At 71.3% G+C, this 57,671-nt stretch carries 48 protein-coding genes and 5 tRNA genes (2 of these 53 running past the window's edge); 21 read left to right on the top strand and 32 right to left on the bottom strand.

Going from position 1 to position 57,671, the window contains the following annotated elements:
* From rnc to recG, 7 genes are all read right to left on the bottom strand, one after another.
* Positions 1–315: the 5' portion of a ribonuclease III gene (rnc, locus tag ACFYZE_RS26635; protein WP_388998959.1), read on the bottom strand. It extends 513 nt beyond the left edge of the window; 315 of the gene's 828 nt are visible here — the first part of the coding sequence; the start codon lies at positions 313–315; its stop codon lies off the left edge, out of view.
* A 19-nt stretch (positions 316–334) separates the two neighbouring features.
* The gene (gene rpmF / locus ACFYZE_RS26630; RefSeq protein WP_003951102.1) at positions 335–508 is read right to left on the bottom strand and encodes a 50S ribosomal protein L32; all 174 of its coding nucleotides are present in this window, start codon (positions 506–508) and stop codon (positions 335–337) included.
* Positions 509–510: 2 nt separating this feature from the next.
* The gene (locus ACFYZE_RS26625) at positions 511–1,155 is read right to left on the bottom strand and encodes a YceD family protein (RefSeq protein ID WP_388998956.1); all 645 of its coding nucleotides are present in this window, start codon (positions 1,153–1,155) and stop codon (positions 511–513) included.
* A 184-nt stretch (positions 1,156–1,339) separates the two neighbouring features.
* Complete coding sequence (locus tag ACFYZE_RS26620) at positions 1,340–2,392, bottom strand: ATP synthase F0 subunit B (RefSeq protein ID WP_388998953.1); 1,053 nt, start codon at positions 2,390–2,392, stop codon at positions 1,340–1,342.
* A gap of 122 nt (positions 2,393–2,514) precedes the next feature.
* A complete protein-coding gene (coaD, locus tag ACFYZE_RS26615) occupies positions 2,515–2,994 on the bottom strand; it encodes a pantetheine-phosphate adenylyltransferase (RefSeq protein ID WP_388998994.1) in 480 nt (159 codons plus the stop codon).
* A 26-nt stretch (positions 2,995–3,020) separates the two neighbouring features.
* Positions 3,021–3,608: a 16S rRNA (guanine(966)-N(2))-methyltransferase RsmD gene (gene rsmD, locus ACFYZE_RS26610; RefSeq protein WP_388998950.1), complete on the bottom strand. Its 588-nt coding sequence runs from the start codon at positions 3,606–3,608 to the stop codon at positions 3,021–3,023.
* A 98-nt stretch (positions 3,609–3,706) separates the two neighbouring features.
* Entirely contained in the window at positions 3,707–5,923 is a 2,217-nt protein-coding gene (gene recG, locus ACFYZE_RS26605; protein ID WP_388998947.1) for an ATP-dependent DNA helicase RecG, read from the bottom strand.
* Positions 5,924–6,090: 167 nt separating this feature from the next.
* Between recG and ACFYZE_RS26600 the strand changes: the two genes are divergently transcribed.
* Both ACFYZE_RS26600 and ACFYZE_RS26595 read left to right on the top strand, forming a co-directional pair.
* A complete protein-coding gene (locus ACFYZE_RS26600; RefSeq protein ID WP_388998991.1) occupies positions 6,091–7,947 on the top strand; it encodes an HSP90 family protein in 1,857 nt (618 codons plus the stop codon).
* Complete coding sequence (locus ACFYZE_RS26595) at positions 7,944–10,847, top strand: tetratricopeptide repeat protein (protein ID WP_388998944.1); 2,904 nt, start codon at positions 7,944–7,946, stop codon at positions 10,845–10,847. Before ACFYZE_RS26600 ends, ACFYZE_RS26595 begins: the two co-directional genes overlap by 4 nt.
* A gap of 53 nt (positions 10,848–10,900) precedes the next feature.
* Here ACFYZE_RS26595 and ACFYZE_RS26590 read toward each other — a convergent pair whose 3' ends face one another.
* Positions 10,901–12,601: a DAK2 domain-containing protein gene (locus ACFYZE_RS26590; protein ID WP_388998988.1), complete on the bottom strand. Its 1,701-nt coding sequence runs from the start codon at positions 12,599–12,601 to the stop codon at positions 10,901–10,903.
* A gap of 283 nt (positions 12,602–12,884) precedes the next feature.
* Here ACFYZE_RS26590 and rpmB point away from each other — a divergent pair, with 283 nt between their 5' ends.
* The 3 genes from rpmB (at position 12,885) to ACFYZE_RS26575 (ending at position 17,440) form a co-directional block, all read left to right on the top strand.
* Positions 12,885–13,070: a 50S ribosomal protein L28 gene (rpmB, locus tag ACFYZE_RS26585; protein ID WP_003993230.1), complete on the top strand. Its 186-nt coding sequence runs from the start codon at positions 12,885–12,887 to the stop codon at positions 13,068–13,070.
* A gap of 111 nt (positions 13,071–13,181) precedes the next feature.
* A complete protein-coding gene (locus ACFYZE_RS26580; protein ID WP_388998941.1) occupies positions 13,182–16,202 on the top strand; it encodes a BTAD domain-containing putative transcriptional regulator in 3,021 nt (1,006 codons plus the stop codon).
* A gap of 35 nt (positions 16,203–16,237) precedes the next feature.
* Entirely contained in the window at positions 16,238–17,440 is a 1,203-nt protein-coding gene (locus ACFYZE_RS26575) for an FAD-dependent monooxygenase (RefSeq protein ID WP_388998938.1), read from the top strand.
* 11 nt (positions 17,441–17,451) lie between these two features.
* Here ACFYZE_RS26575 and ACFYZE_RS26570 read toward each other — a convergent pair whose 3' ends face one another.
* Positions 17,452–18,414 (bottom strand): thiamine-phosphate kinase, encoded by a 963-nt coding sequence (locus tag ACFYZE_RS26570; protein WP_103838079.1) that lies wholly within the window; start codon positions 18,412–18,414, stop codon positions 17,452–17,454.
* A 206-nt stretch (positions 18,415–18,620) separates the two neighbouring features.
* On the opposite strand from ACFYZE_RS26570, the gene ACFYZE_RS26565 reads away from it, so the two are divergent.
* The gene (locus ACFYZE_RS26565) at positions 18,621–18,854 is read left to right on the top strand and encodes an Lrp/AsnC family transcriptional regulator (protein ID WP_028802415.1); all 234 of its coding nucleotides are present in this window, start codon (positions 18,621–18,623) and stop codon (positions 18,852–18,854) included.
* A 20-nt stretch (positions 18,855–18,874) separates the two neighbouring features.
* Positions 18,875–19,357 (top strand): DUF3515 domain-containing protein, encoded by a 483-nt coding sequence (locus tag ACFYZE_RS26560; protein WP_388998935.1) that lies wholly within the window; start codon positions 18,875–18,877, stop codon positions 19,355–19,357.
* Positions 19,358–19,393: 36 nt separating this feature from the next.
* Here ACFYZE_RS26560 and ACFYZE_RS26555 read toward each other — a convergent pair whose 3' ends face one another.
* From ACFYZE_RS26555 to ACFYZE_RS26545, 3 genes are all read right to left on the bottom strand, one after another.
* Positions 19,394–20,551 carry a D-alanine--D-alanine ligase family protein gene (locus tag ACFYZE_RS26555; protein ID WP_388998932.1) on the bottom strand — a complete coding sequence of 386 codons (1,158 nt, stop codon included), beginning with the start codon at positions 20,549–20,551 and terminating at the stop codon, positions 19,394–19,396.
* Positions 20,552–20,633: 82 nt separating this feature from the next.
* Positions 20,634–21,644 (bottom strand): NAD(P)H-dependent glycerol-3-phosphate dehydrogenase, encoded by a 1,011-nt coding sequence (locus ACFYZE_RS26550; RefSeq protein ID WP_388998929.1) that lies wholly within the window; start codon positions 21,642–21,644, stop codon positions 20,634–20,636.
* Positions 21,641–22,411 (bottom strand): lysophospholipid acyltransferase family protein, encoded by a 771-nt coding sequence (locus tag ACFYZE_RS26545; RefSeq protein WP_388998926.1) that lies wholly within the window; start codon positions 22,409–22,411, stop codon positions 21,641–21,643. The genes ACFYZE_RS26550 and ACFYZE_RS26545 overlap by 4 nt, the downstream gene beginning before the upstream one ends.
* Before the next feature lie 200 nt (positions 22,412–22,611).
* Here ACFYZE_RS26545 and cofC point away from each other — a divergent pair, with 200 nt between their 5' ends.
* Positions 22,612–23,259, top strand: coding sequence for a 2-phospho-L-lactate guanylyltransferase (gene cofC, locus ACFYZE_RS26540; RefSeq protein ID WP_388998924.1), 648 nt, complete (start codon positions 22,612–22,614; stop codon positions 23,257–23,259).
* A 307-nt stretch (positions 23,260–23,566) separates the two neighbouring features.
* Positions 23,567–23,770 carry a hypothetical protein gene (locus ACFYZE_RS26535; protein ID WP_388998921.1) on the top strand — a complete coding sequence of 68 codons (204 nt, stop codon included), beginning with the start codon at positions 23,567–23,569 and terminating at the stop codon, positions 23,768–23,770.
* Positions 23,771–23,834: 64 nt separating this feature from the next.
* On the opposite strand, the gene ACFYZE_RS26530 is transcribed toward ACFYZE_RS26535, so the two are convergent.
* From ACFYZE_RS26530 to leuC, 4 genes are all read right to left on the bottom strand, one after another.
* On the bottom strand, positions 23,835–24,464 hold the full coding sequence (locus ACFYZE_RS26530) for an HU family DNA-binding protein (protein ID WP_388998918.1): 630 nt from the start codon (positions 24,462–24,464) through the stop codon (positions 23,835–23,837).
* Between the two features lie 127 nt (positions 24,465–24,591).
* Complete coding sequence (locus tag ACFYZE_RS26525) at positions 24,592–24,822, bottom strand: hypothetical protein (RefSeq protein ID WP_388998915.1); 231 nt, start codon at positions 24,820–24,822, stop codon at positions 24,592–24,594.
* A 278-nt stretch (positions 24,823–25,100) separates the two neighbouring features.
* Positions 25,101–25,694 (bottom strand): 3-isopropylmalate dehydratase small subunit, encoded by a 594-nt coding sequence (gene leuD / locus ACFYZE_RS26520; RefSeq protein WP_388998912.1) that lies wholly within the window; start codon positions 25,692–25,694, stop codon positions 25,101–25,103.
* A 5-nt stretch (positions 25,695–25,699) separates the two neighbouring features.
* A complete protein-coding gene (gene leuC / locus ACFYZE_RS26515) occupies positions 25,700–27,130 on the bottom strand; it encodes a 3-isopropylmalate dehydratase large subunit (RefSeq protein WP_388998909.1) in 1,431 nt (476 codons plus the stop codon).
* A gap of 193 nt (positions 27,131–27,323) precedes the next feature.
* On the opposite strand from leuC, the gene ndgR reads away from it, so the two are divergent.
* Entirely contained in the window at positions 27,324–28,040 is a 717-nt protein-coding gene (ndgR, locus tag ACFYZE_RS26510; RefSeq protein ID WP_009320373.1) for an IclR family transcriptional regulator NdgR, read from the top strand.
* 254 nt (positions 28,041–28,294) lie between these two features.
* Here ndgR and ACFYZE_RS26505 read toward each other — a convergent pair.
* From ACFYZE_RS26505 to ACFYZE_RS26480, 6 genes are all read right to left on the bottom strand, one after another.
* Positions 28,295–28,367, bottom strand: a tRNA-Glu gene (locus tag ACFYZE_RS26505).
* 26 nt (positions 28,368–28,393) lie between these two features.
* Positions 28,394–28,465 (bottom strand) — tRNA-Gln (locus ACFYZE_RS26500).
* Positions 28,466–28,486: 21 nt separating this feature from the next.
* Positions 28,487–28,559 (bottom strand) — tRNA-Glu (locus ACFYZE_RS26495).
* Positions 28,560–28,582: 23 nt separating this feature from the next.
* Positions 28,583–28,655 (bottom strand) — tRNA-Glu (locus ACFYZE_RS26490).
* Between the two features lie 39 nt (positions 28,656–28,694).
* Positions 28,695–28,766, bottom strand: a tRNA-Gln gene (locus ACFYZE_RS26485).
* Positions 28,767–28,858: 92 nt separating this feature from the next.
* Positions 28,859–29,590, bottom strand: a complete 732-nt coding sequence (locus ACFYZE_RS26480; protein WP_388998906.1) for an HAD family hydrolase — start codon at positions 29,588–29,590, stop codon at positions 28,859–28,861.
* 109 nt (positions 29,591–29,699) lie between these two features.
* Here ACFYZE_RS26480 and ACFYZE_RS26475 point away from each other — a divergent pair, with 109 nt between their 5' ends.
* Complete coding sequence (locus ACFYZE_RS26475; RefSeq protein WP_388998903.1) at positions 29,700–29,984, top strand: type II toxin-antitoxin system RelE/ParE family toxin; 285 nt, start codon at positions 29,700–29,702, stop codon at positions 29,982–29,984.
* A gap of 51 nt (positions 29,985–30,035) precedes the next feature.
* Here ACFYZE_RS26475 and gltX read toward each other — a convergent pair whose 3' ends face one another.
* From gltX to ACFYZE_RS26460, 3 genes are all read right to left on the bottom strand, one after another.
* A complete protein-coding gene (gene gltX, locus ACFYZE_RS26470) occupies positions 30,036–31,511 on the bottom strand; it encodes a glutamate--tRNA ligase (protein ID WP_388998900.1) in 1,476 nt (491 codons plus the stop codon).
* The gene (locus ACFYZE_RS26465; protein ID WP_388998897.1) at positions 31,504–32,280 is read right to left on the bottom strand and encodes a fumarylacetoacetate hydrolase family protein; all 777 of its coding nucleotides are present in this window, start codon (positions 32,278–32,280) and stop codon (positions 31,504–31,506) included. The genes gltX and ACFYZE_RS26465 overlap by 8 nt, the downstream gene beginning before the upstream one ends.
* A gap of 391 nt (positions 32,281–32,671) precedes the next feature.
* A complete protein-coding gene (locus ACFYZE_RS26460; RefSeq protein WP_388998894.1) occupies positions 32,672–32,860 on the bottom strand; it encodes a hypothetical protein in 189 nt (62 codons plus the stop codon).
* Between the two features lie 601 nt (positions 32,861–33,461).
* Here ACFYZE_RS26460 and ACFYZE_RS26455 point away from each other — a divergent pair.
* The 8 genes from ACFYZE_RS26455 (at position 33,462) to ACFYZE_RS26420 (ending at position 43,990) form a co-directional block, all read left to right on the top strand.
* Positions 33,462–37,211 (top strand): nitrate- and nitrite sensing domain-containing protein, encoded by a 3,750-nt coding sequence (locus ACFYZE_RS26455; protein ID WP_388998891.1) that lies wholly within the window; start codon positions 33,462–33,464, stop codon positions 37,209–37,211.
* 9 nt (positions 37,212–37,220) lie between these two features.
* Complete coding sequence (locus ACFYZE_RS26450) at positions 37,221–37,634, top strand: roadblock/LC7 domain-containing protein (protein WP_103838061.1); 414 nt, start codon at positions 37,221–37,223, stop codon at positions 37,632–37,634.
* A gap of 111 nt (positions 37,635–37,745) precedes the next feature.
* Positions 37,746–38,144: a DUF742 domain-containing protein gene (locus ACFYZE_RS26445; protein ID WP_103838060.1), complete on the top strand. Its 399-nt coding sequence runs from the start codon at positions 37,746–37,748 to the stop codon at positions 38,142–38,144.
* Positions 38,125–38,700, top strand: coding sequence for an ATP/GTP-binding protein (locus ACFYZE_RS26440; protein WP_054219273.1), 576 nt, complete (start codon positions 38,125–38,127; stop codon positions 38,698–38,700). The genes ACFYZE_RS26445 and ACFYZE_RS26440 overlap by 20 nt, the downstream gene beginning before the upstream one ends.
* Before the next feature lie 367 nt (positions 38,701–39,067).
* Entirely contained in the window at positions 39,068–42,322 is a 3,255-nt protein-coding gene (locus ACFYZE_RS26435) for a nitrate- and nitrite sensing domain-containing protein (protein WP_388998888.1), read from the top strand.
* A 10-nt stretch (positions 42,323–42,332) separates the two neighbouring features.
* Positions 42,333–42,746 carry a roadblock/LC7 domain-containing protein gene (locus ACFYZE_RS26430; protein WP_004983065.1) on the top strand — a complete coding sequence of 138 codons (414 nt, stop codon included), beginning with the start codon at positions 42,333–42,335 and terminating at the stop codon, positions 42,744–42,746.
* A 97-nt stretch (positions 42,747–42,843) separates the two neighbouring features.
* Positions 42,844–43,428 (top strand): DUF742 domain-containing protein, encoded by a 585-nt coding sequence (locus ACFYZE_RS26425; RefSeq protein ID WP_263232246.1) that lies wholly within the window; start codon positions 42,844–42,846, stop codon positions 43,426–43,428.
* Entirely contained in the window at positions 43,409–43,990 is a 582-nt protein-coding gene (locus ACFYZE_RS26420; RefSeq protein WP_200422570.1) for an ATP/GTP-binding protein, read from the top strand. The genes ACFYZE_RS26425 and ACFYZE_RS26420 overlap by 20 nt, the downstream gene beginning before the upstream one ends.
* Before the next feature lie 201 nt (positions 43,991–44,191).
* Here ACFYZE_RS26420 and ACFYZE_RS26415 read toward each other — a convergent pair whose 3' ends face one another.
* Positions 44,192–44,389 (bottom strand): acyl-CoA carboxylase subunit epsilon, encoded by a 198-nt coding sequence (locus ACFYZE_RS26415; protein ID WP_388998885.1) that lies wholly within the window; start codon positions 44,387–44,389, stop codon positions 44,192–44,194.
* 57 nt (positions 44,390–44,446) lie between these two features.
* Positions 44,447–46,039, bottom strand: a complete 1,593-nt coding sequence (locus ACFYZE_RS26410) for an acyl-CoA carboxylase subunit beta (RefSeq protein ID WP_388998882.1) — start codon at positions 46,037–46,039, stop codon at positions 44,447–44,449.
* Between the two features lie 422 nt (positions 46,040–46,461).
* Here ACFYZE_RS26410 and ACFYZE_RS26405 point away from each other — a divergent pair, with 422 nt between their 5' ends.
* Positions 46,462–47,064, top strand: a complete 603-nt coding sequence (locus ACFYZE_RS26405) for a YceI family protein (protein ID WP_388998879.1) — start codon at positions 46,462–46,464, stop codon at positions 47,062–47,064.
* Positions 47,065–47,169: 105 nt separating this feature from the next.
* On the opposite strand, the gene ACFYZE_RS26400 is transcribed toward ACFYZE_RS26405, so the two are convergent.
* Both ACFYZE_RS26400 and ACFYZE_RS26395 read right to left on the bottom strand, forming a co-directional pair.
* Positions 47,170–48,537, bottom strand: coding sequence for a hypothetical protein (locus ACFYZE_RS26400; RefSeq protein WP_388998876.1), 1,368 nt, complete (start codon positions 48,535–48,537; stop codon positions 47,170–47,172).
* A gap of 83 nt (positions 48,538–48,620) precedes the next feature.
* Positions 48,621–51,647 (bottom strand): glycoside hydrolase family 3 N-terminal domain-containing protein, encoded by a 3,027-nt coding sequence (locus ACFYZE_RS26395; RefSeq protein ID WP_388998873.1) that lies wholly within the window; start codon positions 51,645–51,647, stop codon positions 48,621–48,623.
* Positions 51,648–51,896: 249 nt separating this feature from the next.
* Here ACFYZE_RS26395 and ACFYZE_RS26390 point away from each other — a divergent pair, with 249 nt between their 5' ends.
* Positions 51,897–53,759, top strand: coding sequence for a ricin-type beta-trefoil lectin domain protein (locus ACFYZE_RS26390; protein WP_388998870.1), 1,863 nt, complete (start codon positions 51,897–51,899; stop codon positions 53,757–53,759).
* 222 nt (positions 53,760–53,981) lie between these two features.
* On the opposite strand, the gene cimA is transcribed toward ACFYZE_RS26390, so the two are convergent.
* The 3 genes from cimA to ACFYZE_RS26375 all read right to left on the bottom strand — a co-directional run.
* Positions 53,982–55,592, bottom strand: a complete 1,611-nt coding sequence (gene cimA, locus ACFYZE_RS26385; RefSeq protein WP_263232240.1) for a citramalate synthase — start codon at positions 55,590–55,592, stop codon at positions 53,982–53,984.
* Positions 55,593–55,875: 283 nt separating this feature from the next.
* Positions 55,876–57,177 carry an MFS transporter gene (locus ACFYZE_RS26380; protein ID WP_388998867.1) on the bottom strand — a complete coding sequence of 434 codons (1,302 nt, stop codon included), beginning with the start codon at positions 57,175–57,177 and terminating at the stop codon, positions 55,876–55,878.
* A 166-nt stretch (positions 57,178–57,343) separates the two neighbouring features.
* Positions 57,344–57,671, bottom strand: partial view of a branched-chain amino acid aminotransferase gene (locus ACFYZE_RS26375; protein WP_200422561.1) — the 3' end only. It continues 761 nt past the right edge of the window; the window shows 328 of its 1,089 coding nt (coding positions 762–1,089); its start codon lies off the right edge, out of view; the stop codon is at positions 57,344–57,346.

Here is a 57,671-nt window from a genome sequence, read left to right as displayed (position 1 = left end):
GCGGCCGACCTCCGCCAGCGCACGCGAGTTGACCACCGCGGCCCGCAGCTTGGCCAGCTGGCCCTCGGGCAGGTCGGGGTGGGTGCGGTACAGCGTGTCGGTGACGACGAGGCCGAGCACGGAGTCCCCGAGGAACTCCAGGCGCTCGTTCGTCGGCAGACCGCCGTTCTCGTACGCGTAGGAGCGGTGGGTCAGCGCACGCACCAGAAGGGCGGACTCGACCTTGTAGCCGAGCCGCCCTTCCAGAAGCGTGTGGGACGAGGCTGTGTTGTCCGCCTTCTTCCTGGCGTTTGGGTCCGCCTTGGCGTCAGACATCAGACCTCTCACCAGCCGCTCAGACCTCGAGGACCTGGCGCTTGTTGTAGGTGCCGCACGAGGGGCACGCGATGTGCTGCTGCTTGGGCTCGTGGCAGCGCTCGCACGCGACCAGGGTGGGGACCGCAGCCTTCCACTGCGACCGGCGGTGGCGCGTGTTGCTGCGCGACATCTTCCGCTTCGGAACAGCCACGGCTACTTCTCCTGCTTCTCGTCGACGCCCGCTTCGGCGCCGCTCGTCTCGTCCTTGTCGCCACTCCGGAGTGAGTCGGCGACTCCCTGCAGTGCCGCCCAACGGATGTCGACGGCGTCGTGGTGGTGGTCCGGGTCGTCCGCGAGCCGCGCCCCGCATTCGGGGCACAGGCCCGGACAGTCTTCCTGGCACACCGGCTGCATCGGCAGTGCGAGCACCACCGCATCGCGCAGCAGAGGTTCGAGGTCGAAGAGTCCGTCCTCGAGGAAGAACCTGTCCTCGTCGTCCTCGGCGTCGTCGCCCGGTTCCGCGATCACACGGCCCCGGTCGTCGGCGTCAGGGTACGAGAACAGCTCCTGGAAGTCCGCTTCGAGCTCCAGCTCGACCGGCTCCAGACACCTTACGCACTCCCCCTCGGCCCTGGCACGGGCGGTGCCCGTGACGAGCACCCCTTCCATGACCGACTCCATGCGGAGTTCGAGCTCCACCGGGGCGCCTTCCGGCACTCCGATGACCCCGCGGATACCGAAATCCTTGGGGGCGTCGACCGTGCGGGTCAGGCGCTGCAGCGCACCAGGCCGCCGACCCAGCTCGTGCGTGTCGAACACGAGGGGGTTGCGGTGGTCGAGGCGGGCGTTCAGGGCCATTCCTGCTTTCGGTCTTCGAAGCTCGAGGGGACGCTGCCCTCCGGTGTTCCCGGGCAGCGGTGATCGCGGACGTCTACGAAACAGCGTGTGCGTACGCGCGACCGAAGAGCCAGGATACTGGACCTTCCGCTCTCGGCCCAATCCGGTGCGCCCGAAGGGCCCCGGGACGCGTGCGCCGGGGCGCTCAGTGACCGCCGCGTCCCTGTTCGTAGGCCCGCAACTGCTCGGCGCTGATCATGCTGGTGTCGAAGAGGCTGGTCTCGTCGAGGGCGCCGGTCCCCTCGTATCCCTGCTGGCTCTGCCCCTGGTCGTACGCGGCCTGCTGGTGCTGGTCGTAGCCCCCGGCCTGGGGGTATGCGGCGTACGGGTCGGCCTGCTGGTAGCCGTAGGCGTCCTGCTGGGCGTACGTCTGCTGGTAACCGTACTGGTCGGGCTGCTGGTAGCCGTACGGGTCCTGTGCTTGCGCATAGGCCGGCTCCGTCTGCTGGGCCGGGATCACGGGCGCCGGGTCCGGGGTGTCGGCGAGGGCCGCGAGGTCGGCGAGGTAGTCGGCGTCGCTGGTGTGCTGGACGGTGGTGGTGTCGCCGGCGAGGGCGCCGAGGTCGTCGGTGGCGATCCGGCCGTGCAGCTTCTGGCGGCCCTTGCCGACGGCCTCCAGGGTCTTGGCGAGGACGGCCTCGAAGGCGCCGAGCTTGGCGTCCACGTACGCGTCGGCGTCGCGGCGCAGGGTCTCCGGGTCGTGGCTGCGCTCGGGGGCGTCCTCGTCCTCGTAGCCGTTCTCGTCGAGGCCGGGACCGGTGCCGAGGAGCTTCTCGCGGCCGCGGCCGACCGAGCCGAGCGTCTTGGTGAGGACGACCTCGAAGTTGGCGAGCTTGGAGTCGACGTAGTCGTCGGCCTCGGCGCGGATCTCCTCGGCCTCCTGGCGGGCCTCGGCGAGGATCCGGTCGGCCTCGGCCTGGGAGCGGCGGGCGACCTCGGTGTCGGAGATCAGGGAGCCTCGCTGGGCGTGCGCGCTCTCGATGATCCGCTCGGCCTCCTGGCGAGCCCGCTCCACCATCTGTTCCCGGTCGCCGATCAGCTCCTGGGCCTCGGCCAGCGAGTCGGGCAGCGCCTGGCGCAGCTCCTCGAGCATCGAGAGCAGCTGGGCGCGGTTGACCACGCACGACGCCGACATGGGCATGGACCGGGCGCTGGAGACCACCGCGACGATCTCGTCGAGCTTCTTCTGCACGTCCACCGTGTGCTCGCCACTCTCTACGGATGTGTTGGAGACGGACGGATCGACTGTACGGCCACTGCCGCACCACCCGACACCGAGTGACGGGCTGTCAGGTTCTCGGGGGGTCCCGCCGGGATCGCTCAGTCCTTCTTCAGGCGCTGGTCGAGGGCTTCGAGGACGATCGGGGGCACCAGGTGGGAGACGTCCCCGCCCCAGGCCGCGACTTCCTTGACGAGCGAGGAGGACAGGAAGCTGTAGGTCGGGTTGGTCGGGACGAAAAGGGTCTCGACGCCGGAGAGGCCGTTGTTCATCTGGGCCATCTGCAGCTCGTAGTCGAAGTCGCTGACGGCGCGCAGGCCCTTGACGATGGCGGGGATGTCGCGCTGCTTGCAGAAGTCGACGAGGAGGCCGTGGAAGGACTCCACCGTGACGTTCCCGAACTCGGCGGTGACCTGGCGGATCAGGTCGATCCGCTCGTCGATCTCGAACAGGCCCTTCTTGGCCTGGTTGATCATCACCGCCACGTACACCTCGTCGTACAGCTTGGAAGCGCGGGCGATGATGTCGAGGTGTCCGTTGGTGATCGGGTCGAACGACCCGGGACAGACGGCGCGGCGCACTTGTGATCCCTCGCTCTCCGGTCCGGTCATCGTGCGTCTTCGCACGTAGAGGCGGCGCGACCGTACCAAAACGTGCCCTCGCCGTAGCGACGGGCCCGGATGGCGTCGAAGCCGTCCGGCCACCGGAATTCCCCGCCTCTGGTGCTGCGCTCCACGGTGACGAGGGCGTCGGCCGCGAGCCAGCCCCCTGAGCGGAGTGTGAGCAGAATCTCGCGAAGATCGTCGTCGGACACGGCGTACGGGGGGTCGAGGAAGACGATGTCGTACGGCTCCACCGGCGCCGATGTCCGGATGATCTGTTCCGCTTTGCCCGCCCTGACCTCCGCGCCGGGCAGGCCGAGCGCCCTGACGTTCTCACGGACGGTGCGGGCGGCGCGGGCGTCGGCCTCCACGAGGAGGGTGTGGCCGGCCCCGCGGGACAGGGCCTCCAGGCCGACGGCACCGGAGCCGGCGTAAAGGTCGAGCACCCGTTCGCCGTCCAGCGGGCCGCCGAGGAGGGCCTGCCAGGTCGAGAAGAGGCCCTCGCGCGCCCGGTCGGAGGTGGGGCGGGTCCCGTGCCCGGGCGGAACGGCGAGCCGGCGCCCACCGGCGCGACCGGCGATCACGCGGGTCATCTCTTCGGTCCTTGTCGGTCTTGTCGGTCTGCGTGGTGACGTCTTCAGTCTCTCAGCCACGTCCGGCCCCGAGCACGCCCGCCCTGGGAGCGACGGAGTCACCCCTTCTCCAGGTACTGCTCCCTCTCGTCGTCCAGCAGGGCCTCCAGAGCCGTGCGCAGCCCGGGCAGCTGTTCAAGGTCCGGGTCGGCCGCCACCACCGCCGCGGCCTCCTCGCGGGCCTGGGTGATGATCTCCTCGTCGTCGATGACGGCGAGCATGCGCAGGGAGGTACGGGCGCCGGACTGGGCCTGGCCGAGGACGTCGCCCTCGCGCCGCTGCTCGAGGTCGAGCCGGGAGAGTTCGAAGCCGTCGAGCGTGGACGCGACCGCGGTCAGCCGCTGGCGGGCCGCGCTCGCCTCCGGCATCTCGGAGACCAGGAGGCAGAGCCCGGGCGCCGAGCCCCGCCCGACCCGGCCGCGCAGCTGGTGGAGCTGCGAGACCCCGAAGCGGTCGGCGTCCATGATCACCATCACGGTGGCGTTGGGGACGTTGACGCCGACCTCGATGACCGTCGTCGCGACCAGGACATCGGTCTCGCCGGCGGCGAACCGGCGCATCACCGCGTCCTTGTCGTCGGGCTGCATCCTGCCGTGCAGCACCTCCACCCGCAGGCCGTTCAGCGGGCCCTCGGCGAGCTGGCCGGCCACGTCCAGCACCGCGAGCGGCGGGCGCTTCTCCGTCTCGTCCTCGGGCGACTTCCGCGCCTTTTTCGGGTCTTCTTCCTCGTCGCCGATCCGCGGACAGACCACGTACGCCTGATGGCCGCCCGCGACCTCCTCCCGCACCCGCTCCCAGGCGCGCGCGAGGAAGTGCGGCTTGTCCGCGGCGGGCACCACATGGCTGGCGATCGGCGACCGCCCGGCCGGAAGCTGGTCGAGGACGGAGGTCTCCAGGTCGCCGAAGACGGTCATGGCGACGGTGCGGGGAATCGGCGTGGCGGTCATCACCAGCAGGTGCGGTGGCTGCTTGCCCTTGCCGCGCAGTGCGTCGCGCTGCTCCACGCCGAACCGGTGCTGCTCGTCCACCACCACCAGCCCGAGGTCGTGGAACTGCACCTTGTCCTCGATCAGGGCATGGGTGCCGATCACGATCCCGGCTTCCCCGGTGGCGAGATCGAGCAGCGCCTGCCGTCTCGCGGCCGCCCCCATGGACCCGGTGAGCAGCACCACCTTGGTGGCCTGCTCGGCCCCGCCGAGCATCCCCGACTCGGCCAGCTCGCCCATCATCTCGACGATCGAGCGGTGGTGCTGCTGGGCGAGCACCTCCGTGGGCGCGAGCATGGCGGCCTGCCCACCCGCGTCGACGACGGCGAGCATGGCGCGCAGGGCGACCAGGGTCTTGCCGCTGCCGACCTCGCCCTGCAGCAGCCGGTGCATCGGGTGTTCCGTCGCCAGGTCGGCGAAGATCTCCTTCGAGACCTTCTGCTGGCCTTCCGTGAGTGTGAAGGGCAGGCGCTCGTCGAAGGCCGCCAGGAGGCCGTCCGGCTTCGGTCTGCGGGCCACCGCCGGAAGTTGGGTGTCGGCGTGGCGGCGGCGGGCCAGGGCCACCTGGAGGACGAACGCCTCGTCCCACTTCAGGCGGGAGCGGGCGTCGGCGATGTCCGCCTTCGTGTGCGGGCGGTGGATCTTCAGCAGGGCCTCGGGGAGGGGGAGCAGGCCGCGGCCCGCGCGGAGCGAGTCCGGCAGCGGGTCGATGGCCTCCTGGGCGCTGGGCAGCACCGTCTGCACCGCCTTGGCGATCTTCCAGGACTCCAGCTTGGCCGTGGCCGGGTAGAGCGGGATCAGGGCGCCCGCCCAGCTGTCCACCGCTTCGGCCACGTCGTCGCCGCGCAGCAGTTCGTAGGCCGGGTGGGCGAGTTGGAGCCTGCGGTTGAAGACCGAGACCTTGCCCGCGAACAGCGCGCGGGTGCCCGGCAGGAGTTCCTTGTGGGGCTTGTGCACGCCGTTGCCGAAGAAGACGAGTTGGAGGCGGCCGCTGCCGTCGGTGATGGTCACCTCCAGGCGCTGGCCCTTGCCGCGGGGGGCCTTGGCCGAGGCGAACGTGTGCAGGCGGGCGTCGGCGACCTGGGCGACCACCGTGACGTGCTCGTCCATGGGGAGGTCGGCGAGGTGGGTGAGCTGTCCGCGCTCCTCGTATCTGCGCGGGTAGTGGTGGAGCAGGTCGCCGACGGTGTGCAGGCCGAGGTGCTCGGCCATCACCTTCGCGGTGGCGGGGCCGAGCACTGACTTCAGTGGTTGTTTCAGTGGTTCTTGCAGTGCGGGCACGAGATCCATTGCACACCACGGCACTGACAATGCCGTATACGTCTTGCAAAACCGCTGGTCAGCGGGGTGGTTTCCAGCCTACGATGGCCCACCCCCGGCTCGCTCCGCGGTCACCGCCCCACCGGGACCGCCCGACCCCGCGCCGTCGAACGTCCCCCACCCGCGGCGCCGTGACGATGGATTCCCAGACCTCACAGCCCTCACCGGCCCCACAGTCACCCACGTCGGCCCATACCTTCCAGGTCGACCTGCGTGGCCTCGTGGACCTGCTCTCCCATCACCTCTACTCCAGCCCCAAGGTCTATCTGCGCGAGCTGCTGCAGAACGCGGTGGACGCGATCACCGCCCGCCGCGCCGAGCAGCCCGATGCGCCCGCCACGGTCCGGCTGTACGCGGATGGCGGCGCGTTGCGCGTGGAGGACTCGGGCATCGGGCTCACCGAGTCCGATGTGCACAACCTCCTCGCCACCATCGGGCGCAGCTCCAAGCGGGCCGACTCGGCCGCCGGGCTCCAGGAGGCACGCTCCGACTTCCTCGGGCAGTTCGGCATCGGACTGCTGGCGTGTTTCGTCGTGGCCGAGCGCATACGGGTCGTCAGCCGCAGCGCCCGTACGCCGGATGCGCCGCCCGTGGAGTGGACGGCCGCCGACGACGGCTCGTACGTCGTGCGCACCCTGCCGCCGGACGCGCGGCCCGAACCCGGCACGACCGTGCACCTGGTGGCGCGTCCGGGTGCCGGCGACTGGCTCTCTGCGGACCGGGTGCGGTCCCTGGCACGGGACTTCGGGTCGCTGCTGCCGTACGACGTCCGGGTCGGCGACGAGCCGGTCACGGACCTGCCCGCGCCCTGGGACCGCGCCCACCCCTCCCCCGCCACCCGCAGGGTGGCCCTGGCGCGCCACTGTCACGACCTGTTCGGGTTCACCCCGCTGGACTCCATCGACCTGGATGTGCCGCTCGCCGGCATCCGGGGTGTGGCGTACGTGCTGCCGAGCGCGGTGAGCCCGGCGCAGCGGGCGGGTCACCGGGTGCATCTGAAGGGCATGCTGCTGACGGAGCGGGCCGAACAGCTGCTGCCGGACTGGGCGTTCTTCGTGCGCTGTGTGCTCGACACGGACAGCCTGCGGCCCACGGCGTCGCGCGAGTCGCTGTACGAGGACGAGACCCTCGCGGCCGTGCGCGACGCGCTGGGCGAGCGCATCCGGTCCTGGCTGACCTCTCTCGCCGCCGGTGACCCCGAGCGGCTCGCCGCCTTCCTGTCGGTGCACTACCTGGGCGTGAAGTCGCTGGCGCGGCACGACAAGGAGATGCTGCGCACGATGCTGCCGTGGTTGCCCTTCGAGACGACCGACGGGCGGCTGTCCCTGGAGGAGTTCGCGCAGCGGCACCCGGTCGTGCACTTCACCCGGACGGTGGAGGAGTACCGCCAGGTGGCGCCGATCGCGTCCGCGCAGGGTGTGGGGGTGGTCAACGGCGGCTACACGTACGACAGCGAGCTGATCGAGGCGCTGCCGTCGGTGCGCCCGGGTACGGCGGTCGCCGAACTGGACGCGGACACGGTGACCGCGCACCTGGACGCGGTCGACCCGGCCGAGGAGCTGGCGCTGTCCGCCTTCCTGGCGGCGGCGCGCGCCAGGCTCGATGCGCTGGGCTGCGACGTCGTGCTGCGCGCGTTCCATCCGCTGTCCGTGCCGGCGCTGCATCTGGACGACCGTCAGGCGCGCCACGAGCAGGCACGCGCGGAGGCCGAGGGGCAGGCCGACGAGCTGTGGGCGGGCATCCTGGGCTCGCTGCGGGGCAGTGCTGCACGCGCGCGTCTGGTGCTCAACCACCTCAACCCGCTGGTCCGCAGGATCAGTTCCCTGAAGGACCCGGAGCTGATCGGCACGGCCACCGAGTCGCTGTACGGGCAGGCTCTGCTGATGGCCCAGCGGCCGCTCAGGCCCGCGGACTCCGCACTGCTGAACCGTGCCTTCATCGGCCTTCTGGAATGGGCCACCCACACCGACTCGCCCAAGGACGGCTTCCGATGAGCCAGGTCATGGACTTCGACTCGCTGCGCCAGGCGATGGCGGACAACTACCAGCAGCCGGAGGGCCCGGCGCGCAACGCGCGCGCGGAGCAGCTGCTGGCGGAGGCGGAGAAGCTGGGCATCCCGCTGGCCGTGATCGAGGCGCTCGGACACCAGCTGCAGGTCTACAACTACAGCTCCGAGAAGGACAAGATGTTCGTCCCGTTCGCGCGGCTGCTGCGCATGTGGGACGAGCGCCCGGAGGACTTCGACGAGTACGAGGCCCATTCGCTGCACTGGGTCTTCAAGTGGATGTCGGCGGGCATGCTGGGCCAGCCGCACGTCCCGCTCGCCTCCATCGAGAAGTGGCTCGGCGAGATGGAGCACCGCTACCGGCTGGCCGGGTACTCCGAACGGGCCGTGCGCAGCGCCGAGTTCAACATCGCCGCGCATGTCGGGGACCTGGAGCGGGCAGAGCGGGCGTACGCGGCGTGGCTGGCCGCCGACCGGGACGCGATGGCCGACTGCCATGCGTGCGAGCTGCACGACCAGGGCTGGTGGCAGTCCCGCAAGGGCGAGGACGAGCGGGCGCTTCAGTTGTGGCGGCCGGTCCTGGAGGGCGAGCACGTCTGCGCTCACGAACCGCACGCCGCACTGGCCTCCTCCCTGCTGCCGCTGCTGCGTCTGGGCCGCCTGGACGAGGCACGGGCGCACCACCTGCGCGGGCTGCGGCTGGTGCGGGACATGGAGAGCATGCGGTCCTCCTACGCGGACCATGTGGAGTTCTGCGCGCTGACCGGCAACGAGGCGCGCGGCCTCGAACTGCTGGCCGAGCGGCCGGCGTACTTCACGGACTCCGGGGAGCCGCGCAGCAAGCTGAACTTCCTCGCCGTGGTGGCGCTGCTGATGGACCGGCTGGTCGAGCGCGGGCTCGGCGACCAGGTGGTGCCGGGCCCGGCGGGCCGGGAGTGGACCGCCCGGGAACTCGCCGTCCACGCGCGCGGGGAGGCGCTGGCGCTGGCCGCCCGCTTCGACGCGCGCAACGGCACGCCGTACGTCGGTGAGCGCACCCGGGAGCGCATGGACCGCCGGCCGCTGGTGGACCGGCTGCCGCTCGGCGTGCGCGCCACCCGCCCGGCACCGGTGGCGCCGCCCCCACCGCCCGCCCCGCGGGCCGAGGAGCGGGACCTCGCGGACCTGCTCGCCGAGGCGCGGCGGCTCGCGGACGCCCTGGACCCGGCCGCCATGGACGCCTGGACGGCGGTGGCGCGCGCCGCGCAGGGCGGGGAGCTGGACCCCCGCGACCAGGCGGACCTCGTCGACCACGAGGCGATGAGCCGGGGCCCGGAAGGTGTCGAACTGTTCGAGCGGGCGGCCGAGTTGTACCTGGCCGCGGGCGACCCCGGTGAGGCGCTGGCGGCACGCGCGCGTGCGGCCTTCGTCCGCTCCCTGACGGGCCGGCCGGAGGAGGCGCTGGAGACGGTCACCGCGCTGCGCGCGGAGGCGCTCGCGCTGTACGAGGCGGGCGGGACGGGGCTGGGGCAGACGGCGTCCGTGCTGGTCGGGCGGGCCCGCGTCCTGATGAACCGGCTGCACGAGGAAGGGGGCGACGCCGGGGCCGCCGAGGAGGCCGCCCGGGAGCTGCTGGCGTTCGCCGGGCCGCACACCGCCGATGTGCGCCTTGCGTCGAGGGCGGCCGAGGCCAGGGCCATGCTCGGGGAACTGGCGCTGCATGCCGGGGACCCTCGGACCGGGGCGGAGCTGCTGGCGCGGGCGGCCGAGGAGTACGTGGCGGCGGGCCTGCCGTGGTTCGCGGTGGAGTACGAGGCGCGGCTGGCCGGGGTCGCCCGGCAGCTCGGCGACGCGGAGTCGGCCGAACGGGCGGCCCGTGCGGCGCTGGAGCACGGCCAGGGGCACCTGGAGCCGATCGGGCAGGCGCAGCTGCACCTTCAGGTGGCGGAGGTGCTGGCGGCGTCGGGGCGGTTCCCGGAGGCCGCCGGGCACGCCCTGGAGGCGGCGCACTGGGCCGACGAGGCGGGCGAGGGCCCCACGCTGGGCGCCTGGGCGCGGCACCAGCTGGGCGGGTTCCTGCTGCGGCAGGGACGGTTCGCGGAGGCGGCGGAGGTGCTGGAGTCGGCGCTGCCCGACCTGACCGCCGAGACGCACGGCGACGGGGCGATCGTGCAGACCCAGTGGTGGCTCGGCGACTGCCACACGCAGCTGGGCGAGCACCGGGATGCGGCCGAGCGCTGGCTGCGGGCCGCGGAGATCGCCCGGCACTGGCCGGACCAGCGCGACCACGCCATGCTGGCGCACCTGGCCGCCGAGGCGCTGGGTCGCGCGGACCTGCCGGCGGAGGCGGACCGTGCGTACGCGCGCGCCGGTGACCTGTGGCGCGAGCTGGGCAACACCCCGGGGCTGGTACGCGCGCTGCGCGCCCGTGCGTGGCTCGCGGCGGGCGGGGAGGCAGGCCTGGCCGCGGGGCGGGAGCTGATGGCCGAGGCGGCGCGGGAGTGCTCAGCGGCGGCGGACGACGCGGCGGACGACGACGCACGCGCCCGGCTGATCACTGAACTCGGCCACACCCACCGCCAGTTCGGCGACCTGGTCGCGCGGTCGGTCGGCGACGACGCGGACGAGGAGGCGATGCACGCGGCGTTCGAGGAGGCGCTGACGCACCTCGCGGAGGCGATCGCCGCCTTCGCGTACCTCGGAGCGGGCGCCCTCGGCTCTCGGACCGCAGCCGAACTGGCCGCGGGATGGCTGGAGGCCGACCTCGGGCGCCCGGACGAGGCGGCGGCACGCGCGCGTGCGGTGCTCGCGGCCTACGAGGACGCCGGCGACGACGCGGAGACGGCCGAGGCCCGGAAGGCCGAGGCGGAACGTCTGCTGGGCGTGGCGGCGGCCCGGCAGGACGGGTGACGGCCGCCGCCGGGCGCGCCTCCCCGGGGAGGCGCGCCCGGCGGCACTCCGGATCACTCCACGCCGATCAGCAGCAGCGGCCCCTGGCGGCCGCCCCGGTACACCACCGTGTCCACCGCCAGGTACGACTCGCGCACCCGCGCCTCCAAGTGCTCCGCGACGGCTTCCGGGGCCTCGTCGGCGAGGACCAGGGTGACCATCTCGCCGCCCGCCGCGAGCATGCGGTCGAGGACCGTCTCGGCCGTCACGGTGACGTCGGAGCCGATGACCGCGACATCGCCGTCGATCAGGCCGAGGACGTCCCCGGCCTGGCAGATGCCGGCCATCGTCCAGGACCGCTCCGCCGCCACGGTCACCTCGGCGTACCGGGTCGCCCCGGCCGCCGACGTCATCGCCACGACGTCCTCGTCGAAGCGCCGCTCCGGCTCGTGCACGGCAAGCGCCGCGATGCCCTGCACCGCGGACCGGGTCGGGATCAGCGCCACGCGGACGCCCTCGGTGCGGGCCTGCTCGGCCGCGGCGGCCGCGGTGTGGCGCAGGTCGGCGTCGTTGGGCAGCAGCACGACCTCGCGCGCGTGCGCCCGCCGTACCGCCTCCACCAGCTCCCCGCTCGCCGGCGGCTCCCCCGGGCGGGCGAGCACGGTGGTGGCCCCGGCCTCCTGGTAGAGCCCGGCCAGGCCCTCGCCCGGCACCACGGCCACCACCGCCCGCTGCACCCGTTCGCGCGGCGGTCGCCCGGCGCCCGCGGTGTGCGCGTCGTCGGCGCCGAAGTGGGTGATCCGGATCCGGTGCGGCCGCCCGGCCTCGATGCCCGCCTCCACGGCGGCGCCCGCGTCGTCGGCGTGCACATGGACGTTCCACAGCCCGTCCCCGCCGACCACGACGAGTGAGTCCCCGAGGGCGTCGAGCCGCTCCCGCAGCCGCGCCACGGCCGTGTCCTCGGCCTCCAGGAGGTAGATCACCTCGTACGCGGGGCCACCCCCGTCGGCGGAGCAGTCCCCGGACCCCTGACGGGGCACGGTGATCCTGGGGTCCGGCAGGCGCGCGCGGCCCCCGGAAGCGGCGGCCGGCTCCTCCACGGCCACGCGGGGGGTCTCGCCGGTGAGCGTCTCCACCAGCGCCGCGAGCACCGCCACCAGTCCCCGGCCGCCCGCGTCGACGACTCCGGCCCGCTCCAGGACCGCCAGCTGCCCGGGCGTCGCCGCCAGGGCCGCCCGCGCTCCCTCGTACGCCGCCCGTGCGACGCTGCCGCAGTCGCCCTCGGTGCCGGTGACCGCGTCCGCGGCAGCCGAGGCGACGCTCAGCACGGTGCCCTCCACGGGATGCGCCACGGCCTGGCGAGCGGAGTCGGCGGCCTGCCTCAGGGCGAGCCGCAGCCCCTGCGCATCGGCGTGGGCCGTCTCACCGTCGGCGGCGAGCACCTGCGCCATGCCGCGCAGCAGCTGCGCGAGGATCGTCCCGGAGTTGCCGCGGGCCCCGATGAGCGCGCCGTGCGCCATGGCCCGTACGGCGTCGGCGAGCGCCGGCCGCCCCTCGCTGCCTGCGGCACCCGTCTCGTAGCCGGCGAAGACGGCCTCGACCGCCGCCGCCGCCGACTCCACGGTCAGATACAGGTTCGTGCCGGTGTCCCCGTCGGCGACGGGGTAGACGTTGATCGCGTCGATCTCCTCACGCGCGCGCCCCAACGCCTGAAGGGCGAGAGAGCACCAGGTGCGCACCGCGAGAGCATCCAAGGGCTGCGGCACCTGCGCCACCTGCGCCTCCTTCAGCTGCTGGACGTGGGAGGCAGCGTAGACCCACAAGGGGTCCGGGCCGGAAGAGGGCCGGGGGCGCCGGTGGTCGGGCCGCCACGGGGCCGCGACGAGGTACGGCGCGACCGTGGTAGTTTCGTTCTACGGGCGCAGCCGATGTATGCTGCTCCGGTTGCCCGATCCAGGTCGGGTGTTTTCCCTGGCAGCGCCACTCAGATCCTGCGATCTCGATCCCGGCATGCCGGGACCATAACCGTAAGTGCATCTGAAGTCTTTGGAGTGACCCGTGGCTGCCAACTGCGACGTCTGCGGCAAGGGGCCGGGCTTCGGCAACAACATCTCGCACTCGCACCGCCGTACGTCCCGTCGCTGGAACCCGAACATCCAGCGTGTGCGTACCGTGGTGGGCGGGACGCCGAAGCGCGTGAACGCTTGCACCTCGTGCATCAAGGCCGGCAAGGTCTCGCGCTGACGTCCAGTTAAGCGCGCGGCCACCGCTGGTTCGCTGCACTGAGCCGGTCCACCTCGGTGGGCCGGCTTTTTGCTGTGCCCTCGCGGGCGCAGGCCTGCCAGAATCCGCCGCATGCGCTTCGGCATCCTCGGCCCCCTCGACGTCCGCACCGATGAGGGCACCCCGCTCGACGCCGGCGGCCCCCGCCCCCGCGCGCTCCTCACCCTGCTGCTCCTCGACGCCGGGCGAACGGTGTCCACCGAGCGCCTCACCGACGGCCTGTACGGCGACCAGCCGCCCGCGGGAGCCGCCAACGCCCTCCAGTCGCAGATCTCCCGGCTGCGCAGGCGGCTGGGCCCCCACGCGGAGATCGAGGCCGCCCCCACCGGCTACCGCCTCGCCGTCTCACCCGACACGGTCGACGCGCACCGTTTCGAACGGCTCGCCCGCGAAGGTTCCACCGCCCTGGCCGGCGGGGACCACCGCACGGCGGCGGCCGTGCTCCGGGAGGCGCTCGCCCTGTGGCGCGGCCCCGCGCTCGCCGACCTTCCCGGCGCACCGGCCGAGCGCACCCGGCTCGAGGAGCTGCGGCTGGGCGCCGTGCAGGACCGCGCCGAGGCGGACCTCGCCCTCGGAGCGGGCTCCGACCTCGTACCCGAACTGCGCGCACTGCTCGCCGCGCACCCACTGAGCGAACGTCTGTACGAGCTGCTGATGCGGGCGCTGCACGCGGCCGGACGGCCCGCCGAGGCGCTCACGGTCTACGAGCAGGCGCGCCGCACCCTCGCCGACGAACTCGGCGCCGACCCCTCGCCCGGCCTGTCCGCCCTCCACCAGGAGCTGCTGCGCGGCACGGGTCCCTCCCGGGCGGCGCGCGTGCCGACCCAGCTGACCGGCTTCGTCGGCCGGGCCCCGGAACTGGCCCGCATCCACGATCTCCTCACCGCGCCCGGCACCCGCCTGGTCACGCTGACCGGCCCGGGCGGCGCCGGCAAGACACGGCTGGCCATGGAGGCGGCCCGCAGGCACCCCGACGTCCACTTCATCGAGCTGGCCCCGCTCACCGACGGCTCCGCCGTCCCGTACGCCGTCCTGACCGCGCTCGGTGTGCGCGACGGCTTCCGCGGGCCGGCCGTGGACGCCACCGAACGGCTGCTGGCCGCACTGGAGGACCGTGAGCTGCTGCTGGTGCTCGACAACTGCGAGCACCTCGTCGAGGACGCCGCACACCTCGCCGCACTCGTCCTCGCCGCCTGCCCCGGTGTGCGCGTCCTGGCGACCGGGCGCGAGGCGCTGGGCATCACCGGCGAGGTCCTGTGCCCGGTGCCGCCGCTGCCGCCGGAGCACGCCGAGCGGCTGTTCCTCGACCGGGCCCGGGCGGTGCGGCCCGGTTTCGAGGGGCACGCACGCGTGACGGACGTCTGTGCCGCGCTCGACGGGCTGCCGCTGGCCATCGAGCTGGCCGCGGCCCGGCTGCGCACCCTGACCCCGGACGAGCTGGCCGACCGCCTGGACGACCGGTTCCGGCTGCTGTCCCGGGGCGACCGCACCAAGGCGCCCCGGCACCGGACCCTGCGCGCGGTCGTGGAGTGGAGCTGGGACCTGCTGGACGACGAGGAGCAGGAGCTGGCCCGGCGGCTGTCCGTGTTCTCCGGCGGCGCGACCCTGGAGGCGGTGGAGGCGGTGTGCGGCGTGCCGTTTCCGGAGGACCTCATGGCGTCGCTCGCCGAGAAGTCGTTCCTGGAGGTGGCCGAGGGGCGCTACCGGATGCTGGAGACCATCCGGGCGTTCACCGCCGAGCACCTCGACCGGGCGGGAGAGCGGGAGCGGCTCAGGGACGCGCACGCCGCGTACTACCTGCGGCTGGCCGAGCGGGCGGAGCCGTACCTGCGCAGCGGGCAACAACTGCCGTGGCTGGCCCTGCTCACCGCCGAGCACGGCGATCTGGAGGCGGCGCTGCGCCACCTCGTGTCCACCGCTCCCGGGGACGCCCTGCGTCTGATGGCCGACCTCGCCTGGTTCCGCCGGCTGCGGGGACCGCACGGCGAGCAGGTTCCCCTGGCCCGGGCGCTGCTGGCGGCCGTCGGCGACGAACCGCCCGGGCAACTGGCCGAGGAGTACGCCCTGTGCGTGATGAACACGATCACCGGACGCGGCGACGACCCGGCCGAACCCGAGCGCATCGCGCGGGTGTCCACGGTCATGCGCACTCTCGACGCGCCGCTGCGTCGGCCTTCCGCGATGGTCCTGTGGGCCCTGGCCGGAGGCCCGCTGCTGTCCGCCGACACGGAAGCCCGGGCCGTCCAGGTCGGTGACGACCCCTGGGGCCGCGCGGTGCTGGACCTGGGCCTCGCCTACCAGGTGCTGTTCTCGGGCGGTGCCGCCGCCTCGGAGGCCGCCTTCACCCGCGCTCTGGCCGGTTTCCGCGCCACCGGCGACCGCTGGGGCATGGCCAACTGCCTCGATCCCCTGGGAGCCTTCGCCGACTGGCGCGGCGAGTACCAGCCGGCCCTCGAGCTGCTCGACGAGGGCATGGCGCACGCCCGGGAGCTCCAGGCCCCGGAGGAGACCGCGGACCTGCTGCGTTCCCGGGCGACCGTGCTTCTGCACCTCGGCGACTTCGAGGAGGCGGCCGCCCAGTTCGAGCAGTCGGCCGCCCTCGCGCACTCCGCCGGCGCCCCCGACAAGGTGGCCGGCGCCCAGCGCGGCCTGGGTGACCTGGCCCGGCGGTCCGGTGACACGGCACGCGCGCGCGTGCGGTACGAGAGGGCCCTGGAGGCCTGCGCGGCCAGTTGGTTCAGTGCCGGTGAAACCGTCCGCATCCTCATCGGGCTCGGCCGCACGGCCGCCGCCGAGGGACATCCGGAGCAGGCCCGCGACTGGCTGGCACAGGCGGCAGACCTCGCCGCCGAGCAGCCGGGTGTGCTGGAACTCGCGGAGACCGCCGAGGCGTTGGCGTCGATCGCCGAGTCGCCCGAGCGGGCGGCCGTGCTCCTCGGCGCGGCCACGGCCCTGCGGGGCGCACCGCTGCTGGGCGACCCCGAGGTCGTGGGCATCCGCCGGGGCACCCGGGCGAAGCTGTCCCCCGAGGCGTACGAGAAGGCCTTCGAGGAGGGCCGGCGTCTACGGTCAGCGGCGGTCAGCGAACGGTAGGGGCACGGTCAGCGGCCCCGGCGACGCTCCTTGCCATGACGAACACACACCGCCTCGGCCACCTGAACGTCCTCGTCTCCGGCGCCAGCGTCGCCGGACCCGCGATCGCGCTGAACCTCGCCCGGTACGGCGCCCGTGTCACCGTCGTCGAGAAGGCGCCCGCCCTGCGCGGCGGCGGCTTCGCGGTCGACTTCCGCGGCCATGTGCACCGCAGGGTGCTGACCGCGATGGGCATCTGGGACGACGTCCACGCCCATCAGACCCACATGGGCCGGCAGACGGTCGTCGGCCCCGACGCCAGCCCGCGCGTCGATCTGCCGTCCGAGATGATGAGCGGCGACGTGGAGATCTTCCGCGGCGATCTCTCCCGGATCATGTACGAACGCACCAAGGACCGTGTGGAGTACGTGTTCGGCGACTCCATCGCCACGCTCACCGACACCCCCGACGGCGTCGACGTCACCTTCGAGCGCGGCGCGCCCCGCCGTTTCGACCTCGTCGTCGCCGCCGACGGCCTGCACTCGCACACCCGCCGCCTCGTCTTCGGCGACGAGTCCCGCTACCTGCGCTTCTTCGACCACTACGTGGCCGGCTTCGAGATCCCCAACCACCTGGGGCTGGACCGCACCGGCCGCCTGTACAGCGAGCCGGGCCGCGCGGTCGTCATCGGCAACTACGACGGCGACCCGGACCGTGCGGGCGCCCTGCTGGTCTTCCGCTCCGAGCGGCTCACCTACGACCGCCGCGACACCGCCGCGCAGAAGCGGATCCTCACCGAGCGGTTCGCGGGCATGGGCTGGGAGGCGCCGGCGGTGCTCAAGGCGCTTGAGGACGCCGACGACCTGTACTTCGACGCGATCGCCCAGATCCATGTGGACCGCCTCACCGAGGGACGCGTGGTGCTGCTGGGGGACGCCGGGTACGGGGCGACGATGGGCGGCATGGGTACGGGCGTGGCGGTCGTCGGCGCGTACGTCCTGGCCGGTGAACTCGCCCTCGCGGGCGGCGACCACCGCAGCGCCCTGGCGGCGTACGAGGCGAGGATCCGGAACTTCGCCAAGGGCTGCCAGAAGACCTCCGGCAACGCGGGCCCGTTCTTCGCACCGGCCACCGAGCGGCGGATCCGCAGCCGGGACCGGATGTACCGGCTGCTGAGCTCCCGGCCTCTGGCGGGCTTCTTCAAACGGCTGACGGAGAAGGCGGCGACGGCCATCGAGCTGCCGGAGTACCCGGTGTGAGACCCCGGCTGCTACTCGATGTCCGAGAAGTGGTCCCAGCCGCCCTTGCTGGTCCACGGCGCCCCGTCGACCGTCACCTGGGGCAGTGCCGACGGGTTGAGGACCTCGCCGATCACCTTCCAGCGGGCCGGCAGCTTCACGTCCGGCGGGAAGGTGGCGACGATCGCGTGGTCCTCGCCGCCGGTGAGCACCCACTGCAGGGGGTCCACGCCCACGGCCTGCCCGATGTCGTTCATCTGGGAGGGGATGTCGATGGCGCCGGAGCGGATGTCGATCCGCACCTTGCTCGCCTCCGCGATGTGCCCGAGGTCGGCGATGAGCCCGTCGCTGACGTCGCACATCGCGGTGGCTCCGAGCCCTGCGGCCGCCGGACCGGCGTGGTACGGCGGCTCCGGGCGCCGGTGCGCCTCCACGAACGCGCGCGGCGAGCGGAAACCGCGGGAGAGCACCGCGTACCCGGCCGCGGACCAGCCGAGCCAGCCGGTGACGGCGACCACGTCGCCGGGCTGGGCGCCGGCCCGGGTGACCGGTTCCTGGTTGCGCAGGTCGCCGAGCGCGGTGATCGAGATCATGATGGTGTCACCGCGTACGACGTCGCCGCCGACCACCGCCGCGCCCGCGACCTGGCACTCGTCGCGCAGGCCGTCCATCAGCTCGGTGGGCCAGGTGGCGGGCAGTTCGGCGGGGACGACCAGACCGAGCAGGAGCGCGGTCGGCACGGCGCCCATGGCGGCGATGTCCGCGAGGTTCTGCGCGGCCGCCTTGCGGCCGACGTCGTACGCCGTCGACCAGTCGCGGCGGAAGTGCCGGCCCTCCAGCAGGATGTCGGTGCTCGCCACCACCCTGCGGTCGGGCGCGGCGACCACCGCGGCGTCGTCGCCGGGGCCGACCCGGACCGCCGGGGTGGTGGTGAGCCGGGAGGTGAGCTCCCTGATGAGCCCGAACTCGCCCAGCTCGCCCACGGTGCCCTTCATCGTCGTACGTCCCCTTCTCTTGCCTTCCGCGCCCGGTCGCGAGCCCTCGTCGTCCTCGGTACGGTCGTCTCGACCGTCACCTTGTGTCGCCGGCGTTGCCCGGCGCTCACGCCACAGCCCCCGCGGGTCTCCCCTCGGCGAGCGGCGACGCGGTACCGTGGCGTCCCTTCTCTCCACATGATCCTCGTGGCCGCCCTGGAGGTTCCGTGGTACAGGCGTACATCCTGATCCAGACCGAGGTCGGCAAGGCGTCGACCGTCGCCGAGACGATCAGCAAGATCCCTGGGGTGATCCAGGCCGAGGACGTGACGGGCCCGTACGACGTCATCGTGCGCGCCCAGGCCGACACCGTCGACGAACTCGGCCGCATGGTGGTCGCGAAGGTCCAGCAAGTGGACGGCATCACCCGCACCCTGACCTGCCCGGTGGTGCACCTGTAGCCCCCGTCTACGCTTGCCCGGTGAACATCCTGCGTCACCGGCTGCTCGGTCTGCCCGCCCTCGCCCTGCTGATCGCCGCCGTGGGCTGCTCCTCGAGCGACGCGCATCCCTCGGCCGCGGTTCCCAGCCCGGACGCGAAAGTCGCGAAGCTGTGCCGGAACCTGGACGAGGTGCTGCCGCGGAAGGTGGGCGGCCAGGGCCGGAACGACCCCGAGCCCCGGTCCGCGCTGACGGCGGGCTGGGGAAGCCCGGCGATCATACTGCGCTGCGGGGTGGAGCGGCCCGCGGAGATGTCGGACCCGGACGCCGACGGTGTGGAGGTCAACGGGGTGGGCTGGCTGCTGCAGAAGGAGAACGACGGGTCGTTCCGGTTCACGACGACGCTGCGGCAGGCGTATGTCGAGGTGACCATTCCCAAGGCGCGGACGGCCGGGGGCGCGGGGCCGCTCGTCGATGTGGCCCCTGCCGTCAAGAAGGCGATCCCCGAGGGGATCGCCTCCTGAGAACGGACGTGGCATCCGCTCCGAGCCGTGCGGTCCTCAGCGCAGCCCGGTGGAGCGGTTCAGCGCCGCCTGGATCAGGCGGTCGACCAGCTCGCCGTAGGAGATCCCGCTCGCCTGCCACATCTGCGGGTACATCGAGATGGGCGTGAACCCGGGCATCGTGTTGATCTCGTTGATGACGAACTCGCCCTCCTCCGTCAGGAAGAAGTCCGCGCGGACCAGCCCTTCGCAGGACGCGGCCTCGAACGCCGCCACCGCGAGCCGCTGCACCTCGGCGGTCTGCTCGTCGGTCAGCGGAGCGGGCACGATGCCGGGCGTGGAGTCGATGTACTTCGCCTCGAAGTCGTAGTAGGCGTGCGTGTCCGGCGGCGGGATCTCGGCCGGCACGGAGGCGCGCGGGCCGGCCTCGAACTCCAGGACGCCGCACTCGATCTCCCGACCCCGCACCGCCGCCTCGATGAGGATCTTCGGGTCGTGGCGCTGGGCCTCCGCGATCGCCTCGTCGAGGCCGGAGAGGTCCTCGACCTTGGTGATGCCGATCGACGAACCCGCCCGTGCGGGCTTCACGAACAGCGGCCAGCCGTGCTCGCCGGCGAAGTCGACGATCTTCTTGCGGGCAGCGGACTCGTCGCGCTGCCACTCACGCGGCCGGATCACCTCGTACGGGCCGACCTTGAGCCCGAACGAGGCGAACACCCGCTTCATGTACTCCTTGTCCTGGCCGACAGCCGAGGCGAGCACGCCCGAACCCACATACGGGACGCCGGACAGCTCCAGGAGACCCTGCAGGGTGCCGTCCTCGCCGTAGGGGCCGTGCAGCACGGGGAAGACCACGTCGACCTCGCCCAGTGCCTTCGGCACCGAGCCGGGCTCGCTGTAGACGACTTCGCGGCTCGCCGGGTCGACGGGCAGGACGACGCCGCCCTCCTGCGCTTCCGCGAGGTCCTCGACGCTGGGCGTGCGGCGTTCGGTGATCGCCATGCGCTCCGGCGCATCGGCGGTGAGCGCCCAACGGCCTTCCTGAGTGATGCCGATCGGCAGGACGTCGTACTTCGTCCGGTCGATGGCGCGCAGCACCGCGCCGGCGGTGACCACGGAGATCCCGTGTTCGGAGCTGCGGCCGCCGAAGACGACGGCGACACGCGGCTTGCGGGGCGGCTGCCCAGGGCTCTGGGGGAGGTTCTCGGTGCTCATATCGCGATGAGAGTACCCGTAGGTAGTGCCCTGGGTCAGCGTGCGCCCCGCAGGTGAACGATCAAAAACGGGGCGGGATCGCTCAGCGTCGTTCGGGCTTCGCGCTGCGCGACATCAGTTCCTTCAGAGCGACCACCGGGGGCTTGCCCTCGTGGACGATGCCGACGACCGTCTCCGTGATCGGCATGTCGACTCCGTGCCGGCGGGCCAGATCCAGCACGGACTCACAGGACTTGACTCCCTCGGCGGTCTGGCGGGTGACCGCGATGGTCTCCTGAAGCGTCATGCCCTTGCCGAGGTTGGTGCCGAAGGTGTGGTTGCGCGACAGCGGCGAGGAGCAGGTCGCGACCAGGTCGCCCAGCCCGGCCAGTCCCGAGAACGTCAGCGGGTCGGCGCCCATGGCGAGCCCGAGCCGGGTCGTCTCCGCGAGACCGCGGGTGATGAGCGAGCCCTTGGCGTTGTCGCCGAGGCCCATGCCGTCCGCGATGCCGACCGCCAGGCCGATGACGTTCTTGACCGCGCCGCCGAGTTCGCAGCCGACGACGTCCGTGTTGGTGTACGGGCGGAAGTACGGCGTGTGGCAGACGGTCTGCAGCCGCTGTGCGACGGCCTCGTCGGTGCAGGCAACCACGGCGGCGGCGGGCATGCGCGCGGCGATCTCACGGGCCAGGTTGGGCCCGGTGACGACGGCGACGCGTTCCGGGACGACCTTGGCGACGTCCTCGATGACCTCGCTCATCCGCATGGCGGAGCCGAGTTCGACGCCCTTCATCAGGGAGACGAGGATCGTGTGGGGCGCGAGCAGCGGCGCCCACTCGGCGAGGTTCCCGCGCAGGGTCTGGGAGGGGATCGCGAGTATCGCGAAGTCGGCGTCGCGCGCGGCCTCGGCGGGGTCCGTGGTGGCGCGCAGGTTTCCGGGGAGTTCCACGCCCGGCAGGTAGTCCGGGTTCGTACGGGTGGAGTTGACCGCCTCGACGAGTTCGGCGCGGCGCGCCCAGAGGGTGACCTCGCACCCGGCGTCGGCGAGCACCATGCCGAATGCCGTCCCCCACGATCCCGTTCCGAACACGGCCGCCTTGACCGGCTTGCTCACTGGCCCTGCCCCTCCTTCTCCCGTGCCTGCTGCTGTGCGGCGGACCGGCGGCGCTGCTCGATGCGCACCTCGCGCGGGTCGTACGGCTTCTCGGGCGCCTTCTCGCCGCGGATCTCCTCCAGCTGGCGGGTGATGGCGGCCATGATGACCTCCGTCGCCTCCTTCAGGACGTCGGGGGACATCTCCTTGCCGTAGAAGCGCGTGAGGTCCACGGGTGGGCCGGCGAGCACATGGTGGGTCTTGCGCGGAAAGAGGTCGGGCTTCTTGGCGTAGGGCGGCAGCAGCTCGTTGGCGCCCCACTGGGCGACGGGGATGACCGGGCACCTGGTCTGCAGGGCGACGCGGGCGGCTCCGGTCTTGCCGGTCATGGGCCAGCCGTTCGGGTCGCGGGTGAGGGTGCCCTCGGGGTAGAAGGCGACGCACTCACCGCGCTCCACGGCGTCGATGGCGGCCCGGAAGGCGCTGAGCGCGTCCGTGGACTCGCGGTAGACGGGGATCTGGCCGGTGCCGCGCATCGCGGCGCCGACGAATCCCTTCTTGAAAAGGCCGCTCTTCGCGAGGAATCGGGGAACGCGCCCTGTGTTGTACTGAAAGTGGGCGTAGGCGAAGGGATCCACATGGGAATTGTGGTTCACCACGGTGATAAATCCACCCTCGGCCGGAATGTTCTCCATTCCGCGCCAGTCCCGCTTGAGCAGAACCACCAGCGGCGGTTTGCAGAGGACCGCTGCGAAGCGGTACCAGAAGCCGATTCTGCGGCGGGGCACGCGGACACCTTCCTCTAGGGACCCGGCACGATGGGCCTGGCGCTTGGCTGTGGGCCGCACAAGTGTCGCCCCAGGCCGCCCGTCTGTCGAGAACACCGTACGCCCGCCTGTCTCCGACGACCGCGCTGCGTGCGGCTTCGCACATGTTCTCCATGGGGGCGGGTGACAATGGGCGCGACGAGGAAAGGGACGGAGCGCTCGTGCAGTGGACTGTGGTCGTACCCCTGAAGGCCCTGGCGCGGGCCAAGAGCAGACTCTCCGGCACCGCTGCGGACGCGGTGCGTCCGGGGCTGGCGCTCGCCTTCGCGCAGGACACGGTGGCCGCGGCGCTGGCGTGTGCCGCGGTGCGTGATGTGGCGGTCGTCACGGACGACCCGGTGGCCGGGCGGGAGCTGGCGGCCCTGGGCGCCCGGATCGTCCCGGACGAGCCGGCGGGCGGGCTGAACGCCGCGCTCGCACACGGTGCGGCCGCCGTACGGGCGCTGCGCCCGCGTGATGCGGTGGCGGCGCTCAACGCGGATCTTCCGGCGCTGCGGCCCGTGGAATTGGCCCGAGTCCTGGACGCGGCCGCGGAATTCCCGCGCGCTTTTCTGCCGGACGCCGCCGGAATCGGTACGACGCTGCTGGCCGCGACATCGGGCGATGAATTGCGGCCGTCGTTCGGCCCCGATTCCCGGGCGCGTCATCGCGCGTCGGGAGCGGTGGAACTCGACCTCGACGAGGTGCCTTCGGTACGCCAGGACGTGGACACGGGCGAGGACCTGCGCGCGGCCCTGTCCCTGGGCGTGGGCCCGCACACCACGGCGGCTGCGGCCCGGCTGCTGATTCCCGGGCAGCCGGGGGGCTGACGGACGCCTCCGGCGCGTGCGCGGTCCGGCGGGCTCGTGACCGGGAGCGGACGGCGGACGCACGGTACGCACGGCACGCGCGGCCGGTGCTCGTGCGACACAGGGGCGCGCATGGTGAGCGGGAGAGGGGCCGACGACTCCCTCCTCGGGCGGTGCCGTCTGCCGGCGGTGCGCGCGGGCCGCCGCCACGCGGTTCCGGGACACCGTGGCGCCACCTCGACGGGCGCCAGGTCCCGGCAGCGCACGGTCCCGCCTCCGGGCCCCTGCCGCCGGGCCCGCCGCCCACCGGCGCCGATAGGCTGCGGTCATGCAGGCGACCGCGTACACCTACGACCCCGACAGCCGCACCGGGCAGGTACTGCTCGACGACGGCACCCCTGTCCCCTTCGACGCGGCGGCGTTCGACGCGGGCGGGCTGCGCCTGCTTCGGCCGGGGCAGCGGGTGCGGGTCGACATGGAGGGCGAGGGCGAGGGCCGGCGGATCACGCTGGTGACCCTGCACACGTTCTGAACACACCGCGGGCCGGGCTCCTGACGGGAGCCCGGCCCGGCGCGTGAGTGCCCGTGCGCCCCGGTTACCTGCGGGCGGTGGTCTTCTTGGCGGTGGTCTTCCGTGCCGTCGACTTCTTGGCCGGAGCCTTCTTGGCCGGGGCCTTCTTCGCCGCCGCCTTCTTCGTGGTGGTCTTCTTGGCCGTGGTCTTCTTGGCGGCCGCCGTGGTCTTGGCGGGGGCCTTCTTCGCCGTGGTCTTCTTGGCCGCCGCCGTGGTCTTCTTGGCGGGCGCCTTCTTCGCCGCGGCCTTCTTGGCCGCCGCCGTGGTCTTCTTCGCCGCGGCCTTCTTGCCGACGGCCTTGGCGATGGTGGGCGGCGCGCCGGACAGGCTGCCCTTGGGCGCCTTCTTGACGGCGACCTCACCACCGCGCGGGAGCTTCTTCGTGCCGCTCACCAGGTCCTTGAAGCCCTGGCCCGCGCGGAAGCGCGGCACGGAGGTCTTCCTGACCCGAACCCTCTCGCCGGTCTGGGGGTTGCGGGCGTAACGGGCCGGACGCTCGACCTTCTCGAACGAACCGAAGCCGGTGACCGAGACCCGCTCGCCCGCGACGACAGCGCGGACGATGGCGTCCAGGACATGATCGACAGCATCGGCGGCCTGCTGGCGGCCACCCAACTTGTCGGCAATCGCTTCTACGAGCTGCGCCTTGTTCACGTCTTCCCCTTCGGAGACATCGCCGGAACGAAAGTGTTCAAGCTTTTTCGCACGTTAGGCAGATATATACCGCAAATCAAACACGAAACGGGCTTATCACCCTTGTGCCGCAACAGACTCGGCCGCTTCAGACTTCCTCTTCGGGGATGCGCTCCTCGTCGAGGTCGCCCATGAACCGCTCCAGACGCCGGGCCGCTTCGGTGGGATCGTGCTTGGCTGCGGCCGTGATGACCAGCAGCTTCCGGGTCAGCGCCATCCGTACGCCCTCCGGGACTTGCAGTGTGCGCACCCTTGCGTGCGCTTCCTTGAGTTGGCCCGCGACCGCCGTATAGAGCTGGAGTTGGCCGTCGTTGTCCATGCACAGATTGTGCCATCTGGGGCGAGTTGTCGCCCCCGCTGGGGGCAACTGCCGCGCCCCGGAACTACTCCGGGCGTCTCGGCACATCGCGGTGTCAAGATCCGGGTACCCAGGCAATGACCTCTGTAACTGCGGCAGTTGATGACTATCGCGGCGACCCGCGGCCCCAGTCGGGGGCAGATACGGCTGTACCCCCAACCGTCCACGATTGGGGGTACAGAGCGATGCTGCGATGGCCGAAACCAGCTCTTGCGCGAGGGCCGGCCGTCAGACCTGGGTCAGACCTCGAGCGTCCGCGGCTTGTAGGAGGGGCGACGGGCCTCGTACGCGGCGATGTCGGCCTCGTTCTGGAGCGTGATGGAGATGTCGTCGAGGCCGTTCAGCAGCCGCCAGCGGGAGTTCTCGTCCAGCTCGAAGGTGGCGGTGATGCCCTCGGCGCGAACCTCACGAGCCTCAAGGTCCACAGTGACCTCAGCAGTGGGGTCCTTCTCCGTGAGCTCCCAGAGCGCGTCCACGATCTTCTGCTCGAGGACCACCGTGAGCAGCCCGTTCTTGAGCGAGTTGCCGCGGAAGATGTCGGCGAAGCGGGAGGAGATGACCGCCTTGAAGCCGTAGTTCTGCAGCGCCCAGACGGCGTGCTCACGCGAGGAGCCGGTGCCGAAGTCGGGGCCGGCAACCAGCACCGTGGCGCCCTGCCGCTCGGGGCGGTTGAGCACGAACTCGGGGTCCTTGCGCCAGGCCTCGAACAGCCCGTCCTCGAACCCGTCGCGCGTGACCTTCTTGAGCCAGTGGGCCGGGATGATCTGGTCGGTGTCGACGTTGCTGCGGCGCAGCGGGACGGCCCGGCCGGTGTGCGTGGTGAATGCTTCCATGACTCTCAGACTCCAGCGGGCGTACGAGTGTCGGCGTCGGACAGGTCGGCGGGGGACGCCAGGTGACCGAGGACGGCCGTGGCGGCGGCGACCTGCGGCGAGACCAGGTGCGTCCGGCCGCCCTTGCCCTGCCGGCCCTCGAAGTTGCGGTTGGAGGTGGACGCGGAGCGCTCGCCCGGGGCCAGCTGGTCGGGGTTCATGCCGAGGCACATCGAGCAGCCCGCGTGCCGCCATTCGGCGCCGGCCTCCTTGAAGACCACGTCCAGGCCCTCGGAGACGGCCTGCAGACCCACGCGCGCGGAGCCCGGCACGACGAGCATCCGTACGCCGTCGGCGACTTTGCGGTCCTTGAGGATCGAGGCGGCGGCGCGCAGGTCCTCGATACGGCCGTTGGTGCAGGAGCCTACGAAGACGGTGTCCACCTTGATGGAGCGCAGCGGCTGCCCGGCCTCCAACCCCATGTACTCCAGGGCCTTTTCGGCGGCCAGGCGCTCCGAAGCGTCCTCGTACGAAGCCGGGTCGGGGACGGACGCCGAAAGCGGCGCACCCTGGCCCGGGTTGGTGCCCCAGGTGACGAACGGCGAGAGCGCGGAGGCGTCGATGTGGACCTCGGCGTCGAATTCGGCGTCGTCGTCGGTCCGCAGCGTCTTCCAGTACTCGACGGCGGCGTCCCAGTCGGCGCCCTCGGGGGCGTGCGGGCGGCCCTTGAGGTACGCGAAGGTGGTCTCGTCCGGAGCGATCATGCCCGCGCGGGCGCCGGCCTCGATCGACATGTTGCAGATGGTCATCCGGGCCTCCATCGAGAGCTTCTCGATGGCCGAGCCGCGGTACTCCAGGATGTAGCCCTGGCCGCCGCCGGTGCCGATCTTCGCGATGATCGCCAGGATCAGGTCCTTGGCGGTGACGCCCTCGGGCAGCTCGCCGTCGACCGTGATGGCCATGGTCTTCGGGCGGGCCAGCGGCAGCGTCTGGGTGGCCAGCACGTGCTCGACCTGCGAGGTGCCGATGCCGAAGGCCAGCGCGCCGAAGGCGCCGTGCGTGGAGGTGTGCGAGTCGCCGCAGACGACCGTCGTGCCGGGCTGGGTCAGGCCCAGCTGCGGGCCGACGACGTGCACGACGCCCTGCTCCACGTCGCCCAGCGGGTGCAGCCGGACGCCGAACTCCGCGCAGTTCTTGCGCAGCGTCTCCAGCTGGGCGCGGGAGACGGGGTCCGCGATGGGCTTGTCGATGTCGAGGGTCGGGGTGTTGTGGTCCTCGGTCGCGATGGTGAGGTCGAGCCTGCGCACCTGGCGGCCGCTCTTGCGCAGCCCGTCGAAGGCCTGCGGGCTGGTCACCTCGTGCAGCAGGTGCAGATCGATGTAGAGGAGGTCGGGCTCGCCCTCGGCGCGCCGGACGACATGGTCGTCCCAGACCTTCTCCGCGAGTGTCCTACCCATCGCTTTCCCTCCGGTCGGCAAAGAGTGCGCCGACCCAACTAGAGATCCTGGGGGTGGCGGCGCCCGTACCCCTGGTTTCCGGGTGTGTGCCGCCCGGGCCCGAATGGTCCGCGGGCCGCCGTGACATCAAGGGTGGCGCGTTCCACGAAAAATTGAACTTGCGTTTCACAGAGTGAGACGTGAGTATCGTTGCATGGACAACAGTAGCGGCGTCGGCGTTCTGGACAAGGCGGCCCTCGTCCTGAGCGCTCTGGAGTCCGGTCCGGCCACCCTCGCGGGCCTGGTCGGCGCCACCGGACTGGCACGACCCACGGCGCACCGCCTCGCCGTGGCGCTTGAGCACCACCGCATGGTGGCGCGCGACATGCAGGGCCGTTTCATTCTCGGCCCCAGGCTGGCCGAGCTGGCCGCGGCGGCGGGCGAGGACCGCCTGCTGGCGACGGCGGGCCCGGTGCTGACCCACCTCCGCGACGTCACGGGCGAGAGCGCGCAGCTCTACCGGCGCCAGGGTGACATGCGCATCTGTGTGGCCGCGGCGGAACGTCTGTCCGGCCTCAGGGACACGGTCCCGGTCGGCTCGACGCTCACGATGAAGGCGGGCTCCTCGGCCCAGATCCTGATGGCCTGGGAGGAGCCCGAGCGGCTGCACCGCGGACTGCAGGGCGCCCGCTTCACGGCGACGGCCCTGTCGGGCGTACGGCGCCGCGGCTGGGCCCAGTCCATCGGCGAGCGCGAGCCGGGTGTGGCGTCCGTCTCGGCGCCCGTACGCGGCCCCTCGAACCGCGTTGTGGCCGCGGTGTCCGTCTCCGGTCCCATCGAGCGCCTGACCCGCCACCCGGGCCGTATGCACGCCCAGGCGGTCATCGACGCGGCCGCCCGGCTCTCCGAGGCGCTGCGCCGCTCGGGCTGACCAGCGAGTACGTCCCCGGGGAGGGCCCGCCTCAACGCCGCGGCAGGCCCTCCCCGACAGGGCGGCTCAGGAGACCCGGAGCCGGTCCGCCGCGCGTGCCGCACCGCGGCCACCGGATCACCCTGTGCCCGCGCGTGCCCGCGCGATGCGGCCGATCGCCGTCACCGACCTGGACGTTGTGGAGCGCTACGGGACTCCGGACGAACAGGTGGATGCAAAAAGGGCCCTCCCGAGGGAGGGCCCTTCCGACTGCGTACCCCCGACCGGATTCGAACCGGCGCTACCGCCTTGAGAGGGCGGCGTGCTAGGCCGCTACACAACGGGGGCGTAGATCATGCGTTTCCGCAGATCAGCTGGTCTACCTGGACTCGAACCAAGACTAACTGAACCAGAATCAGTCGTGCTGCCAATTACACCATAGACCAAAGGTGGTTTAGACCTTTCAGTACCCCCGACCGGATTCGAACCGGCGCTACCGCCTTGAGAGGGCGGCGTGCTAGGCCGCTACACAACGGGGGCCCATGTGATCCTGGAAGGATCCGTACCCCCGACCGGATTCGAACCGGCGCTACTGCCTTGAGAGGGCAGCGTGCTAGGCCGCTACACAACGGGGGCTTGCGGATGAGATCCGCGGGTGCAGATGAGCTCTGCGAGCTGGCCTACCTGGACTCGAACCAAGACTAACTGAACCAGAATCAGTCGTGCTGCCAATTACACCATAGGCCACTGGAACGCAAGCCCCTGAGGGGATCTTGTTCTAGTTCTGCGCTGCTGGGGTTCCGGCCTTCCGGCCCGCTCCCCTCGGCGCAGGAAGAACATTACCTGAAGGTGGACGGCGCTCCAAAACGGGTATCGGCGCGGAGGATCGCGGGGAGTTCGGCGAGGGACGAGATCCGGTGGGGACCCTCGGTGGCGTCGCCACTGATGAGCGCGGTGTCACGGCAGATCCAGACCGACAGCAGACCCGCCTCGGCGGCGCCCCGCCCGTCGATCTCCGGATGGTCGCCGACGTACGCCACCTGGTGGGGGGCGAGCTCGAGGGCGTCGCACGCGGCACGGAAGGCCCGGGCGTCCGGCTTGGAGACGCCCAGCTCGGCGGCGCACAGCACGGCCTCGAAGCGGTCGCGGACGCCGAGGGTGCGGAGCTTGTGCTCCTGGACGTGGACGCTGGAGTTGGACAGCACGGCGTGTCGGTGGCTGGCGGCGAGGGCGTCGAGGACGGGCAGGACGTCCGGGAAGAGCGCCCAGGCGGCCTCGTAGTGCTCCCGGTACCGCCGGAACCAGGCGTCGGCCTCGTCGTCGGTCAGTTCCTTCCCCAGAAAGACACGCACCCGGTCGCGCCGCTGCCCCTCGAAGGAGACCTCCCCCGCCGCGTACCGCGCCCACTGGAGGTCGGTGATCTCGCGCCACCGCGCGAGGGCCGTCTCCACGGCACCGAAGCCGTCGAGCAGCCCCTCGGCCGCCAGATGGGCACGCATCCCGGCACGGTCGGCGGTGGTGTAGTCGAAAAGGGTGTCGTCGACGTCCCAGACCACGGCCCGAATACTCATGGCCCGACAGTAACTCGGACCGGTGACGCCTCTGCCGTTTCCCAAGGTTAGGTCGCCCGCGGATGTCGTAGCGTGGTGGAACCGACGAGCGAAAGACCGAGCCACAGCCATGACCGAGTACCGCGTCCAGTTCACCGTCGAGGCCCGTGCGACGTACGACGCCCTGCCCGCGGAGCGCCGGGCTCAGTTGGACAAGGCGCTGCGCATACTGGCCCGTGACCCGTTCCACAAGACGGCCACCGCCCAGCTCGGCCCGGACGAGCATCTGCGCAAGGCTTACGTCGCTCCCGGCGTCGTACTCGAGTACATGGTGGCAGGCGCGATCATGGTCGTCGTGGTCCTGGAGGTCTTCGACGAGAGCCACTACCTGATCGACGAGAACGACGCCGCCTGACGTACGCCGAAGGGGCGGCACCCGAGTCCGGGTGCCGCCCCTTCGGTGTGCTCACGCTGCCAGCTTCACCAGCGCCGCGTCGATGCGCGCGATCGTCTTCTCCTTGCCCAGGACCTGCAGGGACTCGAAGAGGGGCAGACCGACCGTACGGCCGGTGACGGCCACGCGGACCGGGGCCTGGGCCTTGCCGAGCTTGAGACCGTGCTCCTCGCCGGCCGCGAGCACTGCGTCCTTCAGTGACTCCGGGCTGCTCCAGTCGGCCTGGAAGAGCTTGGCGCGGGCCGTGGTCAGCAGGGCGTCGGAGCCCTCCTTCATCGCCTTCGTCCAGCTCGCCTCGTCGAACACCGGCTCCGGGAGGAACAGGAAGTCGACGTTGTCGGTGATCTCGGACAGGACCTTGACGCGGGTCTGCGCGTGCGGCGCGATCGCCTGCCACTTCGCCTCGTCGAAGTCCTCGGGCGCCCACGGGGCGGACGGGGCCTTCAGCCACGGCCGGCAGCGCTCGGTGAAGTCCTTCACGTCGAGCAGCCGGATGTGGTCGGCGTTGATCGACTCGGCCTTCTTCAGGTCGAAGCGGGCCGGGTTGGGGTTCACGTCCGCGATGTCGAAGGCGGCGACCATCTCGTCGATCGAGAAGATGTCGCGGTCGGGTGCGAGCGACCAGCCCAGCAGGGAGAGGTAGTTGAGCAGGCCCTCGGGGAGGAAGCCCCGCTCGCGGTACAGATTCAGCGACGACTGCGGGTCGCGCTTCGACAGCTTCTTGTTGCCCTCGCCCATCACGTACGGCAGGTGGCCGAACTCGGGCACGGCCTTTGCGACGCCCAGCTCGATCAGCGCCTTGTACAGGGCGATCTGCCGCGGCGTGGAGGAGAGCAGGTCCTCGCCGCGCAGGACGTGGGTGATCTCCATCAGGGCGTCGTCGACCGGGTTGACGAGCGTGTAGAGGGGGGCGCCGTTGGCGCGGACGATGCCGTAGTCCGGCACGTTCTCCGGCGTGAAGGTCAGCTCGCCGCGGACCAGGTCGGTGAAGGTGATCGGCTCGTCGGGCATCCGGAAGCGGACGATGGGCGTGCGGCCCTCGGCCTCGTACGCCGCCACCTGCTCGGCGGTCAGGTCCCGGCAGTGCCCGTCGTACCCGGACGGCTTCCCCGCGGCGCGCGCGGCCTCACGGCGGGCGTCCAGCTCCTCCGTGGTGCAGTAGCAGTGGTAGGCGTACCCGCCGTCCAGGAGCTTCTTCGCGACGTCCTTGTAGAGGTCCATCCGCTGGGACTGGCGGTACGGCGCGTGGGGGCCGCCGACCTCGGGGCCCTCGTCCCAGTCGAAGCCCAGCCAGCGCAGCGAGTCCAGAAGCTGGACGTACGACTCCTCGGAGTCGCGGGCCGCGTCCGTGTCCTCGATGCGGAAGACGAACGTGCCGCCGGTGTGGCGGGCGAACGCCCAGTTGAACAGGGCGGTGCGGACCAGGCCCACGTGGGGGTTGCCGGTCGGGGACGGACAGAAACGTACGCGGACGTTCGCGTTAGCCACGCTTGATCACCTTGTTGGTGAGAGTGCCGATGCCTTCGATGGTGACGGCGACCTCGTCGCCGACGTTGAGGGGGCCGACCCCCGCGGGGGTGCCCGTGAGGATCACGTCGCCGGGGAGCAGCGTCATGGCCTCGGAGATGTTGACGATCAGATCCTCGATCGGGTGGATCATCTCGCTGGTACGGCCGAGCTGGCGTTGCTCGCCGTTGACCGTGAGCTGGATGGTGAGGTCGCCCGGGTCGACGTCGGTCTCCACCCAGGGGCCGAGCGGGCAGGAGGTGTCGAAGCCCTTGGCCCGGGCCCACTGCTTCTCGCGGCGCTGGACGTCGCGCGCGGTGACGTCGTTGGCGCAGGTGTAACCGAGGATCACGTCCTTGACGCGCTCGCGCGGGACCTCGCGGCACATGCGGCCGATCACCACGGCGAGCTCGGCCTCGTGGTGCAGCTCCTGGGAGAAGGAGGGGTAGGCGATCTCGTCGCCGGGGCCGATCACCGAGGTGGACGGCTTGAAGAAGGCGAACGGGGCCTCGGGGACCTCGTTGCCCAGCTCGCGGGCGTGCTCCGCGTAGTTGCGGCCGAAGGCGACGACTTTGTTGGGGAGCACCGGCGGCAGCAGCCTGACCTGGCTCAGCGGGACCTTGGTGCCGGAGAGCTCGAAGTCCGCGAACGGGATGCCCTTGATGATGTCGAGGACGAGCTCGTCCGGCTTGTCACCCTCGACCGCGCCGAAGGCGACGTTCCCGTCGATGGAGAATCTGGCGATGCGCACGGGATCCTTGCGCCCCTTAACTGAGCTGGCTGGAGTCTGACGCTCCAGGCTAACGCGGCAGGGGGCACGCACCTCGCGGTTTACGGGCGCCGCGGGTCCCATATGGGTCGGCGGGGCACCCACGGCGCATGCCGGCCCGGTGGACGCCGGCATGCCGTACAGGTCGGCGGGACGCCACCGGCCCGGTGCCGTCGGCGGGACGCCATCGGACCCTTGCCCCATCGGCGGGCACCGAAGGACCCGTGCGGGATCTGCGGTGCGCGTCGGGAGGAGATCATCCGCCGGGCCCGCGGTGAGCGGCCGCTCACCGAGCGCCGCTGGATCCGGCACCGCGTACGCGGCGCCCCACGGTGCCCTCGCCCCGTTGAGCGTGCGGCGCCCGTCGTGCGTACTACTGCGCGACGGAGGCCTGGACCGGGACCTCCATGAGGACGGTGCGCTTGGGATTGGCGGTCTGGGTGGGAAGGTCGACGTCGTGTTCCGGTGTCGCCGGCGCCTGCAGCTCTCCGGCGTCGGTGAGGTGCACCAGCGTCGTCCGCCGCGGGTTCGCTATGGTGCGGAACATCATCGTGGTCTTCACGGTTGTCGTTGACCTCGTCGTTGCGGGCGCCGGGCGGGCCTCAAGGGCCGTCGCCGGGGCGCAGGTTGTCGGATTCGCCATCCCTGTAAAGCGTCAGGCTAAACATCCAATTCCCGCGCAAAGCCCTGAAGAGGGTTTGATCACCGTGTGAGTTTGCTCACTGACCGATGGATAAAACGGGCAATCGGCACCACCAACCGCCTTCAGCGAAACGGACATTGTTCCATTGAAGCCCGCATTCCGCTCCTGATCATGGCGACTGGGACACCTGACACCCATCGGCACCTCGTCCCCATCCGCCCGTTATGTACGGGATCAGCATCTACGTCGGGTGACGCGCCCCTCACAAGGTGTCACGGTAGTCACACGCTCGCCCGTTGGCCTTGTTGGAGATCCGGCACTGTGCTGGAATTCCACGGACCGCCGCGGGATCGCACCGGCGCACAGGGGGCGCAACGCAGCGCCGAAGAGCGGCGGGAAGGGGGAGCCAGCGCCGGTCACTCACGACCACCCGGGGAGCGTATTCAGGGCGCCCCCCACGACGCCGACACCGCCCCACCGCTCGCGCGGAGGGGCGCCTGGTCCAGAGGTTGCGACGCTAGTGCAGGGACGTTTCAAGAGGGATGGCAGCGCTTCGGCGGAGCCGGAGCCGCACGGCGGGACCGACCGCGGTTCCTCGCCCCAGCACGCCCAGAACCCGGGACCGGCGCCGGCCGCCGGCGGCTCCGATCGGCCCGGGCGCACCGGCGTGCCCAGGCTCGGCACGCCGCCCCAGGCGCCCGCAGCCACCGCGGCACCCAAGGGCAGCACTCCCCCGCTCGACGCCGGTTCACGCTTGGCGCTGCGCAACTGGCGCATCTCCACGCGCCTGGTGTCACTGCTGGCGCTGCCCGTGGTCGCGGCGACCTCGCTCGGTGCCCTGCGCATCAGCGACAACGTCGACCAGATCCAGCAGCTCGACAACATGAAGCTGCTGACGGACATGACCCGGCAGGCGACGCAGCTCGCGGAGGCGCTCCAGGACGAGCGCGACCAGTCCGCCGGCCCGCTCGCCCACGGCGCGTCCGCGAGCGACTACACGGTCAAGGGCGTCCGCGACAAGACCAACCGCGCCCGCTCCGCCTTCCTGGAGGGCACCCAGGAGATCGGCGACGCCTCCGGCAGCGGCCAGCTCTCGGGTGTGCGCGACAGCATCGTCGGCATCGCGAGCGAGCTGAACAACCTCAGCGCGATACGCGCCAACGCCTACAAGGACCAGCAGAACTCCACCCAGACGGTGGAGGCGTACCACCGTCTGGTCACCGGTCTGCTCAGCCTGTCCCAGGACATGGCACAGGCCACCAGCAACCCGGAGATGATCCAGCGCACCCGCGCCCTGGCGGCCTTCTCCACCGCCAAGGAGTACGCGTCGATGCAGCGCGCGGTGATCGCGGCGGCCCTGCCGTCGAGCAACACCACGTTCGGCCATCTCTCCGAGAACGACCGCCAGTACGCCCTCTCCGCCCTGGAGAGCCAGGACTCCGAGCTGGACAGCTTCCGCAGCATCTACGGCGACGGCGCCGAGGACCTGACGAAGCCGATCGACCAGGGCAGCCCGACGATCGAGGCCGCCGACCAGTACGCCGGCCGCGTGCTGAAGAGCGCCAACGGCCTGCAGTCGCAGGACAAGCGCTCGTACAAGGACTGGATCGACGACGACTCGACCAAGATCCAGCAGATGAAGAGCATCGAGGGCACGCTCCTGGAGCAGATGGAGCAGAAGGCCCGCGAGCTGAAGAACGTCTCGCAGCGCGAGGCGATCATCTCCGGTGCGCTGATCCTCCTCGTCCTCGGCGTCTCCCTCGTCGGCGCCTTCGTCGTGGCCCGCTCCATGATCCGCTCGCTGCGCCGGCTGCAGGAGACCGCGACCAAGGTCGCCCAGGAACGCCTGCCCGAGCTGGTCAAGCAGCTGTCCGAGTCCGACCCGCAGGACGTCGACACGTCCGTGGAGTCGGTCGGTGTGCACTCCCGGGACGAGATCGGCCAGGTGGCCGCGGCCTTCGACGACGTGCACCGCGAGGCGGTCCGCCTCGCCGCCGAGCAGGCCCTGCTGCGGGGCAACGTCAACGCGATGTTCACCAACCTCTCGCGTCGCTCCCAGGGTCTGATCCAGCGCCAGCTGTCGCTGATCTCCGAACTCGAGTCCCGCGAGGCCGACCCGGACCAGCTGTCCTCGCTGTTCAAGCTCGACCACCTCGCGACGCGTATGCGCCGTAACGGTGAGAACCTCCTCGTCCTCGCCGGTGAGGAGCCGGGCCGCCGCTGGACCCGCCCGGTCCCGCTGGTCGACGTGCTCCGCGCCGCCGCGTCCGAGGTGGAGCAGTACGAGCGCATCGAGCTGGCCGCCGTACCGACCACCGAAGTGGCCGGCCGCGTGGTCAACGACCTCGTGCACCTGCTCGCCGAGCTGCTGGAGAACGCGACCTCCTTCTCCTCGCCGCAGACCAAGGTCAAGGTCACCGGTCACGCGCTGCCCGACGGCCGCGTCCTGATCGAGATCCACGACACCGGCATCGGCCTGTCGCCCGAGGACCTCGCGGCCATCAACGAGCGGCTCGCCTCGCCGCCCACCGTGGACGTCTCCGTCTCCCGCCGCATGGGCCTCTTCGTGGTCGGTCGTCTGTCGCAGCGCCACGGCATCCGCATCCAGCTGCGCCCGTCCGACTCCGGTGGTACGACCGCGCTGGTCATGCTCCCGGTCGACGTGGCCCAGGGCGGCAAGAAGCCCGCCCCGGGCAAGCCGGGCCAGGGCGCCCCGCACAGCGGTGGCCCGGCCGCCGCGCAGGCCGCCGCCGGCGCGGCCGCGGCCCGACGCCAGGCGCAGCAGGGCAACCGGTCCGCCGGTGGCCCCGGACTCGACGCCGCCCCGGAGCGCGGACAGGTGGGTGCCGGTCAGGGCCCGCGCACCGCGCTGCCCGGCGCCTTCCCCGGTGGCCGCCCCGGCGGACCCGGCGGTCCGCAGGCCCCCGTCTCCCCGCAGGGCCGTCCGGCCCCGGCGGGCGCGGGCGCCGGTGCCTTCGGGCAGAGCGGCCCGCAGGGACTGCAGGCGGCCCAGCCCTTCCAGGAGCCCGGTTCCCGGCATGGCGGCTTCGGTGACGGCGGCCCGGGGCTGCGCCCGGCCGGGTTCGGCGACAGCGCCCCCGTACCGCCGCAGCAGCCCAAGCAGCAGCAGTCGCAGCAGCCCAAGGAGCGCGGTGGCCGTCGCCGTCCGCAGCTGCCCGGGCGTGGAGGTCCGCGGCCGGAGCTGCCCGGTGCCGGCGCGCAGCAGCGCACGCCGAGCTGGAGCGACGAGAACGCGCAGCCGCCGGTGCCGCGCGCCTCGCTGGACGCCCCGCGCGGCCACGAGGAGCCGGACGCACTGACCTCGACCTCGCCCATGCCGCGGATCGACGACCGACAGGGCCCGGGTTCGACGGCGGAGGTCCCGCGCGTCGACGACCGCCAGCAGTTCCCGCGGATCGACGACCGGCAGGGCCCCGGCTCCACCTCCGAGTTCCCCCGGCCGGACTTCAACGCCCCGCGCCCCGCTGCCAATGCCGCGGACAACGGGCAGTTCGTCCGCTCCGACGTCTTCGGCACCCCGGGCGCGGGCGGCCCCACGGGCCAGTTCCCGGCCGGACAGGGCCAGGACACGGGTCGCTTCCCGGCGCCCGGCCGCGCCCAGGGCCCGGCCCCGCAGGGCCAGTACGCCCCGCAGGGCTACGACGGCTCCAGCACGGGCCAGTTCGCGTCCCCGGGCTTCGGCAACCGTCAGGACCCGTCGTCCACCGGGCAGTTCGAGCGTCCGCAGGCTGGCGGTGACGCCTACGGCGCGCCCCGGCCGCCGGCCCCGCAGCAGCCTCAGCGTCGCCAGGAGCCCGAGGCCCTGCCGCCGGCGGCGGGCCCCGGTGACGGGCGCACACCGCTGTACGACACGCTCGAGACCAACTGGTTCCGCGAGCGGCAGGGCGGCGCCTCCGCGCCTCCGCAGGCCGCCCCCCAGGCCCAGCCCTCCCCGGGTCCCCAGCGTCCGGCCGGTCCGGCCTGGCGGACCTCCCCGAACGACGAGCTCGTCCGCCAGGCCGAGCGCGTGCGGCAGCCCGCCTCCGGCGGGGTCACCACCTCCGGCCTGCCGCGCCGGGTCCCGCGCGCGAACCTCGTGCCGGGCACGGCCCAGCAGCAACAGCACCACAGCGGTCCGCAGGTCTCGCGCGCCCCCGACGACGTGCGCGGTCGGCTGACCAATCTCCGACGGGGCATCGCCCAGGGTCGCCAGGCCGGTACCGGCCAGACCGGCAGCTTCCCCAGCCCCACTCACCAGCAGGAGCGTTAGTTGAGCCCGATGAGCCAGGCGGCACAGAACCTCAACTGGTTGATCACCAACTTCGTGGACAACACCCCCGGGGTGTCCCACACCGTCGTCGTGTCCGCCGACGGTCTCCTGCTGGCGCTGTCGGAGGGTTTCCCGCGTGACCGCGCCGACCAGCTCGCGGCCGTGGCCTCCGGGCTCACGTCGCTGACGGCAGGGGCCTCCCGGATCTTCGAGGGCGGCACCGTGGCACAGACCGTCGTCGAGATGGAACGCGGCTTTTTGTTTCTGATGTCCATCTCGGACGGCTCGTCCCTCGCCGTGCTCGCTCACCCCGAGTGCGACATCGGCCTGGTCGGCTACGAGATGGCGCTCCTGGTCGACCGCGCGGGCGCGGTACTCACCCCCGACCTGCGCGCCGAGCTCCAGGGCAGTCTGCTCCACTGACCGGCCCCGGTACCACCCACCTCACGAAATCACCGTCAGGCCGCCACAGTCCCCCCACCGGCCCCGTCAGACGGCCAGCCCGACCGACTTGCTGTCCCGCCCGGAGGATTCATGACCCCGCCCACCGCCTCTCACGATCCGTACGCCGAGCCGTACGGGGACGAGGGCGACCAGCCGCTGGTCCGTCCGTATGCGATGACGGGCGGCCGGACCCGGCCGCGCTATCAGCTCGCCATCGAGGCACTGATCAGCACCACGGCCGACCCGGCCCAGCTGATGGGACTGCTGCCGGAGCACCAGCGGATCTGCCACCTGTGCCGTGAGGTGAAGTCGGTGGCCGAGGTGTCGGCCCTGCTGGCCATGCCGCTCGGTGTGGCCCGGATTCTCGTCGCGGACCTCGCCGAGGCCGGACTCGTCGCGATCCACCAGCCGGGTGGCGACGAGAACAACGGCGGCGCGCCGGACGTGACACTGCTCGAAAGGGTGCTCAGTGGACTTCGCAAGCTCTGACGGAGGGCGGGCGACCACCTCCGCGAAGATCGTGGTGGCGGGCGGCTTCGGCGTCGGCAAGACCACTTTCGTGGGCGCCGTCTCGGAGATCAACCCGCTGCGCACGGAGGCCGTCATGACCTCCGCGTCCGCGGGCATCGACGACCTCACCCACACCGGGGACAAGACCACCACCACGGTGGCGATGGACTTCGGCCGTATCACCCTCGACCAGGACCTGATCCTCTACCTCTTCGGTACGCCGGGCCAGGACCGCTTCTGGTTCATGTGGGACGACCTGGTCCGCGGCGCGATCGGCGCGGTGGTGCTCGTGGACACCCGGCGCCTGGCCGACTGCTTCCCCGCCGTCGACTACTTCGAGAACTCGGGTCTCCCGTTCGTGATCGCACTCAACGGCTTCGACGGGCACCAGCCGTACACGCCCGACGAAGTGCGGGAAGCACTGCAGATCGGCCCGGACACCCCGATCATCACCACGGACGCCCGGCACCGGGCGGACGCGAAGAGTGCGCTGATCACGCTGGTGGAACATGCGCTCATGGCCCGCCTGCGGTAGATCAAGTCGGCGGGACCATACGGCAGTTGTCGTAGATCAACGGGCGCCGGCTGTGGCGTTTGACACGGTCGGCCCCGGTGTTCATAACGTTTCGACAGAGAAATTCACCGGTACCGACACACCGCGCGGTCGGTCGGTACCGCTGCGCTCACAAAAGCCCCGCCTTTTGGCGGGGCTCGCTCTTTATGACCGTTTTATCTGCGGCATCCCGCCCCCGGAATCCTCGATTCCGAGTGTTTGGAATCGCGCAGGCTGACGTGCTGGAATGCCTGAACTGCCCATGGGTCAAAGACGTACCAGTCTCGGACAGGGCTCTGGAGACACCGCGGCACGACGTAGGTGCCGTCGCCGAGAGGTTGTTGGTCGAGTGAGGCGAAGCAAGAACGGTCCCGAGCCGTCGGCACGGGGCAACTTCACCCCGCCGCCGCGCGGAGCGGCACCCGCACAAGTGCCCGGCCAGGAGCCGACGGCTCTCCCGCCCAGCGGCAGCCGCTTCTCCCCGCGCAACTGGCGCGTGCCGACCAGGCTGAACGCGATCCTGCTCATACCCGTGCTGGTCGGCCTGGTGATGGGCGGCTTCCAGGTGAAGAGCTCGATCGACACCTGGCGGCAGGCGCGGGACGCGGAGAACACGGCCCGCCTCGTCCAGGCCTCCCTGACCTACGCCAACGCGCTCATCACCGAGCGCGACGTCAGCGCCGCACCCCTCCTGCAGGGCAAGGGCCAGAACGACTCGACGGTCGTCCAGGCACGCGGTGCCACCGACCAGGCGGCAAGGGCCTTCGACCAGGCAGCCCAGAACATGCCCCACAAGTCGGGTCTGGAGCGCCGCCTCTCCATCTTCCGCAAGGCCGAGACCAAGCTGCCGGCTCTGCGCCAGGGCGCCTACACCTCCGCCCTGAGCGGGGTGCAGACCGAAGAGGGTTACGTCCAGGTCCAGCACCCGCTGATGGAGTTCGCCAACGAGCTCGGCCTGGGCACCGGCAACATCACCAGCTACGGCCGGACCGTCTATGCCATCTCGCTGACGAAGGCCGCTCTGTCCCTGGAGCGCTCGATCGGTATGCACATGCTGATCAAGCCCGGTACCTCGGACACCAGCCTCGCCAAGCAGCGCGTCGCGCTGTCCTCGTACGCCTATCTCGAGGGCATCGCCGTCGAGGAGTACATCGGCGGCGGTACCCAGGCGGACGCCGACAAGCTCACGGTCCTCCAGAAGAAGATCCAGTCCGACGGCGCGGCGATGGCCCAGCAGGCCAAGGCCAAGGACCCGAGCTACGTGCCCCCGCCGTCCGACCCGACCAAGATGGTCGCGGCCCTCGCCTCTCTGCAGTCCACCGACACCACCGCCCGTGCCGCGCTCGCCCAGCAGGGCATCACGCCGCAGAACTGGTGGGCGGTCAACACCCTCAAGTTCAACGCGTACCGCCAGATCGAGTCGGACATGGCCGACAAGGCCGTGGCGGACGCCTCGGCCATCGCCGACGACGCCAAGCAGTCCGCGTTCGTCACCGGCGCCATCGTGGTCGTCGCCCTGCTCGCCGCGTTCATCATCGCCGGCCTCATGGCCCGCCAGATGAGCCGCTCGATGCGCCAGCTGCGCAACGCGGCCTTCGGGGTCGCCGAGCAGCGCCTGCCGATGCTGGTCGACCAGCTCTCGCGCACCGACCCCGGCCGTGTCGACACCCGGGTCGCCCCCATCCCGATCTCCTCCACGGACGAGATCGGCGAGGTCGCCCGCGCCTTCGACCAGGTCCACCGCGAGGCCGTCCGGCTCGCCGCCGAGCAGGCCCTGCTGCGGGGCAACATCAACGCGATCTTCACCAACCTCTCGCGCCGCAACCAGTCGCTGATCGAGGGCCAGCTGACCCTGATCACCGAGCTGGAGAACAACGAGGCCGACCCGGACCAGCTGGAGAACCTGTTCAGGCTGGACCACCTCGCGACCCGTATGCGTCGCAACGGCGAGAACCTCCTCGTCCTCGCCGGCGAGGAGCCCGGCCGCCGCTGGGACCAGCCGGTCCCGCTGATCGATGTGCTGCGCGCCGCCTCCTCCGAGGTGGAGCAGTACGAGCGCATCGAGCTGTCCGGCGTCCCGGAGGCCGAGATCCACGGCCGCGCCGTGACCGACCTCGTGCACCTGCTCGCCGAGCTGCTGGAGAACGCCACGACGTTCTCCTCGCCGCAGACCAAGGTCCGCGTCACCGCGACCCGTCTCCCCGACGGCCGCATCATGGTCGAGATCCACGACAAGGGCATCGGCCTGACCGCCGAGGACTTCGCGGACATCAACCACAAGCTGGCCAACCCGCCGACGGTGGACGCCGCGATCTCGCAGCGCATGGGCCTGTTCGTGGTCGGCCGGCTGTCCGACCGGCACGGCATCCGGGTCCAGCTGCGCCCCTCGGGCGAGCAGGCCGGCACCACCTCGCTGGTCATGCTTCCCGACGCCATCACCCACGGCGGTGGCGGCGAACAGCCGCTGGAACGCGACGAGTTCACCGTCTCCCAGATCATCCCCGAGCAGCAGCCCTTCCAGGGCGAGAACTTCGACGGGCAGCCGCTGCGGACGGCGGCGGAGCTGGGCTTCGACGACAGCCGCTACGCCGAGGTCCCGAACGACATACGGGAGTTGGACCCCGTCGGCCGCTCGCTGATGCGCGAGGAGCGCCGTGCGGCCCTGGAGGCTCAGGTCCAGGGCACGAACCGGGAGCAGGAGCCGCAGGAGAGCGATCGGACCGCTCCCTCGTACCGGGACGGCTACGAGACGCGGCAGCCCGCGTACGACAACGGTCAGTCCCCGTACGACAACGGTCAGTCCCCGTACGACAACGGGCAGCACGCGTACGAGGAGCAGCGGGCCGCGTACGACCAGCAGACGGCGTACGCGGAGCCCCAGCAGACGGCGTACCAGGACCCGTACTTCTCCCAGAACGGCGGCCTGCCGCAGAACGACGGCTTCCCGTCCGGTGGCGGCTACCCGGAGCCCGCGTATGCGGAACAGGTGCCGGAGGGCCGTACGGCGGACCGGTCCGCTCCGGCGGAGACGTTCTCCGCCTTCCAGGAGCCGTCGTACCAGGACGACTGGCCGCAGCGGGACGACTTCCAGAGCGGCTACCGCTCCGAGTACGCTCCCGAACCGGAATCCGCGCAGGCCGGTGACGTAAGTGAGCGGGACCGCGTAGGCTTCGACCGTCCGGGACCGGCTCCCTCCGCCGGCCACGAGCTGACCGATGCCGGACTGCCCCGCCGCGGCTCCACCGCGAACGGCACCGCCGGCCGGCCCCAGCCCGTGAAGCAGGATCCGCCGGCGGCCGAGGAGACGGGCGGCGACTGGCGCTCCGCGAACGACGAGCGGTGGCAGCAGGCGGCGCAGCTCCGGAAACCCAAGGCGGGCGGGGTCACCGCTTCCGGTCTGCCTCGACGGGTACCCAAGGCGAACCTGATCGAGGGCGCCGCGGAGGCGACCCCGCAGGGAGGCCCCCAGGTCTCCCGTGCCCCCGAGGACGTCAGGGGCAGGCTGAGCAACCTGCGCCGAGGCGTCCAGCGGGGACGCCGAGCAGGCAGTGAAACGAACGGCCAGGGCTTCGGTCCTGACAGCACCTACAACCAGGAGCGTTAGTGTGAGCCCGATGAGCCAGGCGGCACAGAACCTGAACTGGTTGATCACCAACTTCGTGGACAACACCCCCGGGGTGTCCCACACGGTGGTGGTCTCCGCCGACGGACTCCTTCTGGCGATGTCCGAAGGCTTTCCGCGCGATCGCGCCGACCAGCTGGCGGCCGTCGCCTCCGGTCTGACCTCGCTGACCGCGGGCGCCTCCCGCATCTTCGAGGGCGGCAGTGTGAACCAGACGGTTGTGGAGATGGAGCGGGGATTCCTCTTCATCATGTCCATCTCCGACGGTTCGTCGCTCGCGGTTCTCGCACACCCGGAGGCGGACATCGGCCTCATCGGGTACGAGATGGCGCTTCTGGTCGATCGTGCCGGTACGGTCCTGACTCCGGACCTTCGTGCGGAGCTCCAGGGCAGCCTTCTCAACTAGAAGACGGACGGTGCGTTTGAGCGTCCCGGGGCCGTAAGGTTTCGGGACGCGGCTTCCACAGGCATGGGTGCCCGGCGCAGTCGGAGGAGGAGAGAACGTGGCAACACCCCCAGGCGGTTCGCCTACCGGCAACTGGTCCTACGGCCCCGGTCAGGGCCCGGGCCAGGGTGACCAGAACCGGTACGACTTCCCCTCCGCGCCGGGCCAGTGGCGGCAGCCGTACGCGCCGCAGGGCCCCCAAGGTCCGGGTCCGTCGCCGTACGACCAGCCGCCGGCACCGCGTATCCAGCCCGTGCAGCCGCAGCGCCGCTCCCCCGAGCCGGCGCCCGCCGGGTCCTCGAACAACCCTCTGGTGCGCCCGTACGCCATGACGGGTGGCCGCACCAGGCCGCGCTACCAGCTCGCCATCGAGGCGCTGGTGCACACCACCGCGCAACCGCACCAGATGCAGGGCCAGTTGCCCGAGCATCAGCGGATCTGCAACCTGTGCCGGGAAATCAAGTCGGTGGCCGAGATCTCGGCCCTCCTCACGATCCCTCTCGGCGTGGCCAGGATCCTCGTCGCCGACTTGGCGGAGGCGGGCCTGGTCGCCATCCATCAGCCCGGCGGCGACGAGAACGCCGGCGGCCAGCCAGACGTGACACTGCTCGAAAGGGTGCTCAGTGGACTTCGCAAGCTCTAGCGGCGGTCCTTCCCGCTCCACCACCTCCGCGAAGATCGTGGTGGCGGGCGGCTTCGGCGTGGGTAAGACCACGTTCGTCGGCGCCGTCTCGGAGATCAACCCGCTGCGCACGGAGGCCGTCATGACGTCTGCTTCGGCGGGCATCGACGACCTCACCCACACCGGGGACAAGACCACCACCACGGTGGCGATGGACTTCGGCCGTATCACCCTCGACCAGGACCTGATCCTCTACCTCTTCGGTACGCCGGGCCAGGACCGCTTCTGGTTCATGTGGGACGACCTGGTCCGCGGCGCGATCGGCGCGATCGTCCTGGTGGACACCCGGCGTCTCGCCGACTGCTTCCCCGCCGTCGACTACTTCGAGAACTCGGGTCTCCCGTTCGTCATCGCCCTGAACGGTTTCGACGGGCACCAGCCGTACACGCCCGACGAAGTCCGCGAGGCGCTGCAGATCGGCCCGGACACCCCGATCATCACCACGGACGCCCGGCACCGGGCGGACGCGAAGAGTGCACTGATCACCCTCGTGGAGCACGCGCTGATGGCTCGCCTTCGTTAGGCGGATGTCGCGGCTACCGGGCTGCCCATCTGCCGCACGCCGTCTGCGGGCCGTACCCGGCTGGTCGCGCAGTTCCCCGCGCCCCTTGAGGGGCGCACCCACGGGCCCCTTCCTGCGGAGGGGCCCACACTCTTTTTCCGGCCCAGCAAGAAGGGCCCCTCCGGCGGAGGGGCCCTTGCGAGAACGGCTCGGGCAGCGCGGCTACGCGTGCCAGCTGTGCGGGGCGCGGAAGCCCGGCTCACGCTCGAGGCGGCGCCAGCCTGCCTTGGCGCGGCCCCGGTGGGACGCGGTCGGGGCGGGGGTCTCGGCCGCGGCGCGGGCCAGGAGAACGGCCGTGATGGCGGCCACTTCCTCGGGCTCGGCGTGGCCCTTCTCGACGCGGATGTCAGGGTTGCTCATGGGTGTCAGTCTCCGTGAGAGAGGGGTCCGCGGGGTTGCCGCGGTGGGTCCGCCCGGTTACTGCGGAGGGTTGCCGTGCTTGCGGGACGGCAGGTCGGCGTGCTTCGCGTGCAGCATCGCCAGGGACCTGATCAGGACCTCGCGGGTCTCGGCCGGGTCGATGACGTCGTCCACCAGGCCCCGCTCGGCCGCGTAGTACGGGTGCATCAGCTCGGACTTGTACTCCTTGACCATCCGCGCCCGCATGGCCTCGGGGTCCTCCGCCCCGGCGATCTGGCGGCGGAAGATGACGTTGGCCGCGCCCTCCGCGCCCATCACGGCGATCTCGTTGGTCGGCCAGGCGTAGGTGAGGTCCGCCCCGATGGACTGGCTGTCCATCACGATGTACGCACCTCCGTACGCCTTGCGCAGGATCAGCGAGATCCGCGGCACGGTCGCGTTGCAGTACGCGTACAGCAGCTTCGCCCCGTGCCGGATGATGCCGCCGTGCTCCTGGTCGACACCCGGAAGGAACCCGGGAACGTCCAGGAACGTCACCAACGGGATGTTAAAAGCGTCACACATCTGCACAAAACGCGCAGCTTTTTCACTGGCCTCGATGTCGAGCACACCGGCGAGCGTCTGCGGCTGGTTGGCGATGATGCCGACCACCTGGCCGTCCAGCCGGCCGAGCGCGCAGATGATGTTCCGCGCCCAGCGCTCGTGGACCTCGAGGTACTCGCCGTCGTCGACGATCTCCTCGATCACCTTGGCCATGTCGTACGGCCGGTTGCCGTCCGCCGGGACCAGGTCGAGCAGGACCTCCGAGCGGCGGTCGACGGGGTCGGTGCACTCCACCGTCGGCGGGTTCTCCCGGTTGTTCTGCGGGAGCAGGGAGAGGAGGTAGCGCACCTCGGCGATGCAGGTCTCCTCGTCGTCGTACGCGAAGTGGCACACACCGCTGGTCTCGGCGTGGACGTCCGCGCCGCCCAGACCGTTCTGCGTGATCTCCTCGCCGGTCACCGCCTTGACCACGTCCGGGCCGGTGATGAACATCTGCGAGGTCTCACGGACCATGAACACGAAGTCCGTCAGGGCGGGGCTGTAGGCCGCGCCGCCCGCGCACGGGCCGAGCATCACCGAGATCTGCGGGATGACACCGGAGGCCTTGGTGTTGCGCTGGAAGATGCCGCCGTAGCCGGCGAGGGCGCTCACGCCTTCCTGGATGCGGGCGCCCGCACCGTCGTTGAGGGAGACGAGCGGCGCCCCGGCCGCGATGGCCATGTCCATGATCTTGTGGATCTTGGTGGCGTGGGCCTCACCCAGCGCGCCGCCGAAGATGCGGAAGTCGTGGGCGTAGACGAAGACCGTGCGGCCCTCCACCGTGCCCCAGCCGGTGATCACACCGTCGGTGTACGGCTTCTTCGACTCCAGGCCGAACCCGGTCGCCCGGTGCCGGCGCAGCTGCTCGACCTCCTGGAAGGAACCGGGGTCCAGAAGCAGTTCGATGCGCTCCCGGGCGGTCAGCTTGCCCTTGGCGTGCTGCGCCTCGGTCGCCTTCTCGCTCGGGCCCGCGAGCGCCTGCTTGCGGATCTCGTGCAGTTCGGCGACCCGCCCGCGCGCATCCGCGGGCTCGCTCCCGGAATCCACAGCCTCGTCCAAAACGGTCATGTAGCGACCTTACGAAGTCCACCAAGGAAAGCTCGCCGTCGACTCCGTACAGTCTCAGGCCCGTTTTCCTGGTTACCCTGAACAGAACACAGCCCGGATGCAGCCGTTCTGACTGCCCAGAGGGCCTCGGTGTTGTCAGGCTCCCACAAAGCCGGAGGCGGAGAGTGATCACACCTTGGCGGGCGGCACATGCCATCACCCGAGTGACGAGGGGCCTCGAACGGCCGCACGCGACATGCCCACGGTACCGGTCTACCCGAAGGCCACGCGCCGCGGCGACTCCGTGGGGACACGCACCAGATGATGTTGAAACTCGTACGGAATAGGTCTACCGTTTCTCACGTTGACCTCGTTGAAGATTAAACAGTTTCGAGCCGCGGCCTCCCTCCGGGACCGCGATCCGTCCCCCAAAGGAGCACGTCATGAGCATCTTCAGCCGCAAGAACAGCACCGAGGCCGCACCGGCCGCCGCGGTGAACCCGGACCTCGCCGCACTGACCGGCGAGTACACGCTGGACCCGGCGCACAGCACCATCGGCTTCGTGGCCCGGCACGCGATGGTCACCAACGTCAAGGGCAGCTTCAAGGACTTCACCGGCACCCTGCACCTGGACGGCTCGGACCCGTCCAAGTCCACGGCTGCCATCGACGTGAAGATGGACAGCATCGAGACCGGCTCCGCCGACCGCGACAACCACCTCAAGAGCTCCGACTTCTTCAAGATCGACGAGCACCCGACGATGACGTTCCGCTCCACCCGCGCGGAGGCGCTCGGCGGCGACGACTACCGGATCACCGGCGACCTCACGATCCTCGGCACGACCAAGCCGATCAGCATCGACCTGGAGTTCAACGGCGCGGCCAAGGACCCGTTCGGCAACGAGCGCGTCGGCTTCGAGGGCAAGGCGGAGATCGTGCGCTCCGAGTGGGGCCTGACCTGGAACGCGGCCCTCGAGACGGGCGGCGTGCTGGTCTCCGACAAGATCAAGCTGGTCTTCGACATCTCGGCGATCAAGCAGGCGTGACCCCGCCGGAACCACCGCGAGCGCCCGCCCTCCCGGATCAGGAGGGCGGGCGCTCGCGTCTTCTCCCGACGTCTGCTCGGACCGACGCTGACGCTCCGCAGGCGGTCAGAACCCCCCGCTGAAGTCCCCGCCGCCTCCGCCGAAGTCTCCTCCCCCGCCGAAGTCCCCTCCCCCGCCGTCCCCGAAGCCGCCGCCGAAGTCCCCGGGGTCGAAGTCGGCGCCGGAGACGTCGCCGCCCTCGTACCCGCCGAAGTCGCCGTAGCCGGTGCCGTAGTCGGCGGCGTACGAGGGGGTGGCCATCATGCTGCCGAGCAGCGTGCCGACGAGCAGGCCGGGCAGGAGGCCGCCACCGAAGTAGCCGCCCGCCCAGGGGCCGTAGGCGGGGCCGGCGTCCCAGTACGGACGGCGGCCGTACTCCGTGTCCACCTCGCGGATCACGGGGTCGCGGCCGTCGGCCAGACGAGCCCGGTCGGCCGCGCAGACCGGGACCTCGCGCGGGGCCCCGCCCGGAGGGGTCCAGGCCGCGTCGGCGACGGACGGGCCGTGGCGCGGGTCGAAGAAGCAGGGCGCCCGGCGCTCGGGCAGCGGGCGGCCCTCGCGGCGGGCGGCGAGCGTCGCCAGCGCGAACCGGCCGTCCTCCAAGGCCTGGGTCACGGCCTTCACGTCCTCCGGGCGCCGCGCCGCCGCCATGGCCGACTTCGCCTCCTCGTACGTGTCCAGGGCGCGCGCGTAGTCCGCGCGCATCGCGTCGTCGGCGCCCGGCTCCCCCGGCCGGAAGTCCAGGCGGTCGAGTTCCTCGCCGAAGGCGGTGATGTCCTCGTCCACCACGACCCGCAGCTTCTCCAGCGCGGCCTGCTGCTCCTCCTCGCGCCGGCGCCGGCCGCGCCGTACGAGCATGTAGGCGCCGGTGCCGCCGAGCACCAGGACCACGGCGAGCGTGATCAGCGCGGTGGACGACACCTGGTGGCTGGTGCCGGAGGTGCCCCAGCTCGACGGGGCGTGGCCGCCGACGTTGGCGAGGGCACGGTCGGTGAAGTCGTTGAGCTGGGCCTTGGCGGTCTCGCCCTGGACGCTGGTGACCAGGTTCCGCACGGCGCTGTGCCCGAGGACCGAGGAGTCGGCGCGGGCGTCGAAGCGGTCGCCGAGGCGGACGCCGTACAGGCCGGTGATGCCGGTGGCCGTGCGCAGGTCGGCGAAGAGGTCCCGCGTCGGGTAGTCGGCGGGCAGGACCACGAGGAAGACGGGCTTACCCGCGTTCTCGATCTTCTTGGCGAGCGCGTCGGCGTCCGCGACGGTCAACTGCCGGGAGGCGGCCGGATCGACGTACACGGGACCGCTGCGAAGCGCCTGGGCGATGGCGGAGACGTCCGTGGCGGCCTGCGCGCGGGACGCGCCCGGGGACAGCACCGTGAGCGCGGCCATGAGCAGGGCGACCAGCGGTGCGAGGAGTCCTCGACGGATCACGGCGTTCATACTTCGAACCTACCGGAAGCCTCCCAAACCCGGGCGCCGGTCCGGGTGGGCGGCACGCACCGCCAACCCGGACCGGGTTTCCGTCAGGCCGCGGCCCGGTAGGCCTCCGCCAGCTTGGCCACGGCTGCCGCGTACCTGCCCGTCAGCAGCAGGTGGTCGGCGTCGGCGAACGGTTTCGCGATGGCCGCCGTCATCGCGGACCCCGCCTTCTGCTGCACGAGCAGCCGGGCCCTGCCGACGATCTCGCGCCCGGCCCGGTCGGAGCCCGTCCTGTCGGCCCCGGCGGCCGCGAGCGCGAGCGCCTTCAGGGTCGCCGTGCCTCCCTCGGGGACCTTGGTCAGCGTGGTGAGTCCCCACCCGTACGGGAACTGCGGATCGTACGAGGCGTCGCCGACGTTGATCGGCAGCTGGTTCTCCGACCTCGGCCAGGTGACGGGGAGTTGCCCGGTGAAGGGCCGCCTGCCGTAGAGGACGTCCGCCACGCCGTCGCCCTCGCTGCCGGGCAGCCAGGACGCCACGAGCGCGTCGATCTCGCCGAGCCGGTCGCCGATGATCTGCGGGCGCCCGGAGACGATCAGCACCGCGCACTTCATGGCCCCGCACACCTTGTCGACGGCGGCCTGGTCGGCGGCGGAGAGCCGCAGGTCGTGCCCGTTGCCGACGTCACCGACACCCTCGGCGTAGGGGGTCTCGCCGACGACGACCACACCGACGTCGTAGCCGTTCGTCGGTGCCGAGGCGTCCTTGGAGTAGGTGATGGTCGCGTCCGGCGCGGCCTTCCGCATGCCCTGGAGGATGGTCGTGCCCTGGGTGTGGGTGCCGGAGGCGCCCTGCCAGGTGAGGGTCCAGCCGCCGGTCTGGTTGCCGAGGTCGTCGGCGTTGGAGCCGGCGACGTACACCTTCTGGTTCTTCTTCAGCGGCAGCACACCGTGCGCGTTCTTCAGCAGCACCTGGGACTCGGCGGCCGCCTGCCGCGCCACGGCCCGGTGGGCCGCCGAGCCGATCCGCGCGGCACCGGTGGTGTCGGCGTAGGGGTGCTCGAAGAGCCCCAGCCTGAACTTCTGCGTGAGGATGCGGGAGACGGCGTCGTCGATGCGCCGCTCGCTGACGCGCCCGGCCTTCACCTCCTCGACGAGCGTCGTACGGAAGTCCTTGTACGTGTAGGGGACCATCATCATGTCGACGCCCGCGTTCACCGAGGTGCGGACGTGGGCCGCGTAGTCGCCGGGGAGCTGGTCGATGGCGTTCCAGTCGCTGATGACGAAGCCGTCGAAGCCCATGCGGCCCTTGAGCACACCGTTGATCATGTCGCCGCGGGCGTGCATCTTCACGGGGCCCCGGCCGTCGCCGACGATGTCGAGCGAGGAGTACGACGGCATGACCGAGCCGATGCCGCGCCGGACGGCCGTCTCGTACGGCGCCAGGTGGACGGCCTCCAGCTGCTGCCGGGTGACCGTGGTGACGCCCTGGTCGATGGTGTAGGAGCCGGTGGTGGACGAGCCGTACGCGGTGCCGCCGTCGCCGACGAAGTGCTTGGCGGTGGCGAGCACCTTGTCGTCGCGGCCGAGGTCGCGTCCGTCCGGCCTTCCCTGCAGCCCCTGGATGATCGTCTCCATGGACTGCACGAGCGCCGGGTCCTCGCCGAAGGACTCGTAGGAGCGGCCCCAGCGTTCGTCACGGGTCACGCACAGGCAGGGCGCGAAGTCCCAGGGGACGCCGGTGGCGCGTACCTCGGAGGCGGTCACCGCCCCGGTCCTCTCGGCCAGTCGGGGATCTCTGGTCGCTCCGATGCCGATGTTGTGCGGCATGATCGTGGCGCCGGTGAGGTTGTTGTGGCCGTGCACCGCGTCCACGCCGTAGATCAGCGGGATCTGGAAGCGGGTGGCCTGCGCCTGGAGCTGGAAGCCGTCGATCATCTTCGCCCAGGCCTCGGGGGTGTTGGGCGTGGGGGTGGAGCCTCCGCCCGAGAGGAGTGAGCCGAGGGCGTAGGCGGCGATGTCGCCCTGGTCGGTGAGCGCGGCGCGCTCGGCCTGGGTCATCTGGCCGGCCTTCTCCTCCAGGGACATGCGGGAGAGGAGGTCCGCGACGCGTTTGCGCACGGGCAGCCTGCTGTCCAGGTACGGCAGTCCGTGAGCGTCGACGACCACCTGGGGTGTCTGGGCCGGTGCCTTGGCTCCGGTGACCGTGAGCTTGACGGGGATGGTCTCGGCGGGCTCGGCGGACCTGTCCTTCAGCGTGGGGACCTGGATGGTCCCGGAGGCGCCGGAGGCGGTGCCCGCGGGGAAGGTGAGGGTGCCGGAGAGCGGGGTGTAGTCCTTGCCGGGCTCGGCGCTGCCGCCGCCGGTCTCGTACCGCACGGTCACGGGCTCGTCGATCGGAGCGGAGCCGGTGGTGGCGACGGTGACCCTGACGGTCGCCGTTCCGCCCTCCTTCACCGGATAGACGGGGGCATCGGTGGTGACGGAGGCGCGCAGCGACTGGTCGGCCTTGCCGTACAGCTCCACGTCGTCCATCGCGAAGTGGCCCTTGACGCCGACCGGGAGGGTGACGGCGTAGCCCCACATCTGTGTCAGGCCGAGGACGTGGTCGATTCCGCCGACCGGCTGGTAGTCCGTGCGATAGGTGAAGTCGGTGAAGGGGAGCTCGATCTGTTTCCAGCCGGTGAAGTCGTCGGTGAAGGAGGTCGTCCACAGCTCCGACGCCTCGCCGTTCGCGCCGCCGTCCTTGATCTCGAAGGCGATCTTCTTGCCGTTGTCCTGACCGTCCCACCAGAAGCGGATTCCCTTGTGGGAGGACCAGTCATGGGCGGGCCGGTCGGCGGCGAAGTCGTGGGTGAAGCCGCCGTAGCCGCTGATGTCGTAGCTGCCCGAGAGGACCTTGGCGCCCTCGGGGGCGTCGGCGCGGTCGGCCAGTCGGAGCGTGGGCGGGTCGTCGCTGTCGCCGCCCCAGGTGAAGATGCCCTCGGCGGGCTGGCCGGCGAAGGGCACCTCGCCCTCGAAGCGGTCGACGGGTACGGGGGCGGGGGCGGGGTCGTCGGCCGCGCGCGCCGACGCCAGGGGGATCAGGGCGGTGAGCAGGGTGGCGGAGGCGAGCAGGGCGGTTCTTCGCATGGACGGACCTTCCCTCGACTCATCAAGTCGTCGTGTTAACTCATGACTTAGATCACGCCGTGAGTTAACTAGGGGTCGACGGCGCCGTCAAGACGTCACGTCAGAGCCGGTACAGTCGCAACTCACGTGCGGATCTGAGCCGTTGCCGCTTCAGAATCTGAACGCGCACCCCCTTGACGCGTATACCAAGCCGTCATTTACTCACGCCTCGCACTCCCCCATCCCCCACCTTCAGAAGGGCAGCGCTCCATGAGGAGACACAGGCGCACGATCCGGCTGCTGCTCGCCGGGCTGCTCACCACCGCCGGGTTCGCCGCGGCCACGCCCGCGCACGCGGCCGGCGAACAGGTCACCGCCTGGCTCACCACGACCGACGACTCGGGCGGGCGCCATGTGGTGCGGGGTCTGCAGCCGCAGACGCCGTTCGCCTTCCAGTCCGGAACCGGTGGCAGCGGTGAGAACATCACCGTCGACGAGAACACGCGGTACCAGACCTTCACCGGCGGCGGGGCGTCCTTCACGGACACCGCGGCCTGGCTGATGAACAGCAGCGGGGCGCTTTCGCAGGCGACGCGGGACGCGACGATGCGGAAGCTGTTCTCGCCGACCGACGGGATCGGGCTGTCGTTCCTGCGCAATCCGATGGGCGCCTCCGACCTGGCGCGCTACGGCTACACGTACGACGACGTGCCGAGCGGTCAGACCGACCCGTCGCTGGCCAAGTTCTCCATCGCGCACGACCTGGCCGATGTGGTGCCGCTGACGAGGCAGGCGCTCCAGCTCAACCCTCAGCTGACGGTGATGGCCACCCCGTGGACGGCGCCCGCCTGGATGAAGGACAGCGGGCAGCTCAACGGGGGCTGGCTCAAGGCGGAGGACTACGGGGCCTACGCCTCGTACTTCGTGAAGTACCTCCAGGCCTACCGGGACCAGGGCATCCCCGTCTCGTACGTGACGGCCCAGAACGAGCCGACGTGCTGCTCGGGCTATCCGTCGATGAGCTGGAACGCGTCCGGGCTCGCCTACTTCACGAAGAACGAGCTGCTGCCGAAGCTCCAGGCGGCGGGTCTGACGACGAAGGTGCTGGCGCACGACTGGAACTGGGACACGTACGACTCCTACGCCGCCCAGACGGTGGACGACGCGGCCGTCCGCTCGCACCCGAACTTCGGAGGGATCGCCTGGCACGGGTACGGGGGTGACGTGACGAAGCAGACGGCCGTCCACAACCAGTACCCGCAGCTGGACGCGTTCGGCACGGAGCACTCGGGCGGCACCTGGATCGCGAACCAGCAGCGCGAGGACATGCTCAACATCGTCGACTACACCCGGAACTGGGCGAAGTCCGTGACGAAGTGGTCGTTGGCCGTCGACCAGAACATGGGGCCGCACAACGGAGGCTGCGGCACCTGCACCGGACTGATCACGGTCCACAACGGGGACGGTGCGAGCGGAACGGTCGACTACACGATCGAGTACTACACGATGGGGCATCTGACGAAGTTCGTACGGCCGGGCGCACAGCGCATCGCCTCGACGGCGTCGTCGTCCGTGCCGAACGTGGCGTGGCGGAACCCGGACGGTTCGAAGGCACTGATCGCGTACAACGACGCCACGTCGGCGAAGACGGTGACGATCGACTGGGACGGGCAGCACGCGACGTACTCGCTGCCGGGGAAGACGTCGGCGACGTTCACGTGGTCGGGTGCGCAGTCGGGCGGCGGCGACCGGTCGGGGGCGTTCGTGGGCCTCGCGGGCAAGTGCCTGGACCTGGCGGGGGCGTCGAACGCCAACGGGACCGCCGTGCAGCTCTACGACTGCAACGGGACGGCCGCGCAGCAGTGGACGGTGAAGGCCGACGGGACGATCCAGGCGCTGGGGAAGTGCCTGGACGTGACGTCCGGGTCGACGGCCGACGGGGCGAAGGTGCAGTTGTACGACTGCAACGGCACGGGAGCGCAGCAGTGGTCGTACAACTCGTCGACGGGTGACGTGGTGAACATCGCGGCGAACAAGTGCCTCGACGTGACGGACAACTCGTCGGCGAACGGGGCCCGGGCGCAGATCTGGTCGTGCACGGGTGCGGCGAACCAGAAGTGGCGGTTGCAGTAGTCCGGCCGGGGGTTTCTCGCCCCCGCCGCCCCTACCCGTCCCACCTCCAGGGGCTCCGCCCCTTCAACCCCACCGGGGCTCCGCCCCTGGACCCCGGCGGGGACCACGTCCCCTGCACCGCGTCTGAGGCCGGCTCACGGCCCGGCCGGGGCTCTGCCCCGGCCGGGCCGTGTCATCAAGCGACAGCGAAGCCGGGAGCGGCAGCCCCGGCGGTTTCGGGGGTTACTCCGCCGGTTCCACACCGGCCCGCAGCAGGCCGTAGGTGTACGCGTCCTCCAGGGCCTGCCACGATGCCGCGATCACGTTCTCCGCCACGCCCACCGTGGACCATTCGCCCTTGCCGTCCGAGGTGGAGATCAGGACGCGGGTCGTGGACTGGGTGCCGTGCACGCCCTCCAGGATGCGGACCTTGTAGTCGACCAGGTCCAGGGCGGCCAGCTCCGGGTAGATCTTCTCCAGGGCCACGCGCAGGGCGCGGTCCAGCGCGTTGACCGGGCCGTTGCCCTCCGCCGTCGCCACGATCCGCTCGCTCTTGGCCCACAGCTTCACCGTGGCCTCGTTGGCGTGCGTGCCGTCCGGGCGGTCCTCGACGATCGCCCGCCAGGACTCCGTGCGGAAGTAGCGCAGCGGCTTGCCCGCCACCTCCTCGCGCAGGAGGAGTTCGAAGCTCGCGTCCGCCGCCTCGTACGTGTAGCCCTTGAGCTCCCGCTCCTTGACGCGCTCGACCACCCGGCCCACCAGCTCGCGGTCGCCGCCCAGGTCGATGCCCAGTTCCTTGCCCTTGAGCTCCACCGAGGCGCGGCCCGCCATGTCGGAGACCAGCATCCGCATGGTGTTGCCGACCAGTTCCGGGTCGATGTGCTGGTACAGGTCCGGGTCCACCTTGATGGCCGAGGCGTGCAGGCCCGCCTTGTGGGCGAAGGCCGAGACGCCCACGTACGGCTGGTGGGTGGAGGGGGTGAGGTTCACGACCTCCGCGATCGCGTGGCTGATGCGCGTCATCTCGCGCAGCCGGCCCTCCGGCAGCACCTTCTTGCCGTACTTCAGCTCCAGGGCCGCCACCACCGGGAACAGGTTGGCGTTGCCCACCCGCTCGCCGTACCCGTTCGCCGTGCACTGCACGTGCGTCGCGCCCGCGTCCACTGCCGCGAGCGTGTTCGCGACCGCGCAGCCCGTGTCGTCCTGGGCGTGGATGCCGAGCCGGGCACCCGTGTCCGCCAGCACCGTCGAGACCACCGCGTGGACCTGGGCCGGCAGCATGCCGCCGTTCGTGTCGCAGAGGATGACCACGTCGGCGCCCGCCTCGGCCGCCGTACGCACCACCGACTTGGCGTACGCGGCGTTCGCCCGGTAGCCGTCGAAGAAGTGCTCGCAGTCGACGAAGACCCGACGGCCCTGCGCCCGCAGGTGGGAGACCGTGTCGCGGATCATCTCCAGGTTCTCGTCGAGCGTCGTGCGCAGCGCCAGTTCGACATGGCGGTCGTGGGACTTGGCGACCAGCGTGATCACCGGAGCCCCCGAGTCCAGCAGCGCCTTGACCTGCGGGTCCTCCGCGGCCTTGCCGCCCGCGCGGCGCGTCGCGCCGAAGGCCACCAGCTGGGCGTGCCGGAAGTCGATCTCCTGCTGGGCGCGCGCGAAGAACTCGGTGTCCCGCGGGTTCGCGCCGGGCCAGCCGCCCTCGATGAAGCCCACGCCGAAGTCGTCCAGGTGCCGTGCGATGGCCAGCTTGTCCGCGACCGTGAGGTTGATCCCCTCGCGCTGCGCGCCGTCGCGCAGCGTCGTGTCGAAGACGTGGAACGAGTCGTCGAGCTCGCTGGTTGCCGTCTCGGTCATGGTCTCAAGGCTCCTGTTTTGGATCTCGGTCTTACCGGAATGACCGGTTCCACCGTCCCCCCATACTCCCTCGCGCTCCGCCCCCGGCTGAAGGTGGGCCAGGAAACGAAAAAACCCCTCGCGGGTGCGAGAGGTCTGCGCGCGGGTCGAGGACGACGGTGGCCACCCGTACCTGGTCGTACGTGGCGGTCACTGCGGACCGGCGCGCCTGCTGCCAATAATCATGGCGAACGAGAGCACGGGGGAAGTCTGGCACAGTCCCGCCCCCGTGCTCACCGCCGTCTCAGGATGCGGTCGTCAAGGAGGAGGACTCCGCGTCCTTCATCCGGGTGAGGTCCAGGTCCCTGGTCTCCCGCATGGTGACGTACACGACCAGCGAGACGGCCGCGCAGGCCGCCACGTACCAGAAGAAGCCGGACTCGGCCCCCGCGTCCTTGAACCACAGGGCGACGTATTCCGCCGTTCCGCCGAACAGGGCGTTGGCCACCGCATAGGGAAGTGCCACGCCCAGCGCGCGGACGCCCGTCGGGAACAGCTCCGCCTTCACACAGGCGTTGATGGAGGTGTATCCGGTGACCACGACCAGGGCCAGCAGGGCCAGGCCGAGCGCCGGCCAGAAGCTGTCCGCGTGCTTCAGCAACGTCATGATCGGGACCGTCAGCAGGGTCGAACCGACGGCGAAGATGATCAGCAGCGGGCGGCGGCCGATCCGGTCGGAGAGCCGGCCGGCGAGCGGCTGCAGGCAGGCGAAGACGATCAGCGCGGTGAAGGAGACCAGGGTCGCGGTCTGCTTCGGCAGGCCCGCCGAGTTCGACAGGTACTTCGTCAGATACGTGGTGTACGTGTAGTACGCGACCGTGCCTCCCATGGTCAGCGCGATCACCAGGAACGCCTCACGCTTGTGCCGCCACAGCGCGCGCAGCGTGCCGCGCTCCTCCCCTTCGTCGGCCCCGGCCTCGTAGACGTCCGTCTCCAGCATGTTCCGGCGCAGGTAGAAGACCACCGCCGCGCCGAGGGCGCCCAGCACGAACGGGATCCGCCAGCCGTAGTCGTGCAGCGCACCGTCGGACATGGTGCGCTGGAGGACGATCTGCAGGCCGAGGCCGACGATCTGGCCGGCGGTCATCGACACGTACTGGAAGCTGGAGGCGAAGCCGCGCCTGCGCGGGTCGGACGCCTCGGTGAGGTAGGTCGCGCTGGCCGCGTACTCGCCGCCCACCGAAAGCCCCTGCAGCAGCCGGGCGACGAGCAGCACCGCAGCGCCCCCGTACCCGGCGACGGCGTACGTCGGCGCGATCGCGATGAGGATCGCGGAGGCGGACATCAGCGTGACCGTGAGGGTCAGCGCGGCCTTGCGGCCCCTGCGGTCACCGACCCGGCCGAGCAGCCAGCCGCCGACCGGGCGCATGAAGAAGCCGACCGCGAAGATGCCCGCGGTGTTCATGAGCTGGGCCGTGGGGTTGTCGTCGGGGAAGAACGCCCCGGCGAAGTAGGTGGCGAAGCTGGCGTAGACGAACCAGTCGTACCACTCCACCATGTTGCCGGCCGAGCCGATCCAGATCTTCTTCCAGTGCTCTCGTCCCATGGGCCGTAACGTGCCGGGCGTTCGCGGATGCGACAAGAGCGCCTCGGGTTTCGTTCATTGCTTTCATGACGTGTCCGCAGGCCGGCCGCCTGCTCCCGTGCGCGAGAAGAGAGGGCCGCCCCGGAGGTGAGGTCCGGGGACGGCCCCTGAAGCGGTGCGGCGGGCGTCAGCCCAGCTTGTGCATCCAGCCGTGCGTGTCCTCGCGCGTGCCCCGCTGGATGTCGAGCAGCGCCTCGCGGAGCTTCAGCGTGACCTCGCCCGGCTCGCCGCCCGACTGCTTCCACTCGGCGGTGGCGCGCTTGACCGTGCCGACCGGGGTGATGACCGCGGCGGTGCCGCAGGCGAAGACCTCGGTGAGGGTGCCGTTCTCGGAGTCGGCCTGCCACTGGTCGATGGAGATCCGGCCCTCCTCGGCCTCGTAGCCGAGGTCACGGGCGACCGTCAGCAGGGAGTCACGGGTGACACCCTCCAGGATGGAGCCGGTCAGCTTCGGG

The organism is Streptomyces sp. NPDC001796, from assembly GCF_042892355.1.
In the GTDB taxonomy this organism is placed as follows: Bacteria; Actinomycetota; Actinomycetes; order Streptomycetales; family Streptomycetaceae; genus Streptomyces.
Note: the sequence above shows the minus strand (reverse complement) of the source record. Positions and strands in the feature narration are given on the sequence as shown.

Bases quoted from the DNA above. Each gene is read 5' to 3' on its own strand.
- ACFYZE_RS26535 (WP_388998921.1), top strand. From the start codon at position 23,567: ATGCAGGCGACCGCGTACACCTACGACCCCGACAGCCGCACCGGGCAG.
- ACFYZE_RS26575 (WP_388998938.1), top strand. From the start codon at position 16,238: ATGACGAACACACACCGCCTCGGCCACCTGAACGTCCTCGTCTCCGGC.
- ACFYZE_RS26450 (WP_103838061.1), top strand. From the start codon at position 37,221: ATGAGCCAGGCGGCACAGAACCTCAACTGGTTGATCACCAACTTCGTG.
- ACFYZE_RS26400 (WP_388998876.1), bottom strand. From the start codon at position 48,537: ATGAACGCCGTGATCCGTCGAGGACTCCTCGCACCGCTGGTCGCCCTG.
- ACFYZE_RS26475 (WP_388998903.1), top strand. From the start codon at position 29,700: ATGACCGAGTACCGCGTCCAGTTCACCGTCGAGGCCCGTGCGACGTAC.
- ACFYZE_RS26445 (WP_103838060.1), top strand. From the start codon at position 37,746: ATGACCCCGCCCACCGCCTCTCACGATCCGTACGCCGAGCCGTACGGG.
- ACFYZE_RS26580 (WP_388998941.1), top strand. From the start codon at position 13,182: ATGCGCTTCGGCATCCTCGGCCCCCTCGACGTCCGCACCGATGAGGGC.
- cimA (WP_263232240.1), bottom strand. From the start codon at position 55,592: ATGACCGAGACGGCAACCAGCGAGCTCGACGACTCGTTCCACGTCTTC.
- leuD (WP_388998912.1), bottom strand. From the start codon at position 25,694: ATGGAAGCATTCACCACGCACACCGGCCGGGCCGTCCCGCTGCGCCGC.
- ACFYZE_RS26390 (WP_388998870.1), top strand. From the start codon at position 51,897: ATGAGGAGACACAGGCGCACGATCCGGCTGCTGCTCGCCGGGCTGCTC.
- ACFYZE_RS26395 (WP_388998873.1), bottom strand. From the start codon at position 51,647: ATGCGAAGAACCGCCCTGCTCGCCTCCGCCACCCTGCTCACCGCCCTG.
- ACFYZE_RS26415 (WP_388998885.1), bottom strand. From the start codon at position 44,389: ATGAGCAACCCTGACATCCGCGTCGAGAAGGGCCACGCCGAGCCCGAG.
- ACFYZE_RS26525 (WP_388998915.1), bottom strand. From the start codon at position 24,822: ATGGACAACGACGGCCAACTCCAGCTCTATACGGCGGTCGCGGGCCAA.
- ACFYZE_RS26405 (WP_388998879.1), top strand. From the start codon at position 46,462: ATGAGCATCTTCAGCCGCAAGAACAGCACCGAGGCCGCACCGGCCGCC.
- leuC (WP_388998909.1), bottom strand. From the start codon at position 27,130: ATGGGTAGGACACTCGCGGAGAAGGTCTGGGACGACCATGTCGTCCGG.
- ACFYZE_RS26600 (WP_388998991.1), top strand. From the start codon at position 6,091: ATGGATTCCCAGACCTCACAGCCCTCACCGGCCCCACAGTCACCCACG.
- ACFYZE_RS26410 (WP_388998882.1), bottom strand. From the start codon at position 46,039: ATGACCGTTTTGGACGAGGCTGTGGATTCCGGGAGCGAGCCCGCGGAT.
- ACFYZE_RS26570 (WP_103838079.1), bottom strand. From the start codon at position 18,414: ATGAAGGGCACCGTGGGCGAGCTGGGCGAGTTCGGGCTCATCAGGGAG.
- rsmD (WP_388998950.1), bottom strand. From the start codon at position 3,608: ATGACCCGCGTGATCGCCGGTCGCGCCGGTGGGCGCCGGCTCGCCGTT.
- ACFYZE_RS26380 (WP_388998867.1), bottom strand. From the start codon at position 57,177: ATGGGACGAGAGCACTGGAAGAAGATCTGGATCGGCTCGGCCGGCAAC.
- ACFYZE_RS26555 (WP_388998932.1), bottom strand. From the start codon at position 20,551: ATGAGCACCGAGAACCTCCCCCAGAGCCCTGGGCAGCCGCCCCGCAAG.
- ACFYZE_RS26480 (WP_388998906.1), bottom strand. From the start codon at position 29,590: ATGAGTATTCGGGCCGTGGTCTGGGACGTCGACGACACCCTTTTCGAC.
- ACFYZE_RS26430 (WP_004983065.1), top strand. From the start codon at position 42,333: ATGAGCCAGGCGGCACAGAACCTGAACTGGTTGATCACCAACTTCGTG.
- recG (WP_388998947.1), bottom strand. From the start codon at position 5,923: ATGGATCTCGTGCCCGCACTGCAAGAACCACTGAAACAACCACTGAAG.
- ACFYZE_RS26595 (WP_388998944.1), top strand. From the start codon at position 7,944: ATGAGCCAGGTCATGGACTTCGACTCGCTGCGCCAGGCGATGGCGGAC.
- ndgR (WP_009320373.1), top strand. From the start codon at position 27,324: ATGGACAACAGTAGCGGCGTCGGCGTTCTGGACAAGGCGGCCCTCGTC.
- ACFYZE_RS26625 (WP_388998956.1), bottom strand. From the start codon at position 1,155: ATGGCCCTGAACGCCCGCCTCGACCACCGCAACCCCCTCGTGTTCGAC.